The sequence below is a fragment of the Aeromonas sp. MR7 genome, from assembly GCF_963899385.1.
Taxonomy (GTDB): Bacteria; Pseudomonadota; Gammaproteobacteria; order Enterobacterales; family Aeromonadaceae; genus Aeromonas; species Aeromonas bestiarum.
This window is the reverse complement of the sequence record NZ_CAWQXH010000001.1, coordinates 57,672-114,307: the sequence shown is the minus strand read 5'-3', so window position 1 is coordinate 114,307 and position 56,636 is coordinate 57,672. Positions and strand designations below refer to the sequence as shown.

Annotated in this window: 54 protein-coding genes, 1 tRNA gene, 1 pseudogene and 1 riboswitch (2 of these 57 cut by a window edge); of the genes and pseudogenes, 39 read left to right on the top strand and 17 right to left on the bottom strand. The window is 60.2% G+C overall.

Annotated elements, in window-relative coordinates; translation table 11 throughout:
* From AACW87_RS00545 to AACW87_RS00535, 3 genes are all read right to left on the bottom strand, one after another.
* On the bottom strand, positions 1-214 hold the 5' portion of the coding sequence (locus AACW87_RS00545) for a DeoR/GlpR family DNA-binding transcription regulator (protein WP_241326282.1). It extends 533 nt beyond the left edge of the window; only the first 214 of its 747 coding nucleotides appear in the window; it begins with the start codon at positions 212-214; the stop codon falls past the left edge of the window.
* A gap of 95 nt (positions 215-309) precedes the next feature.
* Complete coding sequence (locus tag AACW87_RS00540) at positions 310-2,742, bottom strand: formate C-acetyltransferase/glycerol dehydratase family glycyl radical enzyme (protein WP_241326281.1); 2,433 nt, start codon at positions 2,740-2,742, stop codon at positions 310-312.
* 4 nt (positions 2,743-2,746) lie between these two features.
* The gene (locus tag AACW87_RS00535; RefSeq protein WP_241326280.1) at positions 2,747-3,643 is read right to left on the bottom strand and encodes a glycyl-radical enzyme activating protein; all 897 of its coding nucleotides are present in this window, start codon (positions 3,641-3,643) and stop codon (positions 2,747-2,749) included.
* A 128-nt stretch (positions 3,644-3,771) separates the two neighbouring features.
* On the opposite strand from AACW87_RS00535, the gene fsa reads away from it, so the two are divergent.
* Together fsa and AACW87_RS00525 are read left to right on the top strand one after the other, a co-directional pair.
* Positions 3,772-4,422, top strand: a complete 651-nt coding sequence (gene fsa / locus AACW87_RS00530) for a fructose-6-phosphate aldolase (protein ID WP_043137560.1) — start codon at positions 3,772-3,774, stop codon at positions 4,420-4,422.
* Between the two features lie 109 nt (positions 4,423-4,531).
* Positions 4,532-4,720 carry a hypothetical protein gene (locus tag AACW87_RS00525; protein WP_241326279.1) on the top strand — a complete coding sequence of 63 codons (189 nt, stop codon included), beginning with the start codon at positions 4,532-4,534 and terminating at the stop codon, positions 4,718-4,720.
* Here AACW87_RS00525 and AACW87_RS00520 read toward each other — a convergent pair.
* Complete coding sequence (locus AACW87_RS00520; protein WP_098983477.1) at positions 4,717-5,913, bottom strand: HD-GYP domain-containing protein; 1,197 nt, start codon at positions 5,911-5,913, stop codon at positions 4,717-4,719. The genes AACW87_RS00525 and AACW87_RS00520 overlap by 4 nt on opposite strands.
* A 173-nt stretch (positions 5,914-6,086) precedes the next feature.
* Between AACW87_RS00520 and rsuA the strand changes: the two genes are divergently transcribed.
* Complete coding sequence (gene rsuA / locus AACW87_RS00515) at positions 6,087-6,779, top strand: 16S rRNA pseudouridine(516) synthase RsuA (RefSeq protein WP_043137550.1); 693 nt, start codon at positions 6,087-6,089, stop codon at positions 6,777-6,779.
* Between the two features lie 138 nt (positions 6,780-6,917).
* Here the strand turns inward: rsuA and AACW87_RS00510 are convergent, their stop codons facing one another.
* The gene (locus AACW87_RS00510) at positions 6,918-7,817 is read right to left on the bottom strand and encodes a DMT family transporter (protein WP_241326278.1); all 900 of its coding nucleotides are present in this window, start codon (positions 7,815-7,817) and stop codon (positions 6,918-6,920) included.
* Between the two features lie 240 nt (positions 7,818-8,057).
* On the opposite strand from AACW87_RS00510, the gene AACW87_RS00505 reads away from it, so the two are divergent.
* Both AACW87_RS00505 and yfcE read left to right on the top strand, forming a co-directional pair.
* Positions 8,058-9,695 (top strand): peptide ABC transporter substrate-binding protein, encoded by a 1,638-nt coding sequence (locus AACW87_RS00505; protein ID WP_241326277.1) that lies wholly within the window; start codon positions 8,058-8,060, stop codon positions 9,693-9,695.
* A 10-nt stretch (positions 9,696-9,705) separates the two neighbouring features.
* The gene (gene yfcE / locus AACW87_RS00500) at positions 9,706-10,248 is read left to right on the top strand and encodes a phosphodiesterase (protein WP_241326276.1); all 543 of its coding nucleotides are present in this window, start codon (positions 9,706-9,708) and stop codon (positions 10,246-10,248) included.
* A gap of 76 nt (positions 10,249-10,324) precedes the next feature.
* On the opposite strand, the gene AACW87_RS00495 is transcribed toward yfcE, so the two are convergent.
* From AACW87_RS00495 to flgA, 3 genes are all read right to left on the bottom strand, one after another.
* A complete protein-coding gene (locus AACW87_RS00495) occupies positions 10,325-10,741 on the bottom strand; it encodes a flagella synthesis protein FlgN (protein WP_043137544.1) in 417 nt (138 codons plus the stop codon).
* The gene (gene flgM, locus AACW87_RS00490) at positions 10,738-11,058 is read right to left on the bottom strand and encodes a flagellar biosynthesis anti-sigma factor FlgM (RefSeq protein ID WP_042870570.1); all 321 of its coding nucleotides are present in this window, start codon (positions 11,056-11,058) and stop codon (positions 10,738-10,740) included. Before flgM ends, AACW87_RS00495 begins: the two co-directional genes overlap by 4 nt.
* A gap of 88 nt (positions 11,059-11,146) precedes the next feature.
* Positions 11,147-11,752, bottom strand: coding sequence for a flagellar basal body P-ring formation chaperone FlgA (gene flgA / locus AACW87_RS00485; RefSeq protein ID WP_277604425.1), 606 nt, complete (start codon positions 11,750-11,752; stop codon positions 11,147-11,149).
* Between the two features lie 222 nt (positions 11,753-11,974).
* Between flgA and AACW87_RS00480 the strand changes: the two genes are divergently transcribed.
* The 14 genes from AACW87_RS00480 (at position 11,975) to mgtE (ending at position 26,465) form a co-directional block, all read left to right on the top strand.
* Positions 11,975-12,886, top strand: a complete 912-nt coding sequence (locus AACW87_RS00480) for a chemotaxis protein CheV (RefSeq protein ID WP_043137541.1) — start codon at positions 11,975-11,977, stop codon at positions 12,884-12,886.
* Between the two features lie 18 nt (positions 12,887-12,904).
* Positions 12,905-13,729, top strand: a complete 825-nt coding sequence (locus AACW87_RS00475; RefSeq protein ID WP_241326275.1) for a CheR family methyltransferase — start codon at positions 12,905-12,907, stop codon at positions 13,727-13,729.
* 62 nt (positions 13,730-13,791) lie between these two features.
* Positions 13,792-14,190: a flagellar basal body rod protein FlgB gene (gene flgB / locus AACW87_RS00470; RefSeq protein WP_241326274.1), complete on the top strand. Its 399-nt coding sequence runs from the start codon at positions 13,792-13,794 to the stop codon at positions 14,188-14,190.
* Positions 14,190-14,609 carry a flagellar basal body rod protein FlgC gene (flgC, locus tag AACW87_RS00465; RefSeq protein WP_042870559.1) on the top strand — a complete coding sequence of 140 codons (420 nt, stop codon included), beginning with the start codon at positions 14,190-14,192 and terminating at the stop codon, positions 14,607-14,609. The genes flgB and flgC overlap by 1 nt, the downstream gene beginning before the upstream one ends.
* A 15-nt stretch (positions 14,610-14,624) precedes the next feature.
* Positions 14,625-15,359: a flagellar hook assembly protein FlgD gene (locus AACW87_RS00460; protein WP_241279812.1), complete on the top strand. Its 735-nt coding sequence runs from the start codon at positions 14,625-14,627 to the stop codon at positions 15,357-15,359.
* A 10-nt stretch (positions 15,360-15,369) separates the two neighbouring features.
* Entirely contained in the window at positions 15,370-16,731 is a 1,362-nt protein-coding gene (gene flgE, locus AACW87_RS00455) for a flagellar hook protein FlgE (protein ID WP_103471197.1), read from the top strand.
* A 145-nt stretch (positions 16,732-16,876) separates the two neighbouring features.
* A complete protein-coding gene (gene flgF, locus AACW87_RS00450) occupies positions 16,877-17,623 on the top strand; it encodes a flagellar basal-body rod protein FlgF (RefSeq protein ID WP_042870552.1) in 747 nt (248 codons plus the stop codon).
* A gap of 14 nt (positions 17,624-17,637) precedes the next feature.
* Positions 17,638-18,426: a flagellar basal-body rod protein FlgG gene (gene flgG, locus AACW87_RS00445; RefSeq protein ID WP_043137532.1), complete on the top strand. Its 789-nt coding sequence runs from the start codon at positions 17,638-17,640 to the stop codon at positions 18,424-18,426.
* A 60-nt stretch (positions 18,427-18,486) separates the two neighbouring features.
* A complete protein-coding gene (flgH, locus tag AACW87_RS00440) occupies positions 18,487-19,158 on the top strand; it encodes a flagellar basal body L-ring protein FlgH (RefSeq protein WP_103471198.1) in 672 nt (223 codons plus the stop codon).
* 8 nt (positions 19,159-19,166) lie between these two features.
* Positions 19,167-20,264, top strand: coding sequence for a flagellar basal body P-ring protein FlgI (locus AACW87_RS00435; RefSeq protein ID WP_043137528.1), 1,098 nt, complete (start codon positions 19,167-19,169; stop codon positions 20,262-20,264).
* 43 nt (positions 20,265-20,307) lie between these two features.
* A complete protein-coding gene (gene flgJ / locus AACW87_RS00430; protein ID WP_241326273.1) occupies positions 20,308-21,384 on the top strand; it encodes a flagellar assembly peptidoglycan hydrolase FlgJ in 1,077 nt (358 codons plus the stop codon).
* Positions 21,385-21,387: 3 nt separating this feature from the next.
* Positions 21,388-23,394, top strand: a complete 2,007-nt coding sequence (locus AACW87_RS00425) for a FlgK family flagellar hook-associated protein (protein ID WP_241326272.1) — start codon at positions 21,388-21,390, stop codon at positions 23,392-23,394.
* A 4-nt stretch (positions 23,395-23,398) separates the two neighbouring features.
* Positions 23,399-24,607, top strand: a complete 1,209-nt coding sequence (gene flgL / locus AACW87_RS00420; RefSeq protein WP_241326271.1) for a flagellar hook-associated protein FlgL — start codon at positions 23,399-23,401, stop codon at positions 24,605-24,607.
* Between the two features lie 222 nt (positions 24,608-24,829).
* Positions 24,830-24,999: riboswitch (M-box (ykoK) riboswitch) on the top strand.
* Between the two features lie 122 nt (positions 25,000-25,121).
* Positions 25,122-26,465 (top strand): magnesium transporter, encoded by a 1,344-nt coding sequence (gene mgtE / locus AACW87_RS00415; RefSeq protein ID WP_043556657.1) that lies wholly within the window; start codon positions 25,122-25,124, stop codon positions 26,463-26,465.
* An 83-nt stretch (positions 26,466-26,548) separates the two neighbouring features.
* Here mgtE and ppx read toward each other — a convergent pair whose 3' ends face one another.
* The 3 genes from ppx to AACW87_RS00400 form a co-directional block, all read right to left on the bottom strand.
* Positions 26,549-28,039 carry an exopolyphosphatase gene (ppx, locus tag AACW87_RS00410; RefSeq protein WP_241326270.1) on the bottom strand — a complete coding sequence of 497 codons (1,491 nt, stop codon included), beginning with the start codon at positions 28,037-28,039 and terminating at the stop codon, positions 26,549-26,551.
* Positions 28,029-30,098 carry a polyphosphate kinase 1 gene (gene ppk1 / locus AACW87_RS00405; RefSeq protein ID WP_043137514.1) on the bottom strand — a complete coding sequence of 690 codons (2,070 nt, stop codon included), beginning with the start codon at positions 30,096-30,098 and terminating at the stop codon, positions 28,029-28,031. Before ppk1 ends, ppx begins: the two co-directional genes overlap by 11 nt.
* 75 nt (positions 30,099-30,173) lie before the next feature.
* The gene (locus AACW87_RS00400) at positions 30,174-30,686 is read right to left on the bottom strand and encodes a glycine cleavage system protein R (protein WP_241326269.1); all 513 of its coding nucleotides are present in this window, start codon (positions 30,684-30,686) and stop codon (positions 30,174-30,176) included.
* Positions 30,687-30,878: 192 nt separating this feature from the next.
* Here AACW87_RS00400 and AACW87_RS00395 point away from each other — a divergent pair, with 192 nt between their 5' ends.
* The 5 genes from AACW87_RS00395 (at position 30,879) to AACW87_RS00375 (ending at position 36,872) form a co-directional block, all read left to right on the top strand.
* Complete coding sequence (locus AACW87_RS00395; protein WP_043556654.1) at positions 30,879-31,754, top strand: DUF2726 domain-containing protein; 876 nt, start codon at positions 30,879-30,881, stop codon at positions 31,752-31,754.
* A gap of 268 nt (positions 31,755-32,022) precedes the next feature.
* Positions 32,023-33,444, top strand: a complete 1,422-nt coding sequence (locus tag AACW87_RS00390) for a sigma-54 dependent transcriptional regulator (protein ID WP_241326268.1) — start codon at positions 32,023-32,025, stop codon at positions 33,442-33,444.
* A gap of 106 nt (positions 33,445-33,550) precedes the next feature.
* A complete protein-coding gene (locus tag AACW87_RS00385; RefSeq protein ID WP_241326267.1) occupies positions 33,551-34,585 on the top strand; it encodes a sensor histidine kinase in 1,035 nt (344 codons plus the stop codon).
* Entirely contained in the window at positions 34,582-35,925 is a 1,344-nt protein-coding gene (locus AACW87_RS00380) for a sigma-54-dependent transcriptional regulator (RefSeq protein WP_241326266.1), read from the top strand. The genes AACW87_RS00385 and AACW87_RS00380 overlap by 4 nt, the downstream gene beginning before the upstream one ends.
* A 185-nt stretch (positions 35,926-36,110) precedes the next feature.
* Positions 36,111-36,872 (top strand): Nif3-like dinuclear metal center hexameric protein, encoded by a 762-nt coding sequence (locus AACW87_RS00375; RefSeq protein ID WP_277606856.1) that lies wholly within the window; start codon positions 36,111-36,113, stop codon positions 36,870-36,872.
* Positions 36,873-36,957: 85 nt separating this feature from the next.
* Here the strand turns inward: AACW87_RS00375 and purN are convergent, their stop codons facing one another.
* Both purN and purM read right to left on the bottom strand, forming a co-directional pair.
* Positions 36,958-37,596 (bottom strand): phosphoribosylglycinamide formyltransferase, encoded by a 639-nt coding sequence (gene purN / locus AACW87_RS00370; protein ID WP_241326322.1) that lies wholly within the window; start codon positions 37,594-37,596, stop codon positions 36,958-36,960.
* A gap of 5 nt (positions 37,597-37,601) precedes the next feature.
* Positions 37,602-38,639: a phosphoribosylformylglycinamidine cyclo-ligase gene (gene purM / locus AACW87_RS00365; protein WP_043137490.1), complete on the bottom strand. Its 1,038-nt coding sequence runs from the start codon at positions 38,637-38,639 to the stop codon at positions 37,602-37,604.
* A gap of 175 nt (positions 38,640-38,814) precedes the next feature.
* Between purM and upp the strand changes: the two genes are divergently transcribed.
* The 3 genes from upp to hda all read left to right on the top strand — a co-directional run bounded on the left by upp (position 38,815) and on the right by hda (position 41,410).
* The gene (gene upp / locus AACW87_RS00360) at positions 38,815-39,441 is read left to right on the top strand and encodes a uracil phosphoribosyltransferase (RefSeq protein ID WP_043137488.1); all 627 of its coding nucleotides are present in this window, start codon (positions 38,815-38,817) and stop codon (positions 39,439-39,441) included.
* A 144-nt stretch (positions 39,442-39,585) separates the two neighbouring features.
* Positions 39,586-40,605, top strand: a complete 1,020-nt coding sequence (locus AACW87_RS00355; RefSeq protein ID WP_241326265.1) for a DUF2066 domain-containing protein — start codon at positions 39,586-39,588, stop codon at positions 40,603-40,605.
* Positions 40,606-40,708: 103 nt separating this feature from the next.
* Positions 40,709-41,410, top strand: a complete 702-nt coding sequence (gene hda / locus AACW87_RS00350) for a DnaA inactivator Hda (protein ID WP_005320168.1) — start codon at positions 40,709-40,711, stop codon at positions 41,408-41,410.
* Between the two features lie 107 nt (positions 41,411-41,517).
* Here hda and aceA read toward each other — a convergent pair whose 3' ends face one another.
* The 4 genes from aceA to AACW87_RS00330 form a co-directional block, all read right to left on the bottom strand.
* Complete coding sequence (gene aceA / locus AACW87_RS00345) at positions 41,518-42,831, bottom strand: isocitrate lyase (protein WP_043137483.1); 1,314 nt, start codon at positions 42,829-42,831, stop codon at positions 41,518-41,520.
* 75 nt (positions 42,832-42,906) lie between these two features.
* Complete coding sequence (gene aceB / locus AACW87_RS00340) at positions 42,907-44,514, bottom strand: malate synthase A (RefSeq protein ID WP_241326264.1); 1,608 nt, start codon at positions 44,512-44,514, stop codon at positions 42,907-42,909.
* Between the two features lie 715 nt (positions 44,515-45,229).
* Positions 45,230-45,376, bottom strand: coding sequence for a hypothetical protein (locus AACW87_RS00335; RefSeq protein ID WP_241279829.1), 147 nt, complete (start codon positions 45,374-45,376; stop codon positions 45,230-45,232).
* Between the two features lie 258 nt (positions 45,377-45,634).
* Positions 45,635-45,711: transfer RNA gene (locus AACW87_RS00330), tRNA-Pro, on the bottom strand.
* 273 nt (positions 45,712-45,984) lie between these two features.
* Here AACW87_RS00330 and AACW87_RS22585 point away from each other — a divergent pair.
* From AACW87_RS22585 to AACW87_RS00270, 12 genes and pseudogenes are all read left to right on the top strand, one after another.
* On the top strand, positions 45,985-46,224 hold the full coding sequence (locus AACW87_RS22585; RefSeq protein ID WP_445206836.1) for a hypothetical protein: 240 nt from the start codon (positions 45,985-45,987) through the stop codon (positions 46,222-46,224).
* Positions 46,221-46,391 carry a hypothetical protein gene (locus AACW87_RS00320; protein WP_445206838.1) on the top strand — a complete coding sequence of 57 codons (171 nt, stop codon included), beginning with the start codon at positions 46,221-46,223 and terminating at the stop codon, positions 46,389-46,391. The genes AACW87_RS22585 and AACW87_RS00320 overlap by 4 nt, the downstream gene beginning before the upstream one ends.
* Positions 46,388-46,507 (top strand): annotated as a pseudogene (locus AACW87_RS00315) (tRNA adenosine(34) deaminase TadA); the annotation flags it as partial. The gene AACW87_RS00320 and the pseudogene AACW87_RS00315, both read left to right, overlap by 4 nt.
* 47 nt (positions 46,508-46,554) lie before the next feature.
* Positions 46,555-47,094 carry a tRNA adenosine(34) deaminase TadA gene (gene tadA, locus AACW87_RS00310; protein WP_339385722.1) on the top strand — a complete coding sequence of 180 codons (540 nt, stop codon included), beginning with the start codon at positions 46,555-46,557 and terminating at the stop codon, positions 47,092-47,094.
* A 205-nt stretch (positions 47,095-47,299) separates the two neighbouring features.
* On the top strand, positions 47,300-49,537 hold the full coding sequence (locus AACW87_RS00305; protein WP_103471210.1) for an ABC transporter permease subunit: 2,238 nt from the start codon (positions 47,300-47,302) through the stop codon (positions 49,535-49,537).
* Between the two features lie 50 nt (positions 49,538-49,587).
* Positions 49,588-51,237: a phosphate ABC transporter permease PstA gene (gene pstA / locus AACW87_RS00300; protein ID WP_241326263.1), complete on the top strand. Its 1,650-nt coding sequence runs from the start codon at positions 49,588-49,590 to the stop codon at positions 51,235-51,237.
* A 204-nt stretch (positions 51,238-51,441) separates the two neighbouring features.
* Positions 51,442-52,260 (top strand): phosphate ABC transporter ATP-binding protein PstB, encoded by an 819-nt coding sequence (pstB, locus tag AACW87_RS00295; protein WP_043137469.1) that lies wholly within the window; start codon positions 51,442-51,444, stop codon positions 52,258-52,260.
* A gap of 183 nt (positions 52,261-52,443) precedes the next feature.
* A complete protein-coding gene (gene phoU, locus AACW87_RS00290) occupies positions 52,444-53,154 on the top strand; it encodes a phosphate signaling complex protein PhoU (RefSeq protein WP_042036494.1) in 711 nt (236 codons plus the stop codon).
* Positions 53,155-53,346: 192 nt separating this feature from the next.
* Complete coding sequence (locus tag AACW87_RS00285) at positions 53,347-54,666, top strand: hemolysin family protein (protein WP_241326262.1); 1,320 nt, start codon at positions 53,347-53,349, stop codon at positions 54,664-54,666.
* An 18-nt stretch (positions 54,667-54,684) separates the two neighbouring features.
* A complete protein-coding gene (locus AACW87_RS00280; protein ID WP_172955303.1) occupies positions 54,685-55,224 on the top strand; it encodes a hypothetical protein in 540 nt (179 codons plus the stop codon).
* 292 nt (positions 55,225-55,516) lie between these two features.
* A complete protein-coding gene (locus AACW87_RS00275) occupies positions 55,517-56,419 on the top strand; it encodes a homocysteine S-methyltransferase family protein (RefSeq protein ID WP_241326261.1) in 903 nt (300 codons plus the stop codon).
* Between the two features lie 9 nt (positions 56,420-56,428).
* A protein-coding gene (locus tag AACW87_RS00270; RefSeq protein ID WP_241326260.1) for a basic amino acid/polyamine antiporter crosses the window boundary here: on the top strand, positions 56,429-56,636 show its 5' end (the start). Its footprint extends 1,193 nt past the window's final position; the window shows 208 of its 1,401 coding nt (coding positions 1-208); the start codon lies at positions 56,429-56,431; its stop codon lies off the right edge, out of view.

The window sequence follows — 56,636 nt, the reverse complement described above, 5'->3', positions numbered from 1 at the left end:
GCAGGTAGTTGATGTTCATCCGGGCATCCGGATCATCGGTCTCCAGCGCCATGGCCGAGCCGTGCACCCGCTTGAGCAACCCCTGTTTCTCCAGCGCTGTGAGATCGTTGCGCACCGTTACCTCTGACACCCCCGTGTGGCGGGACAGCTCGGCCACGCTCATCTTGCGAGCCTGATGGACCAGAGTGAGGATCAGTTGGTGGCGTGGATTCATGGTGCGCTCGCATGCAAGGTGGTGGATAGCGGCAAGCCACCCGTGGGGTGGCTTGCCAATCATATGACGTCACAGGCGCCATGGAGAGGGCCCCGTCAGAGACTGTGCTCGGTGCGGGCGATGATATCATCTTGCGCATCCGGGGATAAGGCGGTGAAGAAGGCCGAATAGCCCGCCACCCGCACCACCAGGTCCCGGTACTGATCCGGATGGGCCTTGGCCGCCAGCAGTGTCTCCCGCGAGACTATGTTGTACTGCACGTGCCACCCCTTGTGCACCTCGAAGAAGGTGCGCAGCAGGCTCATCAGCTTGGTTTTGTCCCGCTCGTTTTCAAGGCTGGCCGGACTCAGCTTCTGGTTGAGCAGCACGCCACCGAGAATGGCCGCCGTGGGCAGCTTGCCGATGGAGTTGAATACCGCCGTGGGCCCGAGGCGATCCGAGCCCGAGGAGGGACTGGCCCCTTCCGCCAGCGGGGTGCGGGCGTGGCGGCCATCCGGGGTGGCCAGGGTGGCCGCACCAAACGGCACGTTGGCCGAGATGGAGGAGGTGCCTGCATAGTAGGTGCCGCCGATGGGGCCACGGCCGAAGCGGGTGTTGTGCAATCCCTTCAGCTCGTCGATGTAGCTCTGGTAGGCCTGCACCAGCAGCATGTCCACCTCGTCCAGATCGTTGCCATATTTGGGGGCCGCATGGGTGAGGCTCTGGCGCAGCTGCTCTCCTGCCAGTCCTGCAAAGTCCTGCTCCAGCGCGGCAGCCAGCTCGCGCTGATCCACCACGCCCTGCTCGAACACCAATTTTTTAAGGGCTGCCAGGCTGTTGCCCAGGTTGGCTATCCCCACCTGCAGGCCGGAGACCCAGTCATAGACGGCGCCCCCCTCCTTGATGGTCTTGCCGCGCTCGATGCAGTCATCCACTAGCGTGCTGCAAAGGATGTCGTGGGCCTGCGCCTCCAGCACGCTGTCGACCACGCAGTCGATCTCGATGGACTTGCGGGTGAAGTAGCGCACCTGCTCGTCCCAGCGGGCCATCACCTCGTCAAAGTGGCCAAAGGTTCCTTCCCGCAGCGACTGGGATTGGGGCAGGAATACCTTGCCTGTGGTGGCATCGCGGCCGCCATCGAGGGCCGCCAGCAGGATGCGGGCGAAGTTGATGAAGCTCATGCCGGTGCAGCGGTAGCCCCACTTGCCGGGCACTGCGGTCTCGATGCAGCCGATGGCGGCGTAGTGGTGGGCATCCTCCACGCTCACCCCGAGCTTGATGAACTCGGGGATCACCACCTCGTCGTTGTTGAAGGCGGGCATGCCAAAGCCGCAGCGGATCACCTGAATGCAGGCGTCGAGGAAATCCTCGCTCATTCGTGCGTGGTAGCGCACCGAGAGGTTGGGCTGGGTAGAGCGCAGCTGGCCGCAGGACTCCAGAATCGCGTAAGAGAGACCGTTGACTGCGTCGTGGGCTTTCCCATCGCGCCAGTTCTGGCCGCCTATGGTGACGTTCTGGTAGAGGGGGCTGCCGGCGGAGGCCTTGGAGTGGGTGCCTGAGCGGATCTTGTTCACCTCCAGCAACTTCAGCCAGCACCCTTGCAGCAGTTCGATGGCGCGGGGGCGTGACAGGGATCCTGACAGTTCCACCTCGCGGCGATACCAGGGGTAGAGGTATTGATCCATCCGGCCAAACGACACCGAGTGGCCGTTGGATTCGATCTGCAGGATGAGCTGGATGAAGTAGCAGAGCTGCAGCGCCTGCCAGAAAGTCTCGGGGGGCTGGTGGGCTATGTGGGCGCAGTTCAGCGCCATGGTTTCAAGCTCGCTTCGGCGCTCGGGGCCCGGCTCTATCGTGGCCATGTCACGGGCAAGAGTAGCGTAGCGCCCGATATGATCGCTGACCGCCTCCAGGGTGATGGCGACGGCATGCAGAAACTGCTCGCGCTGCAGATCGGCCCAATCCGCCAGATCCAGCCGACTGCGCCGCTCGGCCACCTTGGCCTTGAAGTCATCGAGACCCAGCGTGAGCAACTCGTCGTAGTTGACCGCGAGGTGGGCATCCCCCGAGGTCATGTTGCCCTCGGCCTTGATGATGCCGCTCTCCAGCAGTGCTTTCTGCTCGTCGGTAAAGAGGCCGAAGCAGCGATCCTGCACCGTCTGGCCGCGCCAGAAGGGGGTGAGGGCGTGGATGATCTCCTTGTCGGTTTCGCTCACCGCAAAACCGGCGCCGGGTCTGTCTGCCAGCTCGTCGATCTCCTTCTCAATCCAGCTCACAGTGTATTCGGGGAAGAGCGGCGCCGCCCGCACCTGACTGGCCTGATTGCCGACGATGAGCTCCTCGTGCTTGATCCAGATGGTGCGTTCCTTGAGGTGATGAGCCAGCGCCAGGGCGCGGCGCACCGGCAGCGGCCGGGCGAGGTGAGCCTGATAGGCTTGCGTGTAGTGGCGGGCTCGCTCGGTGCAGACCGGCGGCTGAACGATGTGGATCAGGCTCTCTTTGTGGGCGCGGATCCGCAGGCTGAGGCTATTGAGGTCGAGCTGGGTCATGATCTTATCCTCTGGTCACAGGGGTCAGTCCCTGACGTTGGGCGTATGCGTGGGCAAAGCTGAGTAAATCGGGGTCGTCGAGCTGTGTGTCCGGCGCCAGATAGGGCAGATCCAGCAGGGCATATTTGCCCATCCCCAGAGTGTGGTAGGGGAGGAAGTGGATCTCCTGCACAGTGCCGAAGCTGGCGGCGGTATCGGTGATGGCTTCGATGGATTCGCGGTCGGCATTGAAGCCGGGAATGAGCGGCACCCGGATCTGCATGGGCACGCCGCGCTCGGCGAGGCGTTTGAGGTTAGCGATGGGCAACTCCACCTTGCCGCGGGTCCAGTTGAAGAAACGCGCTTTATCCACGTGTTTGAGATCCGCCAGCACCAGATCCAGATAAGGGAGGCTTGGCTCAATCTGATGCCAGGGCACATGCAGGCAGCTCTCGACCGCAGTGTGCAGCCCTTGTGCCTTGCAGCGGGCCAGCAGGGCGGCGGCAAAGTCGGGCTGCATAAAAGGCTCGCCACCGGAGAGGGTGACGCCACCGCCGCTGCGCTCGAAGAAGGGGCGATCCCGCAGTATGGTGTCCATCAGGGTGTCCAGCGTTTCATCCCGGCCACACACCTGCAGCGCTTCGCTCGGGCAGAGGCCGCGCAGCCGTTCCATGTCCTCGGCATTGAGGGCTGAACGGGTGAGCTGGATGCCCTCGCTGTCACGCAAGATTGCCGGACAGGTCTGGCTGCAGAGCCGGCATCCCTCGATGCACTGGCGCCGGTCGAGTAGTATGTCCGGCTTGGGAGAGCGGCTTTCCGGGTTTTGACACCACAGACAGGCCAGCGAGCACCCCTTGAGAAACACCAGGGTGCGAATGCCGGGGCCATCGTGAGTTGAATATCGTTGCAGGTCGAAAATCATACCGCCTCCTTTTGTTTTTTCATTCTATTTACTTTCATTCGAAAGTTGATTTGATTTCGATCAAGCAATTCGCAGATGTTTTGTCGCTAGAATGGCGACATATTGAACATCCCGTTAAGGAGTTAGAGATGGAGCTGTATCTCGATACCGCCGATGTGGCGGCAGTGCGTCGCTGGTCACGGATCCTGCCGTTGGCCGGTGTGACCACCAATCCTTCCATTACTGCCGCCGGGGGATTGCCGCTCAAGGCGCTGCTGCCCGCCCTGCGTGACGTGCTGGGCCCCAAGGCGCGACTGTTTGCCCAGGTGATGGCCAAAACCGAGACAGAGATGGTGCGCGAGGCGTTCGCCCTGCGTGAGCTGGACCCGGATCTGGTGATCAAGATCCCGGTATGTGAGGAGGGGCTGGCGGCGATCAAGAGCCTGACCGCCAACGGCGTGCCGACTCTGGGCACGGCTGTCTACACCCCGCTGCAGGGTTGGCTGGCGGCTGTGGCTGGCGCTGAATATGTCGCCCCTTATGTCAACCGGCTGGATGCTCAGGGTGGCGATGGCATAGCCACGGTGCAGGAATTGCAACAGCTGCTGGCGCTGCATGCGCCGAACAGCAAGGTGCTGGCGGCCTCCTTCCGTACCCCGCGCCAGGCGCTTGACTGCCTGCTGGCCGGTTGCCAGTCCATCACGCTGCCGCTCGACGTGGCCGAGCAGTTGCTGAAGGTACCTGCGGTGGATGCGGCATTGGCGAAGTTTGATCAGGATTGGCAGCGGGCCTTTGCCTGAGGTCAGCGGCCGGATTGAGGGAGCCTAGAGGAGGGGCGGCGGGCGGACTAAGCTATAAGAGACAACCCGGTGTGACGGGCTGATGTCGATGGCTTACCGGAGGTGCCTCATGAGCGACCATACCCTGCTGCCCCATGGTGAAGATCTGCGCCGCGCCGTGCGCTGGCTCAGCGAGCACCATCAACACGACATCCGGGCCATCGAAGAGGCCTGCATCCGTTTTGACCTGTCACCGCTGGATGAGGAGTTTCTCATCCAGCATTGTGTCGAACGGTCCCGGCAGGGGAGCACCAACTAGACGAAGTTGGCGAGGCTGATGCCGAACTCCTTGGGATCGACCGTGCTTTCTATGCTCTCCTGTACTCCCGACTTCGCCAGATCCAGCCACTGCACCTCGAGGTAGTGGCGCTGGGTGGCGTGATAGATCACCTTCACCACCGGCTTGAGCGGCTCATGAGGATTGCGCTGCATGACGATGGCCAGCCGCTGGTTGGAGAGTTGAACCAGAGTTCCCACTGGATAGACCCCCATGCACTTGATGAACTTGGTCACCAGCCCCCGATCGAAATGGTGGTCGGCCCCCTTGAGCAGGATCCGGAATGCCTGGGTCGGCTGCATTCCCTGTTTGTAGACCCGATCCGCCGTCACGGCGTCGTAGACGTCGACAATGCCGCTCATGCGGGTATGGAGGGAGAGCTGATCTCCCTTGAGGTGGCGGGGGTAACCCGTGCCATCGAGCCGCTCGTGGTGATTGGCGGCGACTTCCAGCATGGTGGCCGTGATACCGGGGGTATGGCTGAGGATGTCGTAACTGTGCACCACGTGCTGGCGCATCACGGTGAACTCTGCATCGGTCAGCTTGCCCGGTTTGTTGAGCACCTCGTCCGGGGTCATGATCTTGCCCACATCGTGCAGCAGGCCCCCCAGCGTCAGCTCTTTGAGCACGCTGCGATCCAGGTCCAGATAGCGGCCGAAGTTGGCCAGCAGTATGGCCACGTTCATGGAGTGCTCCATCAGGTAGGCATCCTTGGCGCGGATCCTGGCCAGGCAGAGCATGGCATCGCCGTGGGTGAACATGGTGTCCACCATCTCTTCGGCCACCGCCGCCAGCGGCGTGATGTCGATGGGCTCACCCGCCTTGAGCTGACGGATGAACTTGCCCTGCAGCTCACGGGCTTCCTGATAGAGACGGCGGATCTTGAGTTCACGACCCTCGCCGTTGGCACTGCCTGCCGGGCGTTGGGATGACGCGGACAAGGCGGCCGGGTCGGGGGAGATGATCTGCTCTATGCCGGCCAGCTTGCTGCGGGCAAGATCCACGCGCACCGTGAGCACACCGCGCCGGACCAGATCATCGATCTGCTGACGGGTGGTAACCAGCCCCATCTGGGCAATCTCCATGCCGCCTGTCTGGCTGATGATGGCGATCACATACATGCCGGCTTGCAGCTGGTTGACGGGAATGACGGGATGAGGAGTGTGCGACTTCATACGGCTTCCTGACTTTATTATTATGCGTAACGTTAGGCCCTCTGCAGGCAGTCTAACACCCGCGCCGGGCTTCGTCATGACGACATGGTCTGCATCGCCACCGCTTAGTGCTGGAGTTGTTGGCCTCGGCCTATATAATGGCGCCCCTTTATTGATGGACTCTGAGGTTGTGCATGCGGCTCGATAAATTTCTTTGCGATTGTTCCGATTTGACCCGGTCCCTGGCGGGCAAGCTGATCCGGCAGGGAGAGGTCACGGTGGACGGCATAGTGGTCAAACAACCCGCTTTCCACATCAACGAGCAGAGCCAGGTCGAATTTGACGGCGTCACGCTGACGCTGGATCAGCGCAATCGCTACTTCATGCTGCACAAACCGGAAGGGTACGTCTGCTCCAACGAGGACCCGGATCACCCGACCGTCTTCTTCCTGATGGATGAACCCGCCATGGGCAAGCTGCACGTGGTTGGCCGACTGGATCTCGACACCACGGGTCTGGTGCTGGTCACCGACGATGGCAAATGGTCCCACCGCATCACCTCGCCGCGCCATGAGTGTGCCAAGACCTACCACGTCTGGCTGGCCGACCCCGTGCATCAGGATGCCATCTCCTTGTTTGCCGATGGTGTCTTCCTGCGCAACGAATCCGAGAAGACCCGTCCCGCCCAGCTGGAAATTCTGGGTGAGTGCGAGGCCCGCCTCACCATCCATGAAGGCAAGTATCATCAGGTAAAGCGGATGTTTGCCTCCATCGGCAACAAGGTGGTGGGACTGCATCGGGAGCAGATCGGTACACTGGTGCTGGATGACGCGCTGGCACCGGGCGAATACCGCGAGCTGACGGCCGAGGAAATCGCCCAGTTCTAGTCACCCGACCCGGCCATCAAGAGTCGATTAGGGCGCCATGGGGTTAATCGAACCCATGGGCAAAACTTGGTCGCAGGCTCGATTGGCTAAGCGTATTCGGACGAGAGTGTCCAACCCCTGCGTTGACGTCGAGCCGTCTTACCCGGCTCCCAGCACCATGATCGTCCCCAGGGTGGCCAGCAGGGCGCCCGCCCAGGCCGCCAGCGAAGGGCGCTGGCCCGAGTGCCACCACAGCAGGGGCAGCAGAATGACAGGGGTGGTGGAGGAGAGGATCGCCACCATGCCGACGTCTCCCTGACGCAAGGCAACCAGGATCAGCGTCATCCCCATGGCCATCGCCAGGAAGCCGTTGATGCCAATCATCCCCAACACCTGACGGTTGATGGGGTTGTGCGGCAGTGACAGCGGCACCCGCAGCGCCCGCAAGGTGCAGTGGGCCAACAGGGCGCTGCCCATGCGGATGCCGGAGGCGCTCACCGCATCCACGCTGCCGCCCATCATCACGGGCTTGGCGATGATGGCGCCCAGGCTTTGGCAGAAGGCGGCCGTCAGACCCAGACCTATGCCGATGGCGAGATGCCCGCGCACCTGTTCCCACTCGTTGTGCTGATTGCCGCCACGCCGGCCGAACAAAATGGCGAGCATGACGCCGGCAAACACCAGCAAGGCCCCCACCAGTCGCCAGCCACCGAGCTGCTCGCCAAACAACCAGAGGCCGAGCAGGGCGGAGAAGAGGGCATGGCAGGAGAACAACAGGCCGCTGCGCCTGGGGCCCAGTCGGTTCATGCAGGCAAACAGGGCGGTATCGCCGACGAAGATGCCGATAAGGCCCGACAATGCCAGCAGGGGCAGGGCGCTCTCGGTGAGAGATTGCCAGCCGCCGGTGGCGAGGCTGACGGAGCCCAGCATCAGGCTGACCAGAAACATGCGCCAGCGACTGTAGGCAAACGCCCCCAGGTGACGGGCCGGTTTGACGGAGATCAGGGCCGCCACTGCCCACAAACTGGCCGCCGCCAGCGCCAGCCACTCATACCCCATAACAACTCCTGAAAATGTAGCTAAATCGAAAGACGCATCAGGCCGTTACCGGCGACAGCCATTCGCACTTCATAAAAAACTACAGAAAAAAATAGCCCGAAAGACTCCATCTCTTGAGCAAGCCCGATACAATACGGGGCGTCTTCGGGGATAACAAGCGCAGCATCATGCATTCGTATTCAGGCGCGCTGCCGGCCTTCCCCCTTCTTGAAATAAAGTGAATTGAACGAGGTTTATGTCATGGTTTTGTGCCCCGCTTCCCGGCCAGCCCGTCGCTGGCTCTCTCCCTTGCTGCTGGGTCTGTTGATGGCCCCTTCATTGCAGGCCACCACTGTGTCCCAGGAGCCCGCGTTGTCGGACCGCCAGACCCTGGTCAAGGGCAACGGTGCCGAGCCGGAATCCCTCGATCCGGCCCAGATCCGCTCCGGTTTTCCGGGCGAGGTCGTGCTGGTGGACTTGTTCGAGGGGCTGGTGAGCGAAGATGGCCAGGGCAAGATAGTGCCGGCCCAGGCCCAGCGCTGGGAGACCAGCGAGGATGGGCTGGTGTGGCGCTTCTTCCTGCGCCCGCAGCTCAAGTGGTCCAACGGCGAGCCGCTCGGCGCGCAGGACTTTGTCTATGCCTGGCGGCGACTGCTGGATCCGGCGCAGGGCTCACCTTCCGCCGGGCTGCTGCTGGCGACCGGCATCAACAATGCCCAGTCCATCTACGCAGGGGCGCTGGATCTCAATACCCTGGGGGTGGAGGCCGAGAGCGAGCAGATCCTGAAAGTGACCCTGGAGCGGCCGGTGCCCTATTTCCTGCAGCTGATAAGCCAGCGTCCCTTCGTGCCGGTCAACGAGAAGGCCATCAACCAGTTTGGCAAGCAGTGGACCCAGCCAGGCAAGCTGGTCAGCAATGGCGCCTACAAGCTGGTGAACTGGGTGCCCAACGAGCGCATCGAGGCGGAGCGCAACGTCCAGTATTGGGACGATGCCCACACCCGGATCCAGCGGGTCACCTATCTGCCGCTTGCCTCCCAGCACGCCGAGCGGCTGCGTTACGAGGCGGGCGAGATCCAGCTCACCAACAAGGTGGCGCTGGAGTATTACCAGAAGACCAAGGAGGCGACCCCCGAGCGGATCTGGGGCCTGCCGCTGCTCGGCACCTATCTCTATACCTTCAACCTGCGTCGCCCCGAGCTGCAGGATGTGCGGGTGCGCCAGGCGCTGGCCATGACCATAGACCGCCATTTGTTGACCGAGAAGGTCAGCGGCCAGGGTGAACAAGCCGCCTGGTCACTGCTGCCCACCATGCCTAGCTATGAGGCGCTGAGTTCGCCGCTGGCCTTGCAGGATCAGCCGACCCGGCTGGCCAGGGCGAGCGCCCTGCTGGCACAGGCAGGTTACAACAGCGCGCATCCCCTCAAGCTGACACTGACCTACAACACCTCGGAGAATCACAAGAAGCTGGCACTGGCGGTGGCGGCCATGTGGAAGCCGCTGGGGGTGGAGGTGGCGCTCAACAACATGGAGTGGAACGCCTATCAGGTGGCCAAAGACAGCGGGGACTTCATGCTGGCCCGCTCCTTCCTGTTCGGGGATTACGTGGAGCCCTCGTCCATGCTCAACAGCTTCCGTTGCCAGGATCCCCAGAACGAGAGCGGCTACTGCAATCCGGCCTTTGACGGTCTGTTGCAACAGGCCTCGGAGACCCTGGATGGTAACGTCAGGACCGGGCTCTACCGTCAGGCCGAGCAGTTGCTGATGGACGAGATGCCTGCCATTCCCGTCTATCACTACAACCAGATGCGGTTGGTGGATCCCACCCTGCGTGGCCTGCCCGTTCAGAATCTCAAGGGGGCGATCGCCACCAAGGATCTCTATTTCAGCCAGCCGTGAGGAGCGTGTGATGAAGATTGCCATTATTTCGGACCTGCACGGCAGCCTGAGTGCCCTGGAGCAGGTACTTGACCAGCTTGCCGCCTGGCAGCCGGATCACTACCTGTTGCTCGGCGATGTGCTCAACCACGGCCCGCGCAACCCGGTCCCGCCGGGTTATGCCCCTGCCGCCGTGGCCGAGCGGCTCAATCAGCTGGCGCCGCAGGTCATGGCGGTGCGTGGCAATTGCGACTCGGAAGTGGATCAGATGCTGCTGGATTTTCCCATGATGGCCCCCTACAACCAGTTGCTGGTGGATGGCCGGCGCTGGTTTGTCAGCCATGGTCATCTCTATCGCCCGGAAGCGGTGCCGCTGCCGGCAGGCAGTCTGTTCATCAGCGGCCATACCCATATGCCCGTATTGCAGCGGGAAGGGGAGCTGGTGCTGATGAATCCGGGATCCATCTGTTTTCCACGGGGAGAGCTGGCGGCAACCTATGGCCGCTATGAAGACGGGGTATTGAGCATCCATGCCTGTGCAGATAGCGAGGCCTTGCTGCGTCTGACCTTGTAAGGTGTGTGACGAAGGCGCGGATCAGGGATGGCAGTGAGGATAAACTGGAAGCGGAAAGAGAAAGAAGAGAGAGAGATCAGGCCTTGATGCCGAATGAGCGGGTACCGGAGCGGGTATTACCCTTGGCGTCATAGGTCAATGAGTTGCGATCGCGCAACTTGCTGAGGAAGCTTGCCAGGCGGCGGTTGGAGACGATGCTGAGCTCGAGCAGGCGACCATTGAGATCATTTTGTTCCTGGCAGGCATCGAGCTTTTCACGCAGAAGATGCATCTGCTCGGGAAAGGCATTCAGCTGTTGTTGCAGCTCGGGCAACTGGGCCAGGGTCTGATCCAGCACTTCAATATCGGCAAGCAGTTTCTGCTTGCGCTCTGCCAGCTCGGGCAGCGCCAGTGCCTGGTGCTGCCTGAGCAGGTTGAATTCCTCCTCCAGCAAACCTTGCATCTGGGAGAGGTATTCGTCTTGGGTATGCAGCAGCGAAGGTAAATCCATCATCCCAGCAGCTTGTCCAGATTGGATTCAAAGCTGAACATCTTCTTGGCCACAGCCTCGCTGTTGACCTGATATTCACCATTGGCCACGGCTTTCTTCAAGCTCTCGACCCGGCTTTCATTACCGGTAGAGGCTGAGTTGAGGTTTTTCTGCATCTGTTGCAATTGCTGCGCCTCATTGGTCAAGGAGACGGAGTCGGTCTTGACGGTCGCCGCACGGTTGTCGGGGGACGAGGTCGCTGGTTTGGTATTGGCACCCTGGCTGCTACCGGTGTTTTGCAACCGATTGTTCGCTAGGTTGTTGATATTGTTGATAGCCATAGTGTTTACCTTCGTCTGCTTTGCTGTTCGCTTACCTGTTTATCGGTGACGGTCGTCAGAACTTTAGAAAAAAAGTAACCTAAAACATTCAGAAGGTGACCACCACGGCGCCGACCGCGCTGACTTTTCCCTGCACCGTTTTTCCTGAACGAATATTGACGAGTCTGATCATGTCTCCGAAGCTGCCATCTTGCAAGGCTCGGGCCATGGTTTTGATTTGCATGCTGCTATTTTCTGCACTGAGTGTGACCTGATCGCCTTTGCACACCACGCAGACCTGGGTGAGCCGTATGGGCTGACCCGGTTTGAGCTCCCGCTTGCTGCGCACGCCTATGAGGGGGGTCGGATCGCTGAGATAGTCACCACGGATCAGCGTCTGATCCTGATAGGCCAGCGTCAGCATGCCTTCGCTGAGGATGTCGCCCTTGGCCACCGGCGCCGAAACGGTCACATAGGCCTTCTGTATGCTGACCCGAACCGGCAGATAGAGATCCCAGGGTTTATCCTCCTCGCATTTGAGGTAGACGGTAGTGTTGCGACGCACCTCCATCCTGGCGGGGAAACTGATGGTGAGATGCTCTTCGCAGCGGGTCAGGGGCAGGCGTTCCTCGATGGAGGCGGCTTGTACCTGTGCCTGGGCATCGAGCGGAATATCGAGCTGGCCGAGCACAAACTCTTGTGCCATTTCTTGCAGATAGCTGGTCACCTCGGATGCCGTGGCGTGAGAAATGCCGCAAAACAGCAGTAAGGTGAGGAAAAGTCTACTAATCATTTTCGCTCGCAGGCCGATAAGTTGTTCACGCATATCACCATATTTAACTATGCTTGCTTCAGAATTCGTTTGTAGTGACATCGATAGTCTGACGCAAGCCAACACGCATGCATGATTAGTGCCAAGCGTTTTTAGGGAGTGTTTATGGCCAGTATTCTGGACTCGGTCAACCAACGTACCCAGCTGGTGGGACAAAACCGGTTGGAGTTATTGTTGTTTCGTCTCAATGGACGTCAAAGATTTGGCATCAACGTATTCAAAGTGCGTGAAGTGTTGCAATGTCCCCCCTTGACCGTCATGCCCAAGCTGAACTCCTGCATTCGCGGGGTTGCCCATATTCGCGGCCAGACCATCTCGGTGATCGATCTCAGCATGGCGATGGGCAAGCGTCCTATCGAGGACCTGACCAAGTGCTTCATCATCATCTCCGAGTACAACCGTTCCATCCAGGGCTTCCTGGTGCATTCGGTCGAGCGCATCATCAACATGAACTGGGAATCCATTCTGCCACCCCCAAAGGGGGCTGGTCGCATCAACTACATGACGGCGGTCACCGAGGTGGATGGCGAGCTGGTGGAGATCCTGGACGTTGAACGCATCCTCAACGAGATTTCGCCAGTATCGACCGAGGTTAGCAAAGAGCTGGTGGAAGCCAGCGTGGATCACCCGACCCTGGGACGTCCCGTGCTGGTGGCGGATGACTCTTCCGTGGCTCGCAAGCAGGTACAACGGGCCCTCGAGGCTATCGGCGTGCAGTGCGTGCTGGCCAAGGATGGGCGTGAGGCGCTCAATATGTTGCTGGAGATGGCCAAGAATGGCCCCATCAAGGATCAGATTGCCTTGGTGATCTCGGACATCGAGATGCCGGAAATGGACGGTTATACTTTTACCGCCGAGATCCGCAACAATCCCAATCTCAAGGACTTACATGTTATTCTGCACACATCCCTCAGTGGGGTGTTCAATCAGGCCATGGTGCAGAAAGTCGGTGCGAACAATTTCATTGCCAAATTCCAGCCGGATGAATTGGCCAAGGCCGTACAAGGCGCACTCTAATCAAGAAGAACAAACTGCATGAAGACACTTTCGGACGACTTATACAAACAATTCAGCAACTTTCTGGCAGTACAGAGCGGGATCGTGCTGGGTGACAACAAACAGTATCTGGTCAAGAGTCGGCTTTCGCCCTTGATGACTCAGTTTGGTATTGAGAGTCTGTCTGATCTGGTTACGCGAGCGATGAGTGTGCGTGAGCGCGACCTGAAAATGGCAGTGGTTGATGCCATGACCACCAACGAAACCCTGTGGTTTCGGGATACCTACCCATTCCAGTTGCTGGCGGACAAGATCTTTCCTGAACTCGGCAAGAGCGGTCGCCCGATCAAGATATGGTCGGCAGCGTCCTCGTCCGGCCAGGAACCCTATTCCATCGCCATGACGGCGTTGGAGCAGCAGGTCAAGAAGCCAGGCACCTTGCCCGGTGGCGTGCAGATCGTGGGCACGGACATTTCCAGCACCATGCTCAACCAGTGCAAGGAAGGGGTGTACGACAGTCTGGCGCTGGCCCGCGGCCTGTCGCCGGAGCGCAAGAAGCTGTTCTTCGAAGCGTATGGCGACAACAAGATGCGGGTGGTGGAGCGTGTCAGAAAATTGACCACCTTCCGGCCGCTGAACCTGCTGGAGAGCTACAGCCTGCTCGGCAAGTTCGACATCATCTTCTGCCGTAACGTACTCATCTATTTTGCGCCGGAAGTGAAGTCCAAGATCCTCAACCAGTTCGCAGCCAGTCTCAATCCCGGCGGTTATCTGATGCTGGGGGCTTCCGAGTCACTGGCCGGTCTGACCGACAGGTTCGAAATGGTCCGCTGCAATCCCGGTATCGTCTACAAAGTCAAATAATCCCCGCCTAAATCCCCTTTGGCACACCTCTTGCTAATAATTTATCAAGCAGGAGGTGTGCTATGGCAATTTCATTCGACAAGGCATTTGGTATTCATCAATACGCGCTGAGCGTTCGCTCCAAGCGTGCAGAGGTGTTGTCCAGCAACATTGCCAACGCGGATACCCCGGGTTTCAAAGCCAGGGATATCAACTTCTCACAGGCACTGGAAGAGGCCCAGCATCAGCAGGGGTTCGGTCTGGCGACGACCAGTGAGAAGCACTTTGCCTTGCAGTCGGATGCCCCTGGCCTGACGCAGTACCGCAATCTTCTGCAGCCCGACACCGGTGATGGCAACACGGTAGACGTGCAGCAGGAGCGCAGCGAGTTCTTGCGCAACAGCCTTGAGTACCAGACCTCCCTCGAATTTATGAATAGCAAGATCAGTGGCCTGCTGAAGGCGCTGAAAGGAGAACAGTAATGAGTTTGTTCAAGGTCTTTGACATTGCAGGCTCGGCCATGAGTGCACAGTCTGTTCGACTCAACACGGTGGCCAGCAACATGGCCAACGCCGACAGCGTCAGTTCCAGTGTGGAAAATACTTACCATGCCAGGCGGCCAATCTTTGCCGCTCAGCTGGATCAGGCCATGTCAGACAAGCAGGCATCCGTCGGGGTCGAGGTGAAGGGGATTGTCGAGAGCGAGGCTCCCTTGCTCAAGGAGTACAACCCGGGCCACCCCATGGCTGACAAGGATGGCTTTATTTTCAAGCCCAATGTCAACATGGTGGAAGAGATGGCAGACATGATCAACGCCTCACGCAGTTATCAGACCAATGTGCAGGTTGCCGATTCTGCCAAGAAGATGCTGCAGCAGACGCTTCAGCTTGGCAAGTCCTGATAGGGGTAAGCACAGATGGTGGATACAACCAATAATGTGAACGGCATCAGCCGTACCACATCCCAGACCACTGGCACGACGACGACACCCAAGAAAGAGCTGGATCAGGCATCGTTTCTGAAGCTGCTGACCATGCAGCTCTCTTATCAGGATCCGTTCAAGCCGGTGGACAACGCCCAGATGCTGTCCCAGATGACATCGATGTCGACCTCGGAAGGGATCACGAGTCTGTCGACCCAGATGGGCAATCTGAATACCTTGATGACCTCCAGCCAGGCGCTGCAGGCTTCCGCGTTGGTGGGCCAGAACGTACTGATCCCCTCCAACACCGGCTATCTGGAAAAAGATGGCAAGATCTCCGGAGTGGCTGCCGTCGGCGACAAGACAATGTCGAACGTGAAAATCACGGTGGAAGATGAAAAAGGGCAGGTTGTCAAGACCTTCTCCCTTGATGGAGAACATCAGGGTAACGTGGCCTTCAGCTGGGATGGGACCGACAAGGACGGCAAGCCCGTCAAAGAGGGCAAGTACCAGATTAAAGCGACCGGCACAGTGGCCGGCAAATCAGAGAGCATTTCGGCCTTGACCTATGGGCGAGTAGAAAGCGTCACCCTGGGTAATGGCACCTCTCCCACCCTGGTTAAATTGAAAGGACTCGGGGCCATTTCTCTGGGGGATATCCTGGAGATTGCCGGTACCAATTCCAACCAGACCACACCACCAACGACCAAGCCTACAGCATCGATCTAAGGAGCTGGATATGTCATTTAACAATGCCTTGAGCGGTGTCAACGCGGCACAAAAAGATCTGAACGTCACCGCCAACAACATTGCCAACGTCAACTCGATCGGCTTCAAGGAGTCGCGAGCCGAATTTGCCGATGTGTATGCGAACTCGATCTTCGTCAATGCCAAGACGCAAGTCGGTAATGGTGTGGCCACGGGGGCTGTTGCGCAGCAGTTCCATCAGGGGGCGCTGCAGTTCACTAACAACTCGCTGGACCTTGCCATTCAGGGCAATGGTTTCTTCGTGACCTCGGACGGTTTGACCAATCTGGATCGCACCTATACCCGGGCCGGGGCCTTCAAGCTCAATGAAAACAGTTACATGGTCAACAACCAGGGCCATTACCTGCAGGGGTATGAAGTCAACGTGGATGGCACGCCGAAGGCGGTGAGTATCAACGCCACCAAGCCTATCCAGATCCCGGATCGGGCTGGTGAACCCAAGCAGACAACTAAAATTGAGGCCAGTTTCAACCTCAAGTCTGACTCAACACCGCAGGCCGCTGGTAACTCTGCCGCTGATGCTTCAACATTTGATCCCATCAATGATCCGAAAAGTTATGCCTCATCGACGTCGGTTACTATATATGACTCCTTGGGAACACCTCATGTTATTACCCAATATTTTGTTAAGGAAGCCGATCCGGCGGATGTGACCAAACCGGCCAGCCCAACCGCTTGGCGCATGTATATGTATGAAGGGAACAAACCAATAGATGTTGCCGGTGGTGTGCCGACTACAATGGCAACAGGTAAGCCAGCAGCCCCGTTGAGCGCTCAAATTACATTTGATAAAGATGGCAAGATGGTGACACCGACTACACCGGCCACCATCAAGACCATAGCACTGGGGACACCGGGGGCCGGCATCATCAACAACGGTGCTGATGCCACTCAGCAGGTCGAGATCCAGCTTGCTACTGTGACTCAGTTCTCCTCGCCGTTTGAAGTGAACAAGTTGACCCAGGATGGCTCTACCGTTGGCCGTCTGACCAAGGTAGAGATCACTCCGGATGGGATAGTGTCTGCCACCTATAGCAATGCGACGACGGTCAAGGTTGCCATGGTTGCCATGGCCAAGTTCGCCAACTCGCAAGGGTTGACCCAGGTGGGAGATACCTCCTGGCGCCAGTCCTTGCTCTCCGGTGATGCCCTGCCGGGTACCCCCAACTCGGGTACTTTCGGGACCATCAAGTCCTCCTCGCTGGAGCAATCCAACGTGGACTTGACCTCCCAGCTGGTGAACCTGATCACGGCGCAGCGCAACTTCCAGGCCAACTCCCGTTCGCTGGAAGTGAACAGCTCGCTGCAGCAGACCATACTGCAGATCCGTTAAGTCATAACATGATGACAAGGGCGCCTCGGCGCCCTTTTTCTCGGCATTTCCCGCCTGTTTTATCTCCCCCCTTGTATTCCTGAGCCGGTATTGGCACTCAAATTGCAGTTCTCTCTCCAGAGTCATCAGTTTGACGGAGGATCCCATGGATCACCTGCTTTACATCGCCATGTCCGGGGCCAAGGAGAACATGAACAGCCTAGCTGTGCGTGGTAACAACCTGGCCAACGCCAACACCATAGGCTTCAAGTCTGACTTCGAGCAGGCGCGCAGCATGCAGGCGTTTGGCGAAGGGTTGCCCTCCCGGGTGTTCGCCATGACGGAGCGGCCGGGTCAGAACCTGCAGCATGGCATGCTGATGACCACGGGTCGGGATCTTGACGTGGCCGTTGACGGTCAGGGTTGGATCGCGGTGCAGGATCCCAAGGGGGGCGAAGCCTATACCCGCATGGGCAACCTGCAGCTGAGCGCGACCGGCAACCTGCAGACCTCTACCGGCCTCAATGTCGTGGACGACGGTGGCCAACCCATAGTGCTGCCGTTGCCGATGGAAAAGATCGAGATCAATCGGGATGGCACCATCAGTGGTCGTCCCGAAGGCGCCGCGGCCAACCTGCCCGAGGATTTTCAGCGTATCAAACTGGTAAAGCCTGCCGCCGATGCGGTGGAGAAGGGGCAGGACGGTTTGTTTCGTCGCAAGGATGGCCAGACCGAGGCCGCCTCGGCCAATGTCGGCCTCATCGCCGGCTCGCTCGAGGGCAGCAACGTCAACGTGGTCGATGAGATGACCAACCTTATCCGGTTGCAACGTCAGTTCGAAACTCAGGTCAAAATAATGAAGACCGCGGAAGAGAACGACGAAGCCCAAACCCAGCTGCTGCGTATCAGCTAATCAAGGAGTTTTAAATGAACCCTGCACTCTGGATCAGCAAGACCGGCTTGGATGCACAGCAGACCAACATCGCGGTCACCTCGAACAACCTGGCGAACGCCAGCACCGTGGGTTTCAAAAAATCACGGGCCATCTTCGAGGATCTGCTTTACCAAAATATCAACCAGCCCGGTGGCCGCTCGTCGGCGGATACCGAGCTCCCGTCCGGCTTGATGCTGGGTGCCGGTGCCAAGGTCGTTGCCACCCAGAAGAACCACAGCCAGGGCAACGTGCAGACCACGGACAACTCGCTGGATCTGATGATCAGCGGCCGCGGCTACTTCGAAATCCAGTTGCCCGATGGCAGCGCCGCCTATACCCGCAACGGTCAGTTCACCCTCAATGATGAAGGGACCATAGTCACCCCGGGCAACGGCTATCCACTGCAACCGGAAATCCAGATCCCCGAAAACGCCCAGAGTGTGACGGTGGGAGAGGATGGTCAGGTATCCGTACAGCTCAAGGGGGACGGGGCATCCCAGGTGGTGGGCCAGATCAACACCTCTGACTTCGTCAATGCCTCCGGCCTGCAACCCATGGGTGAAAACATGTTTGTCGAGACCCAGTCCAGTGGAGCCCCCATTCAGGGAACTGCCGGTGCGGACGGGCTCGGCGTCATCAAGCAGGGCATGCTGGAAACGTCCAACGTCAACGTGACCGAAGAGCTGGTCAACCTGATCCAGGCCCAGCGGGTCTACGAGATGAACTCCAAGGTTCTCTCGGCGGTGGACGGCATGATGTCCTTCCTGATCCAGCGTACCTAAGTGGGTGATGGACACCATGACCTCATTTTTGATCTCGCGCACATCGGTAGGAGGCGCATGATGAAAACCATATGGATGCTGGGGCTGTTGGTGCTGGGGGGCTGTAGCAGCACCCCCAACACGGCCAAGCCAGATGACCCCGAATTCTCCCCTGTGTACGGGGAATCTGAGCCTGTCTCCGTCAGACCGACCGGGGCCATTTTTCAACCGGATCAGGTCAACGGCATCTATTCGGACATCAAGGCGCACAAGGTGGGCGACATCATCACCATAGAGCTGGCTGAGTCGACTTCTGCCTCCAAGAAAGCCAATACCCAGAGCGGCAAGGACAACAAGCTGAGCCTGGATCAGGTCTCCCTGGGCGGTGTGCCGGTCACGGCAGGTCCTTATGATCTGTCGGCGTCGCTGGGCCAGAACAGCGCCTTCAAGGGGCAGGCCAAGGCGGATCAGAGCAACAGCCTGCAGGGCAATATCTCGGTCAGCGTGGCCAAGGTGCTGCCCAACGGCAACCTGATAGTGCGTGGCGAGAAGTGGATCATGCTCAACAATGGCAACGAATATATCCGGATCACCGGCATGATCCGCCCCGAAGATGTGACGTCCGAGAACAGCGTGTCGTCACAGCGGGTCGCCAATGCCCGCATCCATTACGGCGGTACCGGCGATCTGGCCAACAGTCAGGAGCAGGGGTGGCTTACCAGCTTTTTCAATGGCCCCTGGTGGCCGCTCTAGGAGATGTTATGAAGTCACTCCGTCTTGTGACCCTGCTCTGCTGCCTGATGCCCTTGGGAGTGGCCCACGCCTCCCGTATCAAGGACATCAGCTCGGTGGAAGGGGTACGTAACAACCAGCTGATCGGCTACGGTCTGGTCGTCGGTTTGCCCGGTACCGGCGAGAAGAACAACGCCTTCACCGAGCAGACCTTTCGTACCATGCTCAACAACTTCGGCATCAAGGTGCCGGACAACATCAAGCCCAAGATCAAGGACGTGGCGCCTGTGGCCATCCATGCCGATCTTCCCCCCTTCTCCAAGCCGGGCCAGACCATAGACGTGACGGTATCGGCCATCGGCGAGTCCAAGAGCTTGCGCGGCGGTACTCTGCTGCAAAGTTTCCTGAAAGGGCTGGACGGGCGTGTCTATGCGGTGGCGCAGGGCAGCCTGGTGGTAGGCGGTCTGGGCGCAGAGGGGGCCGATGGCTCCAAGGTGGTGGTCAATACGCCGACCGTGGGCCGCATCGCCAACGGCGCGACCGTGGAGCGGGAGGTGCCGAACTCCTTCAGCCAGGGCGATACCATCACCTTCAACCTCAATCGACCCGATTTCACCACGGCCCGCCGGCTGGCGGACGTGGTCAACGATCTGGTGGGCCCCAACACGGCGCAGGCGCTCGATGCGACCTCGGTCAAGGTCTATGCGCCACGGGATCCGGGGCAGCGGGTCTCCTACCTCGCCACCATCGAAAATCTGGAAGTCGACCCGGCCAGCGAGGCCGCCAAGATCATAGTCAACTCCCGTACCGGCACCATAGTCATCGGCAGTCAGGTGCGGCTCAAACCGGCGGCCATCAGCCACGGCGGGCTGACGGTGACCATAGCCGAGAATCAGCAGGTGTCCCAGCCCAACCCGCTCTCGGGCGGTCAGACGGCGGTCACCAACAACTCCACCATCAACGTGCAGCAGGAGCAGGGGCGCATGTTCAAACTTGATACCGGCGCGACCCTGGATGATCTGGTGCGGGCGGTGAATCAGGTCGGGGTGGCACCCGGCGATCTGATGGCGATCCTGGAGGCGTTGCAACAGGCGGGCGCCATCGAAGGTCAGCTGGTCATATTGTAACAAGCGGCAAGGGGTTGCCACGGGCGGCAATGAGGTAAGCAAAATGGCAGAGTTCGACACCAACAGCGGCGTGAATATGGGCATGGTGCAGGATATCCAGAATCTGGATCGCCTGCGCCAGCTGAGCCAGAGCAAAGAGGGCAAGGCCGATGCGCTCATGGCCGCCTCTCGCCAGTTCGAGTCCATCTTCACCCAGACCCTGTTTCAGGGCATGCGTCAGGCCAACCAGGCACTGACCCAGGACAACCCCATGAACAGCAGCTACACCCAGTTCTACGAGGGCATGCTGGATGAACAGCGGGTCGCCGACATGACCAGCAAGGGAGGCATGGGGCTGGCCGAGATGGTGGCCAAGCAGCTCTCACCCGAGACCTTCACTCGTCACGATGGGCGTGTGCTCAAGATGCCGCAACGCACCGAACGGGTCTACAAACCCTACCACCCACCCACCTCTGCCCCTAACGATCTCATCTCCGCCTCAAAAGTTGGCAAAGATTTTGCTGACAAAGAGATGAGTGCCGATGCCCAGCCACTGGCCGTGCCGCATCGCCCCCGTCGCACGGTTCCCCCCATGGGGTCCGCGCAGGGTGTGCAGGCTGCACAGGGAACCAAGGCGCTGGACAAGACGGCGCAAGTGTTTGAAACCCCGGAAGAGTTCGTCAATCGTCTGATGCCGCTTGCCAAGAAGGCGGCGGACAAGCTGGGGTTGAGCCCGGCGGTGCTGGTGGCCCAGGCGGCGCTGGAAAGCGGCTGGGGCAAGCGGGTGATCAAGGACGGGGAAGGGCAGGTGACTCACAACCTGTTCGGCATCAAGGCCGATCCGCGTTGGGAAGGTCCCAAGGCGGTGGTCAGCACCCTGGAATATGAGCAAGGGGTGGCCTCGCGCCAGAAGGCATCGTTTCGCTCTTACGAGTCGTTCGAGGAGAGCTTCAACGACTATGTCGATTTCCTGACCTCGGGCTCCCGTTACAAGGGTGCCCTGGCCAAGGTGGACAACCCGGATCGTTACTTCGAAGCCCTGCAACAGGCCGGATATGCCACGGATCCCCAGTACGCCAGGAAACTGAAACAAGTATTGCGCAGTGATGCCATTGCCCAGTACACCGAAATGGAGCTGTAAGTCATGGCAAGCGATCTGCTTGGAATTGGTACCTCGGGTGTGATGGCCCAGCAGCGACTGCTGCAGACCACCAGTAACAACATAGTGAACGTCAATAGCCAGGGCTATGTGCGTGAACGTACCCTGATCTATACCAATTCCGTCGGTCTGGGCACGGGCGACATGCTGACCGAGCGGGTCATCAATGCCTATGCCCAGGGCGAAGTGCGGCGCGACACCTCCGCCTATTTTGCCTCGGCCACCCGCTACGAGCAGCTCTCCAATACCGATACCCTGCTGGGGGATACCAGCAACAGCGTCGGTGCCGCCATCACTTCCTATTTCAAGGCGTTTCACACCGCCAACGAAGCGCCGGCCGACATTGCCGGCCGCAAGACCACCCTGAGCGAGCTCAGCGGCATGGTCAACCGCTTTCATACCCTGTCGGCCCAGCTGGACAAGCAGACAGACACCATCAACACCACCATAGGTGACGAGACCAAGCGGGTGAACGGCCTCATCAACAGCATCAACGATCTGAACCAGGCCATCATCCGTACCCAGGGCTCGCCGGAAGAGAACCTGATGCTGTTCGATCAGCGGGATGAAGCCATTCGCCAACTCTCCGAGAAGATGGAGATCCGCACAGTTCCCCAGGCCAATGGCAGCATGCTGGTCAACATGAGCACGGGCCACTCCCTGGTACTCAATGGTGGGGGGGTAGCCCAGTTCAGCGTCGTGCCAGGTAACCCTGATTCCCGCGAGTCCGAGTTGCAGCTAACCATGGGGGCCAACAAGGCTACCATCAATGAAAAAGACATAGGAGGTGGTGTCGGTGGTCTGTTCTCCGCCCGCCGCGATCTGGAGCCAGCCAAGCGCGAACTGGGTCAGTTGGCCGCGGCCATGGCCGATGCCATGAACCAGCAGAACCGGCTGGGCATGGATCTGGATAACGAGCTGGGGGGGGATCTCTTTTCCCTCGGTGTCAGCGACGGCCTGCCTTATGACCAGAACACTGGTACGGGCGCCGCCAAGGTCAATTTCGTGCCCGGCAAGGGCAGTGAAGTGACCACCTTCGATTACGAGGTGCAGTTCAGCAGCGCCACAGGTTACGAGGTATTTTCGCTGGACAAGGATGGCAATCGTACCTCGCTGGCGACGGGCACCACGCCCCCGGCCAAGTTCCAGCTCCCGGGCCATGGCATCGAGATTGATCTGTCCGGCACGCCGGCGGCAGGGGATCGCATCCTGCTGCAGCCGACCAAGCGGGCGGCCGCCGGCTTGGGGCAGCTTGCCACCCGCCCCGAGGATCTGGCGCTGGCATCGCCCCTCAAGGCAGACAAGAGCAAGAACAACTTCGGCTCTGCCGAGATCAAGCTCAACGGCATCTTCAACACCAGCACGGGCTCGGGGTTTGGTACCAATACCCTGGATCCGACGGCTCCCCAGGTGGTGAAGGTCGACAACAGCGGCAACTACGAAGTCTATGCGGCGGATGGCACCACCCTGATAGGGGTGGCACCGGCCTCCAGCAAGGGGCAGAACCTGATGTCGGCCATCGTGAATCCCTTCCCGGCCGGGGCCAATGTCTACGCCAATCCCCAGCAGACACCCGGCTACGAGTTCAGTATCACCGGGACTGTGGAGCCCAAAGACAGCTTCACCCTGAGCTACAATCAGGATGGTTTCGCCGATAACGCCAATGGCTTGGCACTGGCCGAGCTGCAGAACAAGGATCTGGTGCGCAAGAGCACCAATACGGGCACCAGCAATGACAAGATGACCTTCAACGAGGCCTATTCCGGCCTGGTGACAGGGGTGGGCAACAACACCAGCCAGGCCAAGACGCTGCTCAAGGCCAACGAGGCCAAGCTGACCCAGAGCACCAGTATTTTCGAGAGTGTCTCCGGGGTGAGTCTCGAGGAAGAGGCGGCCAACCTGATCCGCTACCAGCAGTCTTATGCGGCATCGGCCCAGGTGGTCAGCACGGCCAAGACCATCTTCGACACCCTGTTGTCATCAGTGAGGTAAGTTCATGCGTATCACCACCAACATGGTCTATAACCGGAATATCTCTTCCCTGAACAACGCCAATGAAAGACTGAGCACGGCTTATGAACAGCTGCAGAGTGGCGATAAATTCAAGACGTCGGGAGAAGACCCCTCCGGCATGAGCCAGAAGATGGCGCTGACCAAGGAGATAGACCTGTTCAAGCAGTATGGCGTCAATGGCAGCCTGCTTGAGAACAGCCTGGGCCATGAAGAGACAGTGCTGACCGCGCTCAATACCGCCATGACCAGCGCCCAGACCCTGATCCAGAAGGCGAATGACTCGGCGGTGGGGTTCGATGATCGCAAGGCGATCGCCAGCGAGCTGGAAGGCTTGCAAAAGCAGATGTTCGATCTGATGAACAGCAAGAACTCCCAGGGCGAATTCATTTTTGGTGGCAACCAGAGCAAGACCCAGCCCTTCGTCAAGGATGCCAGCGGCAATTACCTCTTCCAGGGGGATACGGGCCAGCGCAATATCCAGGTCTCTCCGACGGTACAAATCGCGGCCAATGACTCCGGCTTCAATCTGTTTGAAATCGTGCCGACCCGCCGGACCAGCAGTGCGGGCAGCGCCAATATTCAGGTCGGAGTGGCCGATCAGGGCAACTTCGACAGCTTTTATCGCAACAACTATGACCCTGCCCTGGCCAGCAACCAATATACGGTGACCACAGCAGCGGGCGCACCGGATACCTATGAGGTACGGGATGGCGGCGGCACCCTGCTGCAAAGCGGTGACTATGTGGCAGGCAACAAGATCCCCTTCAATGGTCTGGAGCTGACCCTGGATCTGCCCGCAGGGGGCGCCGCGCAAAACTTTGTGCTGGATCCACCCCAGAACAACAACATTCTGGATGGCATGTCCGATTTCATTACGGCGCTGCGGGATCCCAACATCACCCCGGACACCTTTCAGGTGAAGGTGGCGGATGCCACCTCCCACATGAAAAATGCCCGGCTGAATGTCGATCAGGGGCTGGGTGAGATTGGCGGCAGGATGAACAGCCTGGAGCAGGTATTGGGCTCGAACGAGGGGCTGAGTACCCTCAATCAGCAGGCCAGGGCCAAGGTTTCCGAGGCGGACTTGTATGAAGTCATTGCCGCCTTGTCCAAAGAGGATGCGGCCTTGAGCGCCTCCCAACTCTCCTTCAGCAAAATAAGCAAACTGACCCTGTTTGACTATATTCGCTGATATTTTCCACCCCTGTTCAGCGCATTTCGGGACGCGATGAACAGGGGGGCCATCCGTATCTGGTTTGCCCCGCCCTGATATATCCTCGTTTAAATCCTCTTTTTCTCCAATTGTAACAAGCTGTTGCAGTGGGCCATTTAGCCCTCCCTGTCGGGTTGACTCACACAGCGCATTCGATAATCATTCAGCCCGCACAACAGAGGGTTGTGCTGATTTTTTGTTGCAGCATCTCGTTAGGCGAGGCTCCTGTATAAACAAAGGCCACTGATCTCACGACGTCGAGAGACGCCCAAGCTCAGGACAGTTTTCATCGGATTAAGGTGTAAACCCAAGTGGCTTCCGGCATGCCGGATACGTTATACAGTGCTAAAGCTGGTACGTGGGGATGATGACACGCCGGACGGCGTCATTTCCTGCCTATTACTCGTCAATCAAATTGCTGTTTTCTTTCAGACAGCGACCGGATATCCGATCGCGCTCAGGCTTAGCCTGAAATCACATGAGGTCATTTGTGATGAAGAAAACACAGACTCTACTCAATCGTCATCAACTGCTCGATCTGGCAGCCCTGCAGGGCTGGCTGGAGAATAATCTGGATCCGGTTCAGCGTGCCGATCAACTGCTGACCCTGCGTCCGGAAGAGCTCAACTGCATCTTCGATACTCTGCCCATTGCCGAAGGTGCGGCGCTGCTCAGCTCGTTGTCGGCCGATTGTGCCGGACGTCTGCTGATGCGGCTGCACGCCAGCATAGTCGGCCTGTTGCAAGGGGCCATGCCCCGTCGCGACATGCTGGCCATACTGCGCCGGCTCGGTAGCAGCGATCGCACCATGCTGCTCTCCCGCTTCCCGGAGCCGGTACAGTCCACCTTCTACTCCCTGCTCGACTGGCCGACCGAATCGGTCGGTGCCAACATGCGCCATGAATTTTTGGCCATCGGAGATCAGGAGACGGTGGGCAGTGCCAAGCAGCTGATCCACGATGCCTGGGACAACGCCCAGTTGTTCCAGCACCTCTATGTGGTCAACACCGAGAATCGCCTGCTCGGCAGCATAGCGCTCAAATCCTTGCTGATAGCGGATCCTCTGCTGCCGGTCAGCGAGCTGATGGACAGGGATACGGTGCGCATCAATGCCAGGGCGGATCAGGAGCTGGCGGCACGCCTGCTGATCGACCGCGACATCTCGACCCTGCCGGTGGAGGAGCAGGGCAAGCTGGTGGGTATCTTCCATGTGGATGATGCCGCCGACATCCTGGAACTCGAATCCACCGAGGATGCCGAGATGCAGGGCGGTTCCTCGCCGCTCGATACTCCCTATCTGCAGGCGACCCCCTGGCAGTTGTGGCGCAAGCGGATCGGCTGGCTGTTGATCCTGTTCGTGGCCGAAGCCTATACGGGTACTGTGCTGCGGGCGTTCGAGGAGCAGCTGGAAGCCGCCATCGCGCTGGCCTTCTTCATCCCGTTGCTCATAGGTACCGGCGGTAACAGTGGTACCCAGATCACCACCACCATAGTGCGCGCCATGGCGGTTGGCGAAGTGAGCATGCGCAACCTGGGGACTGTCTTGAAGAAGGAGCTCTCCACCGGTCTGCTCATCTCGGCGGCGATCGCAGTGGCAGCCTGGATCCGGGCCTGGAGCCTGGGCGTCGGTCCCGAGATCGGCATGGTTGTGACCTTTACCATCATCGCCATCGTGCTGTGGAGCGCCACAGTGGCATCCATTATCCCCATGGTGCTGCGTCGCTTCCGGATTGACCCGGCCGTGGTGTCTGCCCCCTTCATCGCCACCCTGGTGGACGGTACCGGCCTCATCATCTACTTCGAGATGGCCAAGTTGTTGCTGCCCGAGTTGCAGTAACCCGCACCTGACGCGGATGAGTCAAACAGCAAAAAGGCAGCCTGGGCTGCCTTTTTGCTTGTCTGCCTGCCGAACAGGCGGGATCAGCTGAGCTGAAACAGCAGCGGCCAGCCCTGCTCCTGACAATAACGGTGCTCTTTCTCCAGGTTCTGGATCAGCAGGCGGTTCTCGTCGCACCACTCGATCGGCAGGGTGACCACCAGCTGATCTTCGGCGGCCTGTACCTTCCATTCCGGCAACAGGTTGTCCTGGCGCCTGTGGTGCGCCGCCACGGCGAGGCGCAGGATGCGAATGCAACGCAGCACAGTCTGCTCATCGTGGTTGGGCAGGGGAGGGAGCTCGGAGAGCTTGAGCCCCTTGCGCTGAAATCGCACCAGGGCCGCCAGCAGGGCCTGATCGTCCTGGTTGAAGCCGGGCAGATCCGTGTTCTGCAAGATGTAAGCGGAGTGGCGATGGATGCCGCTGTAGTTGATGGCCAGACCAATCTCGTGCAGTCGCGCCGCCCAGCCGAGGATGGCGCGGTAGGGTTCCTCCGGCATTTCCCAGGGACCGCTCAGCGCATCGAACAGGGTCAACACGCTCTGCTCGACCCGGTTGGCCTGACGCTTGTCGATACGATAGTGGGTGGACAGCGCCAGTGCGGTACGCTCGCGAATGTCGTGGTGCTGCAAGCGCTCCTCGAATTCGTACAGCAGCCCTTCGCGCAGGGCGCCGTCCGAATACTCCATTCTCTCTATGGGCAGGGAGGTGAAGAGCCCGAGCAGTATGGCCACGGCGGCGGCAAACACCTCCTGGCGCTCCTCGGTCAGGCCGGCAAGCTTCAACTGATCGACCCGCTTGTGGTCGAGCATTTCCTGCTTGAGCCGCTCCAGCCCCGCCAGCGTGATGGCGCCATCGGTCCAGCCTTCCCCTTGCAGCACGTCGCGCACGGTGCGGATCGAGCCGGAGCTGCCGAGGCAACTCTGCCAACCCAGCTTGCGATACTGGTTGATGATGGGGGCGAGCTGATGCTGGGCCTCCAGTACGGCATTGTTGAAGGCCTTCTCGCTCAGCTTGCCGTTGGCAAAGAAGCTCTGGGTGAAGCTGACACAGCCCATCTTGCGGCTGGTGAGCGCCTTGTGATCGAACCCCTCACCTATGATGAGCTCCGTGCTGCCACCGCCTATGTCCACCACCAGTACCTGGCCTTCGATATGCTGGGTATGGGCAACCCCCTGATAGATGAGGCGCGCCTCTTCCTGACCACTGATGATCTCGATGGGATGGTTCAGCACCTTGGTCGCCTCGCTCACGAATTCGCGGGCGTTGCTGGCGCGGCGCAGGGTATAGGTGCCGGCAATGCGGATCTGATCCGGTTTGATGTTGGTCAGTCGTTCGGCAAACAGGGCGAGGCACTCGAGCCCCCGGCCCATGGCTTCCACCGACATGCGGCGCTGTGCATCCATTCCTTCCGCCAACCGGACCCGCTCCTTGATGCGGTCGACGATCTGCAGACGTCCCTCGTTGAGGCGGGCGATCACCATGTGAAAACTGTTCGAGCCAAGATCCACGGCGGCGTACAGGCTATTGTCCATTGTTTGACTCTATGCGTTTGAGGTAGTCGTAAATCGCGACCTGAGAACGGATCTTGCGGCGGTTGCCCCGTTTCACATACGCGTTTTGCTGGTCTGCATCTATGACCCTTGCCTTGCAGGTGTCGCTGAGCTGCAGCTGCAAGATATCCAGGATGCGCTGCTTGAGGCGCTCGTCATAGATGGGGGTCCCCACCTCGATCCGGCCATCTATGTTGCGGCTCATCCAGTCGGCGCTGGAGATATAGAGCTGGGGGTTGCCCTTGTTGTGGAACACCATGACCCGCGGGTGCTCGAGGAAGCGGTCTATGATGCTGATCACCTGGATGTTGTCGCTCAGACCCGGCACGCCGGGGCGCAGGGCACACATGCCGCGGATGATCATCTGGATCGGCACCCCGGCCTGGCCGGCGGCATAGAGCCGGTTGATGAGATCCCTGTCCACCAGGTTGTTGATCTTGAGGGTGATGCCGCTGGGCTGGCCCGCCTTGGCGTTGGAGAGCTCGTTGTCGATGAGTCGATAGAGCTGACGGCGGCTGTTGATGGGGGAGACCAGCAGGTGGTTGAACTTGTAACGTTTATAGGGGTACTCGATGTATTCGAACACCCCCTCCACCTCGGCTGTGATGTCCGGGTGGCGGGTCAGCAGGGAGAAGTCGGTGTAGATCTTCGCCGTCTTCTCGTTGAAGTTGCCGGTGCCGATATGGGCGTAGCGCACCGCCTCGCCATGTTCGTGGCGAGTGATGAGGCAGAGCTTGGAGTGGATCTTGAGGCTGGGCACTCCGAACACCACCTTGACCCCGGCGTCGGTGAGAATGTTGGCCCAGTCGATGTTGGCCGCCTCGTCGAAACGGGCGCGCAATTCGACGACGACCGTCACCTTCTTGCCGTTGTTGGCGGCATCGATGAGGGAGTGAATGATCCGCGACTTCTTGGCGACCCGGTAGATGTTGATGCGAATGGCGCTGACCGCCGGATCGAACGCCGCCTGGCGCACCAGCTCGGTGAAGTGGTGGAACTTGTGATACGGGTAGTAGAGCAGTATGTCCTGCTTGGCGATGGCATCGAAGGCGTTGACGAAGCCGTCAAAGTCGCGGCAATCGAGGGCCGGCAGCTTGGGGTTTTCCAGATAATCCCGGCCCACGTTGGGGAAGCCGATGAAATCCTTGAAGTTGTGATAGCGCCCGCCCGGCATGATGGCGTCGTAGGAGCTGATCTGCAGCTTGAGCTTCAGGAAGCTTATCATGGCCGCGGGCATCTCCCGCTCGTAGACGAAGCGCACCGGCATGGCGGTGAGGCGCTGCTTCAAGCCGTCACTCATCTTGTCCACCAGGCTGAGATCCAGCTGGTCGGAGAGATCATATTCGGCATCCCGGGTCAGCTTGACCGCGTAGGCGGCTATCTCGTCGTAGTCGAAGAAGCCCTTGAAGATCTCGTCGAGACAGAAGCGGATGACGTTGTCCAGAATGATGATCTGCTTCTTGCGGCGAGTGCCTTCCGGCGGCAGCTGGAAGAAGCGGGGCAGATCGTCGGTCGGCACCTCCACCAGGGCGTACTGGATCACCTGGCCATTCTTCTTCATCTCTATGGCCAGATAGGTGTACTCGTCCTTGAGGAACTTGACCGGGTTGACCTCCTTGTTGAGCAGGATAGGGATGATGTGGCGCAGCACCTTCTCCCTGAAAAAGACCCGCAGCCACTGCTGGATCGACTCGGAGATCTGGCTCTCGTTGACCAGGAAGATGTTGTGGCGGGCCAGCGCTATCAACAGCTCCTTGTAGGTGTTGTCGAACGCTTCGCCGAGCGCCATTACCTTCTGCTGGATGGCGCGCAGCAGCACCTTGGCCTCGTCGTCGCCGCCGTGCACCTCGTTGATCAGGATGCGGCGCTTGACGTCCGACACCCGCACCTTGAAGAACTCATCCTGATTGGAGGAGAAGATCCCCAGGAAACGGACCCGCTCTATGAGGGGCACCGTCTTGTCCATTGCCTCTTGCAACACCCGTTCATTGAATGAGAGCCAGCTCAGCTCTTTCTCTTCATACTGCTTGTCGGTGCTCATGTGATGCCTCTGTGGTCGGGTCGCGTCTGCGCGGCAGTAATGGCGTGAAAATATGACAGTGTGATGACCATCCGCTCAGTCGGCGAACGCCTGGTCTATGTCGACCACCAGATCGTCGGAGAGAGACTCCAGCGCTGTGATCAGATCGTCGAGTTCGAGCTGGGGTGGCAGGGCCACCAGGGCATGGGCGTAGAAGAGCGGGGCGCCGGAGTGGGGGGCCGGCTCGCAACCCGTGGTGAGGTCGGACACGTTGATGTTGAGCTGGCGCAATATGCTGGCCACTTCGTGGACTATGCCGGCTCTGTCGTTGCCGGTGACGCTGAGCATCACCTGACGCTCCGGCTCCTGGCCGGGCTGGCCTTCGGCAAAGCTGACGGTGAGGCCGGGCAGCATCAGCAGCGCCTCGCACAGGCTGCGGTAGTGCTCGTCGGGTACTGTCACGTGCAGGATGCCGGCAAATTGTCCCGCCAGCTCGCTCATGGAGCTGCCCAGCCAGTTGCCCTGCTGCTGAGTGATGACATCCGCCAGACTCTCGACTATGCCGGGTTTGTCTGTGCCTATCACTGTCACGACCAATTGCTTTTGCATCCTGCTCTCCTTGGAATTGGGTTTCTGTAGCATTGTGCCTGCTGTGACAGGCCATATGAAGCCCCGCCCGGCGTAAATAGGGTGAAAAAGCGCAGAAGGGAGGGGGAGAGCCATGTTTCAGCGCTGCCTGCCACTGGGCCCCTGTGGTAGAGTGATGCCCCTCTTTTGTTTTGTGAACTGGATAGTGCGCTCATGAATACCCTTGTCGTATCGGGATTGGTGTTGTTGGTGCTGCTCCTGCTGGCGGTCTTCTGGACCCGAGGCAAGAAAGGCAAGCCGTTGCCCTATGATGTGCAGGAGACCCTGTTCAGTCCGGCCGAGCGCTCCTTCCTCGGCGTGCTGGATCTCGCGGTCGGTGACAAGGCCCGGGTGTTTGCCAAGGTGCGGGTGGCCGATGTGCTCACCCCTGAGGCAGGCATGGGCAAGAGCAAGTGGCAGCAGGCGTTCAACAAGATCAGCGCCAAGCACCTGGATTACCTGCTCTGCCACCCGGCCGATCTCTCCTTCATCTGCGCCATCGAACTCGATGACAGTTCCCACCGCCAGCAGAAACGCAGAGCCAGGGACAGCTTCCTCAAGGCTGCCTTCGACAGCGCCGGCTTGCCGCTGCTGCAGATCCCGGCAAGCAGCCACTATCAGGTGGAAGAGCTGCGGGATCTGATCCTGCCGCTGCTGATCAAGACGACCGCGCCGCTGGCCGACGATCTGATGCCGGGCGAGCGTCGCGAGCCGACCTTCAGCCCCCTGTTGCTCGATGGCGTCGACACCGAAGAGACCCGTCATGGCGGCCGCTCGCCTTCCAGTTCCTCGACCATGTCGACCGTCACGACCCCGGTCAGGAGTGCCCTGGTCTCTGCCACAGACAGCGAACTGGTGGATAACCTGTTTGCCGAGGTGGACGACGAAGAGGACGACCACCCGCACCAGGCGCCTCATTGCCCTCGCTGCGATGCCCCGCTGGTCGAGCGGGAGGCCAAAAAAGGGCCTCATGCCGGCCGCCTGTTCATGGCCTGCAGCCGCTTCCCCGAGTGCCGCTACGCCGCGCCTCACACGAACGCCCGTCACTGACCCCCTGTCGCCGTTCCCGGCCTCGTCATGGGGCCGGGAATGGGCGGCCGCTCGTCCCGTCTCTTGCGCTTGTCAGCGCCTCCCATCAAAAAAAGAGGCGACAAAATTTATCTTATTCCGCAGTTGCGTCGATAAACTTAGGTTAAATGCGACAATTTTTGACAATGCGTCGGAATTTTGGCACTTTGTGCCTCCTGCATAAAGTGCGTGGCTAGACCACATAAGCACAATAAAACAATAAGTTACGTCGATTATAAGAGGGATGTATATGATGGCGATGGGAGTATTGATTGTTGATGCCGATGCGCAGCGGCGCCAACAGTTGGGCACTGTGCTCTCGTTCATGGGGATCCCGTGGCAGGAGATAGTCGAGAACGAGCTGGATGTGGCCATCGAGTCGTCCGGGCCGCTGCAAGGGGTGCTGGCGGGAACCTTGACCGGTCGTTCGCTGGATGAGCTGCTGACCAGCTTTCCCCGGGTACCCTTCCTGTCTCTGGTAGAGGTGGATTTCCCCAACAGCAATTTCATCGGCGTCGCCGAAGCTCCCTTCACCTACGAATCCCTCACTCGCCATCTGCACTTCTGTCAGGCGTTTGTCTCCCTGCATCCCCGTCAACAGACCCACGACAAGGGCCAAGCACTGCTGCGTCTGCTGGTGGGCAAGGGGCGGGGTATCCAGGAGGTGCGCCGTCTCATCAGCCAGGTGGCGGAGACAGAGGCCAACGTGCTGATCCTGGGGGAATCCGGGACCGGCAAGGAGGTGGTGGCCCGCGCCATTCACGAGCTCTCTCCCCGTAGCGGGGGTCCCTTCGTGCCCATCAACTGCGGCGCCATCCCGGCCGAATTGCTGGAAAGCGAGCTGTTTGGCCACGAGAAGGGCGCCTTCACCGGCGCCATCGCCGCCCGCCGGGGCCGCTTCGAGCTGGCCCAGGGCGGCACCCTGTTCCTCGACGAGATCGGCGACATGCCCTTGCCGATGCAGGTCAAGCTGCTGCGGGTGTTGCAGGAGCGGCTGTTCGATCGGGTGGGGGGGGGCAAGCCGATCCAGGCGGACGTGCGCATCATAGCGGCCACCCACAGAGATCTGGAGGCCATGATCCGCACCCAGGGCTTTCGTGAAGATCTCTACTACCGCCTCAACGTCTTCCCGATTGAGACGCCGCCGCTGCGGGATCGCATCGACGACATTCCCCTGCTGCTGCAGGAGCTGCTCAACCGCCATGCCGAGCAGCATCAGGGCATCATTCGCCTGACCCAGCGGGCCCTGGAGTCCCTTATGCAGTACCCCTGGCCCGGCAACGTGCGCGAGCTCTCCAACCTGCTGGAGCGACTGCTCATCCTCTATCCGCAACAGATAGTCGACGTGGCCGACCTGCCGAGCCGCTATCGGCTGCTGCCGTGCGAGCCGAGGGATGAGCGGCTGACCGAGATGGACGAGCGCGACGCGCTGGCCGCCGTGTTCCAGGATCCTCCCGAGCTGGAGCACAGTGCCAGCCACTCCCGTGCCATGCAGCTGCCGGAGGAGGGGGTCAATCTCAAGGAGATGCTGGCCGACCTCGAGGTGGAGCTGATCCGCCAGGCCCTGGAGTCCCAGGACGGGGTGGTGGCTCGCGCCGCCGACTTGCTCGGCATGCGTCGTACCACCCTGGTGGAGAAGATGAAAAAATACGGGATGAGCAAGGAAGTATAAGGGTCAAAGCCTTGACGCTGTTGTTCAAGGCTTTGATTTTTAGTGGTAATTTTAGTGGCATGGAAATTGAATAACCTGACCCAATAGCCAGTTTGAGGTCAGCTTTATGACAGCCCAGCAGCAAGACAATCCACTCCAGTCTCACGAGGTGAGCCAGCTCTACGCCATCTTCCAGGCGCTGCCGACCGGTGTATTGCTGCTCGATGGCGAGGGGCGCATCACCCGTGCCAACCCCGCCGCCCTGGCGCTGCTGGGGGAGCCGCTGGAAGGTCAGGCTTGGCGCCAGATCATCGCTCGCTGTTTCCAGCCCCGTGAGGATGACGGCCACGAGATCTCCCTGCGCGACGGACGTCGGGTCCAGCTGTCGACCCAACCGCTGCCGGATCAACCCGGCCAGCTGGTGTTCATCACGGATCTCACCGAAACCCGCAAACTGCAGGACAGAGTCAACCACATGAAGCGGCTGTCTGCCCTGGGCAACATGGCCGCCTCGCTGGCACACCAGATCCGCACACCGCTCTCCGCCGCCATGCTCTATGCGGCCAACCTGGCCAACCGCACCCTCAAGCCCGAGTCGCGCAGCCAGTTCCAGCAAAAGTTGATGGACCGGCTCAAGGATCTGGAGAAACAGATCAACGACATACTGCTGTTCGCCCGCAACGGTGACAACCAGGTGGTGACACCCATCTCGGTCCAGGGATTGCTGGCGGAGGTGCAGGCCGGTGCCGAGGCATTTTGCAACCAGCAGGGCTGTGAGCTGCACATGGAGGCGCCCGAGCCGGATCTCTGCCTGCTCGCCAACAGCAATGCGCTGGCGGGGGCCATCAACAACCTGATTGCCAACGCCCAGCAGGCCGGCGCCACCTCCTTGCTGGTGAGTGCGATGCGCAGCGGCGCCCGGGTGGAGATGCGCATCCTCGACAATGGCAAGGGGATGCCCGCCCACCTGCTCAACCAGATTTTCGAACCCTTCTTCACCACCCGCTCCCAGGGCACAGGCCTGGGTCTGGCGGTGGTGCAATCCGTGGTACGTGCCCATCAGGGGGAGGTCAGCGTGGCCTCAGTGCCCGCTGAAGGCACCTGCTTTACCCTGTCGTTCCCCCTGCATCAGCAAGCGGTGCAGCTTGGAGGTGTCGCATGACTCAGGCCCGTATTCTGGTCGTGGAAGATGACAATGGCCTGCGCGAGGCGCTGGTGGATACCCTGTTGCTCGGCGGCTACGAGTGCCGTGAAGCGGACAGCGGCGAGCGCGCCCTGCTGGCGTTGTCGCGCCAGAGCTTTGACATGGTGATCTCGGATATCCAGATGGGGGGCATGGATGGCCTGACCCTGCTGGCCAACATTCGCCAGCAATATCCCCAGGTGCCTGTGCTCTTGATGACCGCCTACGCCAACATAGACGGGGCCGTGCGCGCCATGCGCGAAGGGGCCATCGACTACCTCGCCAAGCCGTTTTCGCCCGAGGTGCTGCTCAACCAGGTCAGCCGTTATGTACCGGCCCAGAAGGTGGAGAAGCGCGCCGTGGTGTACGGGGATCCCAAGACCGCCGAGCTGTTCCAGCTGGCGACCCGGGTGGCCCGAAGCGAGGCCACCGTCATGGTGACAGGCCCGAGCGGGACGGGGAAAGAGGTGCTGGCCCGCTACATTCACGACAACTCCAGCCGCGCCGAGCAGACCTTCGTCGCCATCAACTGCGCCGCCATCCCGGAAAACATGCTGGAGGCGACCCTGTTTGGCTACGAGAAGGGGGCCTTCACCGGCGCCGTGCAGGGATGTCCCGGCAAGTTCGAACAGGCCCAGGGCGGCACCTTGCTGCTCGACGAGATCACCGAGATGGATCTGGGGCTGCAGGCCAAGCTGCTGCGGGTCTTGCAGGAGAAAGAGGTGGAGCGGCTCGGCAGCCGCAAGCTGATCCCGCTGGATGTGCGGGTCATCGCCACCAGCAACCGGGATCTCAAGAAGGCGGTGCAGGACGGCCTGTTTCGCGAGGATCTCTACTACCGTCTCAACGTCTTCCCGCTGCGCTGGACCTCGCTCTGGGAGCGGCCCGGCGACATATTGCCGCTGGCGGAGCACCTGCTGGCGCTGCATGCCAGCCAGCAAGGGTTGCCGACGCCGCAGCTGGCAGACGCAGCGCGCGAACGCCTGCTGGCCCACCCTTGGCCCGGCAACGTGCGGGAGCTGGACAACGTGGTGCAGCGTGCCCTGATCCTGAGCCCGGATGGGCTCATCGGCTGCGAGCACCTCATCCTGGAAGAGGTGGACGAGGAGGAGATCCGCTTCACCGGCGGCGAGCGCAGCACTGGCAGCGAGCATCTGGGCAGCGAGCTCAAGCAGCAGGAGCACCAGATCATCCTCGATACCCTGCAAGACTGCAACGGCAGCCGCAAGGCGGTGGCCGACCGGCTCGGCATCAGCCCGCGCACCCTGCGCTACAAGCTGGCCCAGATGCGGGAGGCGGGGATAGATCTGCCCGCCTGAGTGCGGGGCGGGCATCGCCTGGAGCCTGGCGACCGGTGCCTTTATCCGCGCGGCTGGCGTGCCCTGCCAGGGAACTGTCATGGTCTTGGCGGTCTGGCTCGATTATCATGGGGTCCTCGGCGCTTTGTGCCTGGACCCTGTTTTTATTGGTAGAGCAGGGAACCTGGCCTCAACAAGGGACCCTTATGATCTCTCATCGGAAACTCGAAACCCTACTCAACCATCTGCTCGAACCCCACGCCATCAAGGATTATTGCCCCAATGGCCTGCAGGTGGAGGGACGCGAGCGCATTCGCAAGGTGGTGACCGGGGTCACCGCCAGCCAGGCCCTGATCGACGCGGCCGTGGCCGCCGATGCGGATGCCATCCTGGTGCACCACGGCTACTTCTGGAGCGGCGAACCGGCCCAGATCACCGGCATGAAGCAGCGCCGTCTCAAGACCCTGCTGACCCACGACATCAACCTGTTTGCCTATCATCTGCCACTGGATGTGCATCCCGAGGTGGGCAACAACGCCCAGCTCGCCAGGCTGCTGGACATCAAGGTACGCCGCGGCCTGGAGCCCTGGAACAGCAAGAGTGTCGCCATGGTGGGCAAGCTGGAAGAACCCATGAGCGGCAGCGACTTTGCGAAGCTCATCGCCGAGCGGCTCGGTCGTGAGCCGCTGCATTGCGGTGACAGCGGCCCCGAGCTTATCCGCTCCGTGGCCTGGTGCACCGGCGGTGGCCAGAGTTATATCAATCTGGCGGCGGAGCAGGGGATCGATGCCTTCATCTCGGGCGAAGCCTCCGAGCAGACCATCCACACAGCCCGCGAGATGGGCATGCACTTCTACGCCGCCGGCCACCACGCCACCGAGCGTTACGGCATCAAGGCGCTGGGGGAGTGGCTGGCGACCGTGCACGGGCTGGAGGTGACCTTTATCGACATCGATAATCCGGTTTAAGTCATGCGCCGGCCGATGGCTGCTGTACTGCAAAAGACAAAAAAGGGAGGCCACAGGCCTCCCTTTTCACATCTCGGTGTTTCCGCTACTCGCTGGCATAACCCGCCGGGCCAAGTGCGGCACCGTCCAGCAGGACGGCATCACCTTGCATTCTCAGTCTTCCCTCGCAGAACCACTGCACCACCAGCGGGTAGATGCTGTGTTCCTGCACTTGCACCCTGGCGGCCACCTCGTCCGCGTCATCCCCTTCGAAGATGGGGACGCGGGCCTGCAGGATCACCGGGCCGCCATCCAGCTCTTCGGTGACGAAGTGGACGCTGGCGCCGTGCTCACTGTCACCGGCGTCGATGGCGCGCTGGTGGGTGTGCAGGCCCTGGTATTTCGGCAGCAACGAGGGGTGGATGTTGAGCATTCTCCCCGCGAAGTGACGCACCAAGGGGGCGCTCAGGATCCGCATAAAGCCGGCCAATACCACCAGGTCCGGCTTATAGTCCGCCATCAACGCCTGCAGGGCGAGGTCGTAGTCATCCCGGCTGGCAAACTGCTGCTGGGCCAGAATGGAGGTCGCCACCCCGGCCTCTTTGGCGCGAATCAGACCATAGGCATCGGCCTTGTTGCTGATGACGCCGACCACCTCGCCGGCAATCTTGCCGCTGGCGCAACTGTCGAGAATGGCCTGCAGGTTGCTGCCGCTGCCGGAGATCAGCACCAGAATGCGTGTCATCGGGCTCATCGGATGATGACCTGCTCCTCGCCATCGGCAGCCTTGGCGATATGGCCGATGTGCCAGGCGTTCTCGCCTTCCGCCTTGAGCAGGGTCAGGGCCTTTTCCAGCTGGGAGGCAGGCAGGGCTATGATCATGCCGACGCCGCAGTTGAAGGTACGGTACATCTCGTGGCGGGTGACGTTGCCGGCCTGCTGCAGCCAGCTGAACACCGCCGGCCACTGCCAGCTCTGCTCGTCGATCACGGCTTGGGTGTTGGCGGGCAGCACGCGGGGGATGTTCTCCCAGAAGCCGCCGCCGGTGATGTGGGACAGGGCGTGGATCTCGCACTCCTTGATGAGCTTGAGCACGGGTTTCACATAGATGCGGGTCGGCTCCAGCAGGGCGTTGGCCAAAGTGGTGTCACCGAGTGGCTGATGCACGTCTGCCTTGGAGACTTCCAAGATCTTGCGCACCAGGGAGAAGCCGTTGGAGTGGGGGCCGCTGGCGGCCAGGGCGATCAGGGCATCGCCGTCACCGACCTTGCTGCCGTCGATGATCTCGCTCTTCTCCACCACGCCGACGCAGAAACCGGCGATGTCGTAGTCTTCCCCTTCATACATGCCCGGCATCTCGGCGGTTTCGCCGCCCACCAGGGCGCAGCCGGATTGCTCGCAGCCAGCACCTATACCGGTGACCACGGCGGCGGCCGTGTCTACATCCAGCTTGCCGGTGGCATAGTAGTCGAGGAAGAACAGTGGTTCGGCGCCTTGCACTATCAGGTCATTGACGCACATGGCCACCAGGTCGATGCCGACGGTATCGTGCTTTTTCAGATCGATGGCGAGACGCAGCTTGGTGCCCACACCGTCGGTGCCGGAGACCAGTACCGGCTCCTTGTAGCCCGCAGGGATTTGACACAGGGCCCCAAAGCCGCCAAGACCACCAAGGACTTCAGGACGACGAGTGCGCTTTGACACGCCCTTGATACGTTCAACCAGTGCATTGCCGGCATCGATATCTACGCCAGCATCCTTGTAGCTCAGTGAGGTTTTGTCAGTCACGCGTATTCCCCGTCATATAAAGAAGTGGAGGGTAAAATTCGGGGCGTATTCTAACAGTGGCCGGGTAAAAGCAGAAAGGAAATCGTTTGCGCGTTTTTGCGTGGAAAAGCTCTACAAGCGTCGGCTTTTGTTGTATGATTCCGCGATTTTTTTGCGGCAGTTAGAGGAGATAATAATGAAAGTCGTTGAAGTCAAACACCCCCTGGTCAAACACAAGATCGGGCTGATGCGTGAAGGCGATATCAGCACCAAGCGTTTCCGTGAACTGGCCAAAGAAGTGGGCAGTTTGTTGACCTACGAAGCGACCTCTGACTTCGAAACCGAGAAGGTTACCATCGATGGCTGGAACGGGCCAGTGGAAGTTGACCAGATCAAGGGCAAGAAGGTCACGGTCGTGCCTATCCTGCGTGCCGGTCTGGGCATGATGGATGGCGTGCTGGAGCACATGCCGAGCGCCCGCGTCAGCGTGGTCGGTATCTACCGCGATGAAGAGACCCTGCAACCGGTTCCCTATTTCGAGAAAATCGTCAGCAACATCGAAGAGCGTCTGGCACTGGTCATCGACCCCATGCTGGCCACCGGCGGCTCCATGATCGCCACCATAGACCTGCTGAAGAAGAAAGGCTGCCAGTCCATCAAGGTGCTGGTGCTGGTTGCCGCGCCGGAAGGGATCAAGGCGCTGGAAGCCGCTCACCCCGATGTAGAGCTCTACTGCGCCTCCGTCGACAAAGGCCTGAACGAAAAGGGCTACATAGTCCCGGGTCTGGGCGATGCCGGCGACAAGATCTTCGGTACCAAGTAAGGTGATGCATTGACCCGCTTCCCATGTGGAAGGGGTGATCGGAGCCGGCGCCTCGCCGGCTCTGCTGTTTATCCCCCTCCAGCTTGCTGCAATGCGCGCCTTGCCGCTACCATAAGCACCATCTCCCATTTCGAGACTCTTCTCATGTTCAAACGTGTTGTGACCGCCCTCTGCTGCGGCTTGTCATTCATGGTCTCGGCCGCTCAGGTGACCGATCTCTATCAGGGCAAGGCGCCCACCAGCGGTGACATGGTGGCGGCCCAGTCCCAGGCGTTGGGGGATGTGCTGGTCAAGGTGACCGGCAAGCGGGATATCCTCACCCAACCGGCCGTGGTCAAGGCGCTGGCCGCCCCTGGCGACTATGTGCAGCACTACGGCTATCAGGATGTGGGGCCGGTCAAGTTTCTCAAGGCCGACTTTGACGTCGCCAAGGTCAACGCCTTGATCTCCCAAAGCAAATTTGCCCTGCTTGGGCCGGCCCGGCCTCAGGTGGCCATCTGGCTGGTGATCAATGAGGGAGAGCGCCGCGTCCTGCCGGATCAGTCCAGCGATGGCTGGGCCGCCGCGCTGCGAACCCAGAGCCAGGCCATGGGCCTGCCGGTCAGCATTCCCTTGATGGATCTCGATGACAACATGGCGGTCAATGCCACCGATGTCTGGGGCCGCTTCGCCGATCCCATCCTCAAGGCGAGCCAGCGTTATGGCGCCGAGATGGTGGTGCTGGGCAAGCTGACCCCGGAAGGGGAGAAATGGAGCATAGACTGGGGCCTCTATGGACCCAAGGCCGGTGGCGAGCTGGCCGAGTTGACCCGCGGCAGCGGCAGCGGCAGCCAGGCCGAGGTGGCGCAGGGATTTGCCGATGGGCTGGCGGCCTGGCTGGTACAAAACTATGGCGCCCGCATCTCGGGTGTTGCCTCCAGCCAGACCCTGGTGGTGGAAGGCTTGTCCGGCATAGACGGCATGATCACGGTGCAGAAGATGCTGCAGGGCATGGCCAGCGTCACCAAGGTGGAGATAGGCAAGCTGGAGGGGGACAAGGTCACCTTCAACCTGGCGTTGCAGGGGGACAAGGCCGAGCTCATCCGTGGCTTGCAACTGGAGAGCCGGCTGCGCCAGATTGATGATAATGACAGCGGTTTGCGCTACCAATGGTCGCAGCCCTGATCATTTCTGCCTTGTACCAACCGCCCGGCCAAGTCCGGGCGGTTCTCTATCTGCCTTTGCGATGATACACTCAGCCACAAATGTCACAGTCAAAGCCCAACGAGTGAAGCAACCGGCCCAACTGTCTTTAGCCGTACAATTACCGGATGATGAAACCTTCGTCAGTTTTTATCCCGGCAACAATGCTCATCTGATCACCGCCCTCAAAAATGCGGCCATCGGTCAGGGATCACCTTTCCTCTATTTCTGGGGCGCCAAGGGATCGGGACGCTCCCACCTGCTGCACGCCACCTGCGCCGAGGTCAATGCCCGCGATGCGGCGGCGGCCTATCTCTCCCTCGATCAGTTCGAACAGCTGGATCCCAGCATGCTCGACGCCCTCGAAAGTCTGCCGCTGGTCTGTCTGGACAGTCTGGAAGCCATCGCCGGCAATGCGCAGTGGGAGCGGGCCCTGTTCGATTTTTACAATCGCTGGCAGGAGAAGGGCGAGGGTACTCTGGTGGTCACGGGTTGCAGCGCACCGCGCAAGCTGGGGCTGCAGTTGCCGGATCTCGCCTCCCGCCTCGACTGGGGGGTGAGTTTCCATCTCGACGAGCTGGATGATGAAGGCAAGCTCAGTGCCCTGCAGCTGCGTGCCGAGCTGCGGGGCTTCAAATTGCCCATCGACGTGGGCCGCTTCCTGCTCAACCGACTCTCCCGCGACATGCGCACCCTGCTTACCACCCTCAATCAGCTCGATAACGCCTCATTTCGCGCCAAGCGCAAGCTCACCATCCCCTTCGTCAAAGAGATCCTCGAACTCTGAGCCGGCGGTGACCGCCTGTCTGCGCTGCATCCTTGAGCGGCGAGCAAAAAGAAACCCCGGCACCTGGCCGGGGTTTTTGTTCGAGCGAGGTGGCTCGCATGCGGCTATCAGTGGAACTGATCTTCTTCGGTGGAACCTGTCAGCGCTGTCACTGACGATTGGCCCCCTTGGATGACGGTGGTCACCTTGTCGAAGTAACCCGTGCCCACTTCCTGCTGGTGTGCCACGAAGGTGTAACCACGGCTGGCGGCGGCAAATTCCGGCTCCTGCACCATCTCGACGTAGTGCTTCATCCCCTCGCCACGGGCGTACTGGTAGGCCAGTTCGTACATGTGGAACCACATGTTGTGGATACCCGCGAGGGTGATGAACTGGTACTTGTAACCCATGTCGGACAGCTCCTGCTGGAAGCGGGCGATGGTGGCATCGTCCAGGTTCTTCTTCCAGTTGAAGCTGGGGGAGCAGTTGTAGGCCAGTATGGTGTCCGGGTACTGCGCCTTGATGGCTTCGGCAAACTTGCGCGCCTCGTCCAGATCCGGCTTGGCGGTTTCACACCACACCATGTCGGCGTAAGGGGCATAGGCCAGGCCGCGGGAGATGGCCTGCTCGATACCGGCCTGCACCTTGTAGAAGCCTTCTGCGGTGCGCTCACCGGTCAGGAAACCGGCATCGTAAGGGTCTGCATCCGTGGTCAGCAGGTCGGCCGCGTTGGCGTCGGTACGGGCAATCACCAGGGTGGTGGTGCCGCAGACGTCGGCTGCCAGGCGGGCGGCGACCAGCTTTTGTACCGCTTCCTGGGTGGGGACCAGTACCTTGCCACCCATGTGGCCGCATTTCTTCACCGAGGCCAGCTGATCTTCGAAGTGCACGCCGGCGGCACCCGCTTCAATCATCCCCTTCATCAGTTCGAAGGCGTTCAGCACGCCGCCGAAACCGGCTTCGGCATCCGCCACGATCGGCAGGAAGTAGTCGATGAAACCGGCATCCTGCGGACCCACCTTGTTGGCCCACTGGATTTGGTCGGCACGGGCAAACGAGTTGTTGATGCGCTCCACCACGGACGGGACAGAGTTGGCCGGGTAGAGGGACTGATCCGGGTACATGGTGGAGGACAAGTTGTTGTCCGCCGCCACTTGCCAGCCGGAGAGGTAGATCGCCTCTATACCCGCCTTGGCCTGCTGCACCGCCTGGCCGCCGGTCAAGGCGCCGAGACAGTTGACGTAGCCTTTCTTGGCGCTGCCGTGGATCAGTTCCCACAGTTTGTCGGCGCCGCGCTGAGCCAGGGTGTGCGCCGGCTGCAAGCTGCCGCGCAGGTTCACCACGTCTTCGGCGCTGTAGCCGCGTTTGATCCCTTTCCAGCGGGGGTTTTCTGCCCAGTCTTTCTCGATAGCCTGGATCTGTTGCTCACGGGTCAGTGCCATATCAGTTCCCTCTTTCATTGATTTCACGTTTCCATTGACTTGTTATTGGCGGGCTCCGCTGGGGAGACCCGGAGTTCAGAGCCGTTCGTAACCGGGCAGCGTCAGAAAATCGATCAGGGTGTCGGCGCAGGTGATCTGCTCCATCAGCTCGCTCGCCTCGGCAAAGCGCCCCGCTTGCCAGCGGGCATCGCCCAGCTCGTGTTTGACCACCTGCTGCTCCTCGGCCAGCATCTGGCGGAACAGCGCCTTGGTCACCACCTGGCCGTTCGACAGGCTCTTGCCGTGGCGGATCCACTGCCAGATGGAGGTGCGGGAGATCTCGGCGGTGGCCGCATCTTCCATCAGGCCATAAATGGGCACGCAGCCGTTGCCGTTGATCCAGGCTTCCAGGTATTGCAGGGCGACCCGGATGTTGGTGCGCATGCCCGCCTCGGTGCGCTCACCCTCGCAGGGGGCCAGCAGGTCGGCGGCCGTGATGGGGGCATCCTGCTCGCGCAGCACGCCGATCTGGTTCTTGGCGCCAACAGGAATGGTGGCGTTGAACACCGCCATGGCGGTGTCGGCGAGGCCGGGGTGGGCCACCCAGGTGCCGTCGTGGCCGTTGTGGGCTTCGCGTTCCTTATCCGCCTTGACCTTGGCAAACACCTGCTCGTTGACGGCCGCATCCTTGGCCGGAATGAAGGCGGCCATGCCGCCCATCGCCAGCGCGCCGCGCTTGTGGCAGGTCTTGATCAGCAGCCGCGAATAGGCGGAGAGGAAAGGTTTGTCCATGGTGACTACCTGACGGTCCGGCAGGACCCGATCAGGGTGATTCTTCAAGGTTTTGATGTAGCTGAAGATGTAGTCCCAGCGGCCGCAGTTGAGCGCGACTATGTGATCCTGCATCTGATAGAGCAGCTCATCCATCTCGAACACCGCAGGCAGGGTTTCGATGAGCACTGTGGCCTTGATGGTGCCGCGGGGCAGGCCGAACTTGTCTTCGGTCCAGGCGAACACTTCGCTCCACCAGCGCCCTTCCAGATGGCTCTGCAGCTTGGGCACATAGAAGTAGGGGCCCGAGCCCTTGGCCAGCAGTGCCTGATGGTTGTGCAGGAAGTAGAGGGCGAAGTCGAACAGGCCGCCTGGGATGGGGGCGCCATCGAAGGTCACATGTTTTTCAGGCAGATGCAGGCCACGCACCCGGCAGATGAGCACGGCCGGATCCGGGTTCAGGGTATAGGCTTTTCCTTCCGGACTGGTGTAGGAGACGGTGCCGTTGACTGCATCGCGCAGGTTGATCTGCCCCTCGATCACCTTGTTCCAGGCGGGGGCCAGTGAATCCTCGAAGTCCGCCATGAACACCTTGACGTTGGCATTGAGGGCGTTGATCACCATCTTGCGCTCGACCGGTCCGGTGATCTCCACACGGCGGTCCTGCAGATCGGCTGGAATACTGCGAATGGTCCAGTCACCGGCACGGATGTGGGCGGTTTCCGGCAGGAAGTCCGGCAGCTCGCCGCCATCGATGCGGGCCTGGCGTGCCACACGTTGTTTCAGCAATTCCCCTCTTTGGGGCGCGAAGCGTTCCACCAGTTCGGAGACCAGAGCCACCGCGTCCGGCGTCAGAATTTGCGCGTATTCGGGCAGCATCTCGCCCTGGATGCGAAGGCGGGCGCTGCAGTGGGTCTGAGCCGGTGCCGACATAAGGTTCACTCCTTTGAGAATTACATTTTGAACTTACTAACTACGACTAAAGTCGATCCCTGTTCTTTCAAACTTCCCGTAACAACGGGATAACACGATTCATAAGGTGCGAAATATTACCCTGTTCGTCAACCACTTTTTTAAAACGCCTGTTTTTGACCGGTGGTTAAGATGATGTTTTTAATGGACTTATGTGATTAGCGCAAAAGCTCTATGCAGATGGTTATGCGCTTGTTTTCCGACCCCTGATGGTGGTGTGATCCAGTAGAGGGAATACGGCTCGGGATGTAACTTATTACGTAATAAAATTACAAATGCAAAAACAAATCCCGACCTAACTCCAAGCTTTCAAAAAACAGCTGTATGAAATGAGAACGGCGATCCCAGTGAATATCCAGCTCCTGCCAACATTGGCTAGTGAACGTTTGTTTAAAACTTGGATGGTGAATGGGGGCCGAATGGGATTTACCCCACCAGCGAGGGGAAAGTGACGAGCAATAACGTAGGTTTGTATCACCTTGGCCTGACAACTCGCAGAGGGAGGGGAGGGTGATGGGTAGTGAATGCAACTGGTTATGTTCAGTTTTTCAGCATTTTATTGTTATTTGTATCAGCGGGCCTTCCTGGCCCCTCGGGAGGATGAAAGGGTGGCGAAATTCACGGCTCAGCGGCCACACTCTCCTGTTGCGTGCGGGGGATCCCTTGAGGGGCGGGATCAGTAATCGTCGTCCGGCGCCGCCAGATCGACCACGTCAAGACGCACTATGGTGCCGTATTCAGTGCCGTATTCGTTATCACCGAGCTCGACGTTCGGTAGTGGCAGGGGGGCCAGATCGGGTTGTGCGTCAACTGCTTGCGTCATGGGTGCTTGCCTCGTTGGATTGCAAGCCGGTTGGTGACTCCATCACCCGGATTTCCACCTCCCTGTATCCATTGCCGGCGGAAAAGTGGCGTATCCTAGCGATACTCGCCAGCGGTTTCAAGTGGTTCTGTATAAAAAACATGCCGTCGATAGTGATGGCTCTGTGGGCAAGGCGTTTGGCAGGACAATAAAGATGGGAAGCGGGCAACGAGGCAAAAAAATAGCCCAGTCGCGAGACTGGGCTATTTTCGGGGAAAATGGTCGGTGTGAGAGGATTCGAACCTCCGACCCTCTACACCCCATGCAGATGCGCTACCTGGCTGCGCTACACACCGACGAGGTCAGTCTGAGCTGACGGAAATGAGTCTAATGATATGGATCGGTTGGTGCAACTCCTTTTTTATCAGGGAGATGCCGACTGCTTCTTTATTGCGCAACCAAGATGTAGCTTGGGCCTGCAGGTGAGATTTGGCATAATCGCCGCCCCGTGTTGCGGTGCGTGCATCCACTGCTAGGCGAGCAGCCTTGCCGGGTGATCGCGTATGTCGTCATCAGCCGCTTGGCAGGGGCCGATCCTGGATAACCGCATCCGGGTAAAGAAGAGACGGATGAGCGATCAATCAGGCCGGGAAGCAGGACAAACCGTCATGAACAAGCTGTCGAGAGAGGACAGGGGCGTGGAACCACCAGAAATCGCACCGTGCTTGGGGCATGGCGAGCAAGACGAGCGCTGGATGCGCCACGCCATGGCGCTGGCCGCCAGGGCCGAGGGGGAAACGGGTGAGCTCCCGGTCGGCACGGCGCCAATGTTCAAGGCACAAAGGCAATATAAAGAGGTAAGGGCGTGACGCCATCAGAGAATGCTGACGCCTTTGAGCAAGCGCAGCAGGATGAACGCTGGATGCACCATGCCATGGCACTGGCCGCCAGGGCCGAGGGGGAAACGGGTGAGATCCCGGTCGGCACGGCGCCAATGTTCAAGGCACGAAGGCAATATAAAGAGGTAAGGGTGTGACGCCATCAGAGAATGCTGACTCCTTTGAGCAAGCGCAGCAGGATGAACGCTGGATGCGCCACGCCATGGCACTGGCTGCCAGGGCCGAGGGGGAAACGGGTGAGATCCCGGTCGGCACGGCGCCAATGTTCAAGGCACAAAGGCAATATAAAGAGGTAAGGGCGTGACGCCATCAGAGAATGCTGACTCCTTTGAGCAAGCGCAGCAAGACGAGCGCTGGATGCGCCATGCCATGGCACTGGCCGCCAGGGCCGAGGGGATAGGCGAGATCCCGGTCGGCGCCGTGCTGGTGCTGGGGGACGAGGTGGTCGGTGAGGGGTGGAATCGCTCCATCAGCGCCCATGACGCCTGCGCCCATGCGGAAATCATGGCGATCCGCGCCGCCGGTGTCCGGCTGGAGAACTACCGGCTGCTCGACACCACCCTCTATGTGACGCTGGAGCCCTGCTGCATGTGCGCCGGCGCCCTGATCCACAGCCGGGTCAAGCGGGTGGTGTACGGGGCGCAGGATCTCAAGACAGGGGCGGCCGGGTCCGTGTTCGAGATATTGCAGGACCCGCGCCACAACCACAGGGTCGAGTTGACCAGCGGTGTGCTGGCGGAAGCCTGCTCGGCCCAGCTGTCAGCCTTCTTCAAGCGTCGCCGCGCCGAGAAAAAGGCGGCCAGACTGGCGCTGCAACAAAGCGGCGGCCCCGCCGTCTGACACCAAGGGGGTGAGCCGCCTCGCCCCCTCGTTTGATGCCTTCATATATCCTCATATAAAACAGCAGGTTGGCACTGCTGCTTGCCGACAACGCCCTGCCTGAATGCCCCCCAAAATAACCTCTTCACAGAGGGCCTCGATGTAACAAAACTGTCATGCAACCGCCATATAATGCCGCCAAGCCTAGCTCACATTGAGGTCTTGCATGTCATCGGAATCGATAAACTTGGGTATGGCGGGCAGTAGAAAGCGCCGTATCAAGGATAAGTTGGCCAAGTACGGGGTCACCACGGGTGGTGCCCTGGTGCTGGTGGCCCTGTTGCTCATTTTCTTCTACCTGCTCTATGTGGTGAAACCCATCTTCAATGGCGCCACGATGGAGCCGACCGCGTCGTTCACGCTGCCCGTTGCGGGCAAGACCGCCTGGCTCGGGATGGAGGAGCAGAACGAGATTGGCTACCGCTTCAGCGACAAGGGGCTGGTCAACTTCTTCGCCGTCCAGGGGGATGGCAAGGTCAAGGTGGGTCAGGCGCTGGGTCAGGCCCAGGTCGCGGGTGACATCACCACGGTCGCGCCGCCGGCACCGGGTCAGAAGCTCATCGCCTACGGTTTTGCCGATGGCAAGGCGCTGGTGATGCAGCCCTACTTCAAGGTCTCCTATCCCAACGACGTGCGGGTCATAGAACCCAGCCTGCAGTATCCCTTCGGCGAAGCGCCCGTGGTGATAGATCCGCAAGGGAAAGCGTTGCAGCTGATGGTGTTCGAGGCGACCAAGGAGAAGATGGCCACCGCCGCCGTGACCGAGGATGGCCGCGGCGTGATGACGGTCATGAGCGGCGAGGAGAACTTCCTCTCCGGCGAGGTGGAGTGGAGCGCCCAGAACTACAGCATTCCCTCCCTGCCGCGTCATGTGGATCAGCTGTTGCTGACCCCCAATCTGCGCATCCTGTTCGTGCGTGAGGGCAACCGTCTCTCCGTCTACGACATTCACAACCTCAATGACATCTCCCTGCGCAACGTCATGGAGATCAATGCCCCCAACGCCAACGTGACCCGGGTCGAGCTGCTCTCCGGTGCCTCCTCTCTGCTGGTGGGCAACGACAACGGCGTCATCTCCCAGTGGTTCGAAGTGGCCAAGGACGGCAAGCGCCAGTTCACTCCCATTCGTGACTTCAAGGGCGATGGCCCGGTCGACTTGCTGACCCCGGAGCACTTTCGCAAGGGCTTCATCAGCGCAGGCAAGGATGGCACCGTCAGCTTCTTCCACGCCACCGGCGAGACCAAGCTGCTGAGCGAGAAGGTCGAGGGCGGCTCCCTGTCGGCCCTGGCCATTTCGCCACGCCACAACGTGCTGCTGATGCAGCAGGGGGATGGCTTCAAGCTGTTTGCGGTGGAGAATGAGCACCCCGAGGTGACCTGGTCTGCCCTGTGGCAGGAGGTGTGGTACGAAGGCTATCCTGAGCCCCAGTATGTGTGGCAATCCACCTCCGCCAGCAATGACTTCGAAGCCAAGCTGAGCCTGGTGCCGCTGGTGTTCGGCACCCTGAAAGCCTCCTTCTACGCCATGATGTTTGCGGTGCCGCTCGGCGTTGCCGGCGCCATCTACACCGCCTACTTCATGTCGGCCGGGCTGCGCAAATACGTCAAGCCGACGGTCGAGATCATGGCGGCACTGCCGACCGTTATCCTGGGCTTCCTGGCGGGTCTCTGGCTCGCTCCCATCATAGAGGGGGCGCTGCCCGGGGTGATCCTGCTGCTGATCCTGCTGCCGATGGGGATGCTGCTGACCGCGCTGGTGTGGAACTACCTGCCGGAGCGTGGCCGGTCGTGGTTGCCTGAGGGCTGGCACGCCATCCTGCTGATTCCTGTGCTGCTGCTGATCGGCTGGGGCGCCTTCGCGGTGAGCCCGCTCATCGAGAACGCCTTCATGCACGGCGATTCGCGCATCTGGCTGACCCACGAGATGGGTATCAAGTTTGACCAGCGCAACTCTCTGGTGGTCGGAATCGCCATGGGCTTTGCCGTCATCCCCACCATCTTCTCCATCGCCGAGGATGCGGTTTTCTCCGTGCCCAAGCATCTCACCCAGGGCTCACTGGCGCTGGGGGCGACCCCCTGGCAGACCCTGAGCCGGGTGGTGATCCTCACCGCCAGCCCGGGCATCTTCTCGGCCGTGATGATGGGCCTTGGCCGCGCCGTTGGCGAGACCATGATAGTACTGATGGCCACCGGCAACACCCCCATCATGGACTTCTCCATGTTCCAGGGACTGCGCACCCTGGCCGCCAATATCGCGGTGGAGATGCCGGAATCGGAAGTGGGCAGCTCTCACTATCGGGTGTTGTTCCTCGCGGCCTTCGTCCTGTTTGTGTTCACCTTTATGTTCAACACCCTGGCCGAGTTCATTCGTCAGCGGTTGCGTGAAAAATACAGCTCTCTGTAATGAGCCGTTCCATCAAAAGCGGCGTTCTGTATATGAACAAGGAATCGATAATGGGTAAGTGGTTTAAATCAGGGGCCCCCTGGATCTGGATGACCGGCGGTGCCGTCAGCCTGAGTCTGGTCGCGGTACTGGGTCTGCTGCTGCTGATTGGCTGGCGCGGTCTGGTCTACTTCTGGCCTCACCCCATCTATGAGTGGCAGCTCGAAGATGCAAACGGCAACAAGAGCGTGCTGATCGGCGAGATCAACGACCGTGAACTGGTGCCGGTGGAGCGGCTGCGCGCCGCGGGCTTGCCGCTGGAGGGGGAGGAGCGCGAGCTGCTGACCCGCTACCTGGTCAAGACCGGCAACCGCGAGTTCGTCGACCTCGATTTTCGCTGGGTGCTGGAGACAGACATCAAGTCCCAGAGCCTGCCGACCGAGCTGGCCATGGTGGAGCGTGCCACCAACGGCAACTTCTACGGCTACATAGTCGGGGTCAAGGAGGACGGCCGCGAGCTGAGCCAGGATCTGCATCCCGCGCTGCAACGGGTGCTGGCCCGTGCCAACGATCTCTCCGAACAGGCTGACGATCTGCAAAAAGGGGACATAGGCAGCATCAACTATCAGCTGGAGCGGCTGCGCCTGAAAGAGCGTAAGGCCGAGCTGGACGACAAGCTGACCGATCAGCTTAAAACCCAGCTTGCCGAGCAGCGTCAGGCCCTCAATGACAACTATCAGGTGCTGGAGAAGCAGCTCTTCTCCCTGCGTGCCCAGGCGGACAGAGACTCCATCACGGTCAAGGACATGCGTGGCGAGCTGGTGGTCATGCCCATGTCCAAGGTGCTGGACGTGGTGTGGCCCAACGACATGAGCCTGCTGGCCAAGGTGGACTACTGGTTCCACCAGATCGGCAAGTTCGTCTCCGACGATCCCCGTGAGGCCAACACCGAGGGCGGCGTATTCCCGGCCATCTTCGGCACCGTCTTCATGGTGTTCCTGATGGCTATCATAGTCACGCCGCTCGGCGTGGTGGCGGCTGTCTACCTGCACGAGTACGCGGGCAAGAACAGCCTGACCAAGATCATCCGCATCGCCGTGATCAACTTGGCGGGTGTGCCCTCCATCGTGTACGGCGTGTTCGGTCTGGGCTTCTTCGTCTACACCCTCGGCGGCTCGCTGGATCAGCTGTTCTATCCGGAAGCGCTGCCGAGCCCGACCTTCGGCTCCCCCGGCGTCATCTGGTCGGCGCTGACCCTGGCCATCCTGACCCTGCCGGTGGTGATCGTTTCCACCGAAGAGGGGCTGGCCCGGATCCCGAGCACCATTCGCCAGGGTTCGCTGGCACTGGGCGCCACCCAGGCCGAGACCCTGTGGCGCATCGTGCTGCCCATGGCGAGCCCGGCCATCATGACTGGCCTTATCCTGGCCATCGCCCGCGCCGCCGGTGAAGTGGCGCCGCTGATGCTGGTGGGGGTGGTGAAGCTGGCGCCGACCCTGCCGATGGATGGCAACTTCCCGTATCTGCACGTAGAGCGCAAGTTCATGCACCTGGGCTTCCACATTTACGATGTGGGCTTCCAGAGCCCCAACGTCGAGGCGGCGCGGCCACTGGTGTATGCCACCTCCTTCCTGCTGGTGACGGTGATCGTTGGTCTCAACCTGACGGCCATCGGCATTCGTAACCATTTACGCGAGAAGTTCCGTTCTTTGGAGCATTGATGATGAACCTGACGGACATCACAGGCATTCGTAACCACCTGCGTGAAAAATTCCGGTCGCTGGAACATTAATCCAGCCACCCCAGACTGATATTGAGGCAAGGGATGGGCGGCCAAAGATCGTGCCGCCATCTCTCACCACCCAAGCATGACGGTTGCCGGAACATGAATTTGCCGGTCACCACAGACTGATTTGAGGTAACAGATGATCAATGTAACGACAGCTTCCACCCAGCACACTGCCCTGGATCTGCTCAACCTGAGCCCGGAGCAGACCGCGCTGGAGGTCAAGGATCTCAACCTGTACTACGGCAACAAGCAGGCGCTGTTCAACGTCAACATGAAGATCCCCAAGGGGCAGGTGACGGCCTTTATCGGCCCGTCCGGTTGCGGCAAATCGACCCTGCTGCGCTGCATCAACCGGATGAACGATCTGGTGGAGATCTGCCGCATCGAGGGGGAGATCCAGCTGCACGGCCACAATATCTACGACAAGGGGGTGGATGTCTCCGCCCTGCGTCGCCAGGTGGGCATGGTGTTCCAGCGTCCCAACCCCTTCCCCAAGTCCATCTATGAGAACGTGGTCTATGGCCTGCGCCTGCAGGGGATCAACGACAGACGCACTCTGGATGAGGCGGCCGAGCGTTCACTGCGCGGCGCAGCCCTGTGGGACGAGGTGAAGGACAGGCTGCACGACAACGCCTTCGGCCTCTCCGGTGGCCAGCAGCAGCGTCTGGTGATCGCCCGGGCCATCGCCATCGAGCCGGAAGTGCTGCTGCTGGATGAACCGACTTCGGCGCTCGACCCGATCTCGACCCTCACCATCGAGGAGCTGATCAATGAGCTCAAGAGCCAGTTCACCGTGGTCATCGTCACCCACAACATGCAACAGGCGGCGCGGGTCTCGGATCAGACCGCCTTCATGTACATGGGCGAGCTCATCGAGTACTCGAACACCAACACCATCTTCACCACCCCGGCCAAGAAGAAGACCGAGGACTACATCACCGGTCGTTACGGCTAATAGTGTGAGTGGCAGAGCAGGGGTGATAGACATGAACAGCAAGAAACAGATTACCGGTCAGTTCAACGGCTAAGGCATGCTTGGTGCAATAAGGGTTATTGGTATGAGCAAGATGAGCATCAAGAAACAGATTACCGGTCAGTTCAACGGCTAGGGCATACTCGGAGCATAAGGATTATTTGTATGGACAATATGAACCTCAATAAACACATCTCCGGTCAGTTCAATGCCGAACTTGAGAGCGTGCGCAATCAGGTGCTGGTGATGGGCGGCCTGGTGGAGCAGCAACTGACCGACGCCATCGCGGCCATCCACGATCAGGATCTGGATGCGGCGCGCAAGATAGTGGCCAACGATCACAAGGTCAACGCCATGGAAGTAGCGATCGACGAGGAGTGCACCCGCATCATCGCCAAGCGTCAGCCCACCGCGTCCGACCTGCGGCTGGTGATGGCCATCATCAAGACCATCACGGATCTGGAGCGCATCGGCGACGTGGCGGACAAGATTGCCCGCATGCTGACCGACAACGCCAACAAGCCGCAACCGCCGCTGGTATCGCTCGAGAACATGGGCCGGCGCACCATCAAGATGCTGCACGATGTGCTCGACGCCTTTGCCCGCATGGATCTGGAGGCGGCCATCGCCGTCTACAAGGAAGATGACAAGGTGGACCGGGAGTACGAGTCCATCATTCGCGAGCTGATGACCTACATGATGGAAGATCCGCGCACCATACCCCAGGTGCTGAACGTGCTGTGGGCGGCGCGGGCCATAGAGCGGGTCGGCGATCGCTGCCAGCACATCTGCGAGTACATAGTCTATTACGTCAAAGGCAAGGACGTGCGCCACACCAAGGCGGACGAGCTCAATGAGCTGCTCGGCAAGCACTGACCGCAAAATGAATAAAAAGGCGCTTTGGGCGCCTTTTTTGTTGCACTGGGTGCCAGAGTAAGATATCGCCACCCAACAGGCGCTTTTCTGCTAGAATATGCCCCCTGTGTGAGTCCCGGATGGACTCACGGTCTGGTCTCCCAGGCCCAGTTTGCCGTCTTGTGCTAAGACGGGTGTAGCAATAGGTTAATCATGAGTTTTGCCGATAGTTTATTTTTTCTGATGTTGCTGGTTGCCGGCAGCGTGTTCTTCTCTCTTTCCGAGATATCCCTTGCCGCCTCCCGCAAGATCAAGTTGCAGGTGATGGCCGATGAGGGAAACCGCCATGCCGCCAAGGTGCTGGCGCTGCAGGCCCAGCCGGGTAATTTCTTTACCGTGGTGCAAATTGGCCTCAATACCGTCGCCATCTTGGGCGGTATCCTGGGTGAGTCTGCCCTGAATCCTGCCATCAAGGTGTTCATCTCCGGCTTCTATCAAGGCCCCTGGCTCAGCCAGATAAGCTCCGCCGCCTCCTTCGTGTTCGTCACCGGCATGTTCATCCTGATCGCCGACCTGATGCCCAAGCGCCTGGCCATGACCATGCCGGAGCGGATCGCCGTGGTGGTGGTACGCCCCATGCTGCTGTGCGTGACCCTGCTGATGCCGCTGGTGTGGTTCTTCAATGGCATGGCGAATGCGTTGTTCCGTCTGCTGCGGGTCTCCATGATACGCAACGACGAGATCACCTCTGACGACATCTATGCGGTGATGGATGCAGGCGCCGAGGCCGGCGTCATCCAGCGTGAAGAGCATCAGCTCATCGAGAACGTGTTCGAGTTGCAGTCCCTCGGCGTGACCTCCGCCATGACGGCCCGCGAGAGCCTCATCTACTTCACCCTGCAAGAGGGCGAGGAGAGCATCAAGGCCAAGATCGCCGAACACCCGCACAACAAGTTTCTGGTCTGTGACCACAACCTCGACAGCATCAAGGGCTTCGTCGATGCGAAAGAGCTGCTGATCCGAGTCATCAGCGGCCAGAGCATAGACCTCAACAGCGGCTCCCTGGTGCAGAACGTCATCATCATTCCCGACACCCTCAACCTCTACGAGGCGATGGAGTACTTCAAGAACCACAGGGGCGACTTCGCCGTGGTGATGAACGAATACGCGCTTGTGGTGGGGATAGTCACCATGAACGACCTGATGAGTACCGTCATGGGCGAGTGGGCCACCCACGTGGTGGAAGAGCAGATAGTGCAGCGGGACGAAAACTCCTGGCTGGTGGACGGGGTAACCCCCATCTCGGACGTGATGCGGGCCTTCGACATCGAAGAGTTTCCGGATAGCCAGAACTACGAGACCATAGCCGGTTTCATCATGTTCATGCTGCGCAAGATCCCCAAGCGAACCGACTCGGTGAAATACGCGGGTTACAAGTTCGAAGTGGTCGACATCGACAGCTACAAGATCGACCAGCTGCTGGTGACCCGGGTCGAACCCGTGGTGGCCGAGAAGCCTGCTCAGGAATCGTAAAGGAGCTATCAAGGAGTCATGAAGATGCAGTCTCATTCCCGTGCGCTGGCCTGTGTGGCGCTCGCCCTCGCGCTGGGCGCTTGCAGCCAGAGCGCACCCCGCAAGGCCACAGCCGTTGCCAAACCTGTCGCTCCCAAGGCGGTGGTGGTGCCGCAGCCGGATCCCGATGCCGTGGTGCAAAGTGGCGTGGCAGAGCCGAGCCCTGTGTTCGATGAAGAGTATCACGGCCCGGATCAGGGGTCCCTCGAGTCGGTGACCGCCCTGTTTGCCCGCGGCTACATAGAGTCGGCCATGCGCGAGACCATGCTGGCGGCGGTGCACAATGACTATCCGCTGCTCGGCATGCGGGATGTGCGGCTGACCGATCCTGTATCCAAGTTCCTCACCTCCGCCCATGCTGCCACCACGGCCCACGATTATCTCTATGCTGGGGTGCAGCGTCGACTGGGTCGTCCACTGAGCCCGGCTCAGTGGGAGCAGATCTGGCGTGGTCTGCCCCAGCAGGGTCGGGTTTCCGACTGGACCAAACAGATAAAACGGGTGCTGGCAGGGCGTTAAGCCACCTGTTCATCCTGTTGCAATGAGGCCACCCTTGGGTGGCCTCACGCTTTTCTACCTTCTGCCGCTTTCGCTGTTTTCCCGTCTCTGCTGTCTGCTGATGCCCTGTGATACCGATTGCCGTCGGCTCGGCTTTGTTCTATCTTGTTTTAGCCATCTAAACATCCATATGTTTTTATGGCCGTTTTGGCGGTTCACCCTGAATGAGCAAGGCGACGCACAGCCACGCCAGCCAGGAGAACAGCCACAGATGAAACATGCAGACAAACACAACAACAAAGAGACAGGACAGATGGAAACACAGGCATTGTGGGTACTGGACGGTGGCATGGGGCGTGAGCTGGCACGGCGGGGCGCGCCATTTCGCCAGCCCGAGTGGTCGGCGCTGGCGCTGATGGAGGCGCCGCAGACGGTGCGCGAGGTGCATCAGGCCTATGTGGCCAGCGGTGCCCGCGTCATCACCACCAACAGCTATGCGCTGGTGCCGTTTCATATCGGTGCCGAGCGTTTTGCCGCCGAAGGGGAAGCGTTGGCGGCGCTGGCTGGCCAGCTGGCCCGCGAGGTGGCCGATGAACAGGGCGGTGCCGTGCAGGTGGCGGGATCCTTGCCGCCGCTGTTTGGCTCCTACCGCGCTGACCTGTTCGAGGCGGACAGAGTGGGCGAGCTGGCAACGCCGCTTATCCGGGCGCTGGCGCCCCATGTGGACATCTGGCTGGCCGAGACCATGAGCCTGATTGCCGAGCCGCTGGCGCTCAAGGCGCTGTTGCCGGCGGATGGCAAGCCGTTCTGGGTCTCCTTCACCCTGGAGGACGAGGCGCCGGGCAGCGAGCCGACCCTGCGCTCCGGCGAGCGGGTGGTCGATGCCGTCACTGCGCTGGTCGCGGTCGGGGTGGATGCCATCCTGTTCAACTGTTGCCAGCCCGAGGTGATTGAGGCCGCGTTGACGGTGGCTGGCGCCAGATTGCAGGCGCTGGGTCGAGGGGATATTCGCCTCGGCGCCTATGCCAATGCCTTTCCGCCCCAGCCAAAAGAGGCCACCGCCAACGACGGGCTGGACGAGATCCGCGCCGATCTGGGGCCGCTGGATTACCTCGGCTGGGCCGAGCGCTGGCGCACCGTCGGGGCCTCTCTCATCGGCGGTTGCTGCGGCATAGGCCCAGAGCATATTCAGGCCCTGGCCAGACGGCTGCGCTAAGGAGAGCATATGAAAGAGAGCAAAATAGGCCTCTGGTCCCTCACCGCCCTGGTGTTCAGCTCCATGGTGGGGGCGGGCATCTTCAGCCTGCCCCAGAACATGGCCGAGGTAGCCGGCGCCCGCGCCGTGCTGATCGGCTGGGGCGTGACCGGGGTGGGCATAGTGGCGCTGGCCATGAGCTTCCTCTACCTGTCGAGGCTCAGACCGGATCTCGATG

Excerpts from the sequence above, each read along its gene's own strand:
- AACW87_RS00540 (WP_241326281.1), bottom strand. The coding sequence starts at position 2,742 with ATGACCCAGCTCGACCTCAATAGCCTCAGCCTGCGGATCCGCGCCCAC.
- AACW87_RS00535 (WP_241326280.1), bottom strand. The coding sequence starts at position 3,643 with ATGATTTTCGACCTGCAACGATATTCAACTCACGATGGCCCCGGCATT.
- fsa (WP_043137560.1), top strand. The coding sequence starts at position 3,772 with ATGGAGCTGTATCTCGATACCGCCGATGTGGCGGCAGTGCGTCGCTGG.
- AACW87_RS00525 (WP_241326279.1), top strand. The coding sequence starts at position 4,532 with ATGAGCGACCATACCCTGCTGCCCCATGGTGAAGATCTGCGCCGCGCC.
- AACW87_RS00520 (WP_098983477.1), bottom strand. The coding sequence starts at position 5,913 with ATGAAGTCGCACACTCCTCATCCCGTCATTCCCGTCAACCAGCTGCAA.
- rsuA (WP_043137550.1), top strand. The coding sequence starts at position 6,087 with ATGCGGCTCGATAAATTTCTTTGCGATTGTTCCGATTTGACCCGGTCC.
- AACW87_RS00510 (WP_241326278.1), bottom strand. The coding sequence starts at position 7,817 with ATGGGGTATGAGTGGCTGGCGCTGGCGGCGGCCAGTTTGTGGGCAGTG.
- AACW87_RS00505 (WP_241326277.1), top strand. The coding sequence starts at position 8,058 with ATGGTTTTGTGCCCCGCTTCCCGGCCAGCCCGTCGCTGGCTCTCTCCC.
- yfcE (WP_241326276.1), top strand. The coding sequence starts at position 9,706 with ATGAAGATTGCCATTATTTCGGACCTGCACGGCAGCCTGAGTGCCCTG.
- AACW87_RS00495 (WP_043137544.1), bottom strand. The coding sequence starts at position 10,741 with ATGATGGATTTACCTTCGCTGCTGCATACCCAAGACGAATACCTCTCC.
- flgM (WP_042870570.1), bottom strand. The coding sequence starts at position 11,058 with ATGGCTATCAACAATATCAACAACCTAGCGAACAATCGGTTGCAAAAC.
- AACW87_RS00480 (WP_043137541.1), top strand. The coding sequence starts at position 11,975 with ATGGCCAGTATTCTGGACTCGGTCAACCAACGTACCCAGCTGGTGGGA.
- AACW87_RS00475 (WP_241326275.1), top strand. The coding sequence starts at position 12,905 with ATGAAGACACTTTCGGACGACTTATACAAACAATTCAGCAACTTTCTG.
- flgB (WP_241326274.1), top strand. The coding sequence starts at position 13,792 with ATGGCAATTTCATTCGACAAGGCATTTGGTATTCATCAATACGCGCTG.
- flgC (WP_042870559.1), top strand. The coding sequence starts at position 14,190 with ATGAGTTTGTTCAAGGTCTTTGACATTGCAGGCTCGGCCATGAGTGCA.
- AACW87_RS00460 (WP_241279812.1), top strand. The coding sequence starts at position 14,625 with ATGGTGGATACAACCAATAATGTGAACGGCATCAGCCGTACCACATCC.
- flgE (WP_103471197.1), top strand. The coding sequence starts at position 15,370 with ATGTCATTTAACAATGCCTTGAGCGGTGTCAACGCGGCACAAAAAGAT.
- flgF (WP_042870552.1), top strand. The coding sequence starts at position 16,877 with ATGGATCACCTGCTTTACATCGCCATGTCCGGGGCCAAGGAGAACATG.
- flgG (WP_043137532.1), top strand. The coding sequence starts at position 17,638 with ATGAACCCTGCACTCTGGATCAGCAAGACCGGCTTGGATGCACAGCAG.
- flgH (WP_103471198.1), top strand. The coding sequence starts at position 18,487 with ATGAAAACCATATGGATGCTGGGGCTGTTGGTGCTGGGGGGCTGTAGC.
- AACW87_RS00435 (WP_043137528.1), top strand. The coding sequence starts at position 19,167 with ATGAAGTCACTCCGTCTTGTGACCCTGCTCTGCTGCCTGATGCCCTTG.
- flgJ (WP_241326273.1), top strand. The coding sequence starts at position 20,308 with ATGGCAGAGTTCGACACCAACAGCGGCGTGAATATGGGCATGGTGCAG.
- AACW87_RS00425 (WP_241326272.1), top strand. The coding sequence starts at position 21,388 with ATGGCAAGCGATCTGCTTGGAATTGGTACCTCGGGTGTGATGGCCCAG.
- flgL (WP_241326271.1), top strand. The coding sequence starts at position 23,399 with ATGCGTATCACCACCAACATGGTCTATAACCGGAATATCTCTTCCCTG.
- mgtE (WP_043556657.1), top strand. The coding sequence starts at position 25,122 with ATGAAGAAAACACAGACTCTACTCAATCGTCATCAACTGCTCGATCTG.
- ppx (WP_241326270.1), bottom strand. The coding sequence starts at position 28,039 with ATGGACAATAGCCTGTACGCCGCCGTGGATCTTGGCTCGAACAGTTTT.
- ppk1 (WP_043137514.1), bottom strand. The coding sequence starts at position 30,098 with ATGAGCACCGACAAGCAGTATGAAGAGAAAGAGCTGAGCTGGCTCTCA.
- AACW87_RS00400 (WP_241326269.1), bottom strand. The coding sequence starts at position 30,686 with ATGCAAAAGCAATTGGTCGTGACAGTGATAGGCACAGACAAACCCGGC.
- AACW87_RS00395 (WP_043556654.1), top strand. The coding sequence starts at position 30,879 with ATGAATACCCTTGTCGTATCGGGATTGGTGTTGTTGGTGCTGCTCCTG.
- AACW87_RS00390 (WP_241326268.1), top strand. The coding sequence starts at position 32,023 with ATGATGGCGATGGGAGTATTGATTGTTGATGCCGATGCGCAGCGGCGC.
- AACW87_RS00385 (WP_241326267.1), top strand. The coding sequence starts at position 33,551 with ATGACAGCCCAGCAGCAAGACAATCCACTCCAGTCTCACGAGGTGAGC.
- AACW87_RS00380 (WP_241326266.1), top strand. The coding sequence starts at position 34,582 with ATGACTCAGGCCCGTATTCTGGTCGTGGAAGATGACAATGGCCTGCGC.
- AACW87_RS00375 (WP_277606856.1), top strand. The coding sequence starts at position 36,111 with ATGATCTCTCATCGGAAACTCGAAACCCTACTCAACCATCTGCTCGAA.
- purN (WP_241326322.1), bottom strand. The coding sequence starts at position 37,596 with ATGACACGCATTCTGGTGCTGATCTCCGGCAGCGGCAGCAACCTGCAG.
- upp (WP_043137488.1), top strand. The coding sequence starts at position 38,815 with ATGAAAGTCGTTGAAGTCAAACACCCCCTGGTCAAACACAAGATCGGG.
- AACW87_RS00355 (WP_241326265.1), top strand. The coding sequence starts at position 39,586 with ATGTTCAAACGTGTTGTGACCGCCCTCTGCTGCGGCTTGTCATTCATG.
- aceA (WP_043137483.1), bottom strand. The coding sequence starts at position 42,831 with ATGGCACTGACCCGTGAGCAACAGATCCAGGCTATCGAGAAAGACTGG.
- aceB (WP_241326264.1), bottom strand. The coding sequence starts at position 44,514 with ATGTCGGCACCGGCTCAGACCCACTGCAGCGCCCGCCTTCGCATCCAG.
- AACW87_RS00335 (WP_241279829.1), bottom strand. The coding sequence starts at position 45,376 with ATGACGCAAGCAGTTGACGCACAACCCGATCTGGCCCCCCTGCCACTA.
- AACW87_RS22585 (WP_445206836.1), top strand. The coding sequence starts at position 45,985 with ATGAGCGATCAATCAGGCCGGGAAGCAGGACAAACCGTCATGAACAAG.
- AACW87_RS00305 (WP_103471210.1), top strand. The coding sequence starts at position 47,300 with ATGTCATCGGAATCGATAAACTTGGGTATGGCGGGCAGTAGAAAGCGC.
- pstA (WP_241326263.1), top strand. The coding sequence starts at position 49,588 with ATGGGTAAGTGGTTTAAATCAGGGGCCCCCTGGATCTGGATGACCGGC.
- pstB (WP_043137469.1), top strand. The coding sequence starts at position 51,442 with ATGATCAATGTAACGACAGCTTCCACCCAGCACACTGCCCTGGATCTG.
- phoU (WP_042036494.1), top strand. The coding sequence starts at position 52,444 with ATGGACAATATGAACCTCAATAAACACATCTCCGGTCAGTTCAATGCC.
- AACW87_RS00285 (WP_241326262.1), top strand. The coding sequence starts at position 53,347 with ATGAGTTTTGCCGATAGTTTATTTTTTCTGATGTTGCTGGTTGCCGGC.
- AACW87_RS00280 (WP_172955303.1), top strand. The coding sequence starts at position 54,685 with ATGAAGATGCAGTCTCATTCCCGTGCGCTGGCCTGTGTGGCGCTCGCC.
- AACW87_RS00275 (WP_241326261.1), top strand. The coding sequence starts at position 55,517 with ATGGAAACACAGGCATTGTGGGTACTGGACGGTGGCATGGGGCGTGAG.